The sequence below is a fragment of the Streptomyces sp. NPDC005878 genome (assembly GCF_040629815.1).
GTDB lineage: Bacteria > Actinomycetota > Actinomycetes > Streptomycetales > Streptomycetaceae > Streptomyces.
The window spans coordinates 1-57141 of record NZ_JBEXWK010000042.1 but is presented as its reverse complement, the minus strand read 5'-3'; the positions used below and the strand labels follow the sequence as shown (position 1 = coordinate 57141).

Genomic DNA, 57141 nt, shown 5'->3' with positions numbered 1-57141 from the left:
GGGCCGTCGCCGTCACGCTCGACGCGCTGGCGGAGGTCTGGGCCTGGACGGACCGGGACGTCCTCGTCCACGCGCTGCCGCTCTTCCACGTCCACGGTCTGATCCTCGGCGTCCTCGGCCCGCTGCGGCGCGGCGGCTCGGTGCGCCACCTGGGCAGGTTCTCGGTGGAGGGCGTGGCCCGCGAGCTGTCGGCGGGGGCGACGATGCTGTTCGGGGTGCCGACGATGTACCACCGGATCGCCGAATCCCTCGACACGGACCGGGAGTTGGCGAAGGCGCTGGCCGGGGCGCGGCTGCTGGTGTCGGGGTCGGCGGCGCTGCCCGTCCACGACCACCGCCGGATCGAGGCGGCGACCGGCCGCACGGTGATCGAGCGGTACGGGATGACCGAGACGCTGATGAACACGAGCGTACGGGTGGACGGCGAGCCCCGGCCGGGAACGGTCGGCGTGCCGCTGCCGGGCGTGGAGCTGCGCCTCGCGGAGGAGTCGGACGGCATCGGCGAGATCCAGGTGCGCGGCCCGCACCTGTTCATCGGTTATCTCAACCGGCCGGACGCCACCGCGGCCGCCTTCACCGAGGACGGCTGGTTCCGTACCGGCGACATGGCGAGCCTGGACGCGGACGGTTACGTACGGATCGTGGGCCGCAGGGCCACCGACCTGATCAAGAGCGGCGGTTACAAGATCGGGGCGGGCGAGATCGAGAACGCGCTGCTCGACCACCCCGCGGTGCGCGAGGCCGCCGTCACCGGTGAGCCGGACGCCGATCTCGGGGAGCGGATCGTGGCGTGGGTGGTCGCCGCCGATCCCCAGGCGCCGCCCTCGGCCGAGGAGTTGGCGGCGCATGTGGCGGGCCAGCTCTCCCCGCACAAACGGCCGCGTACGGTCCGCTTCCTTCAGGCGCTGCCGCGCAACGACATGGGCAAGATCATGAAGCGGGAGCTGGGGAATGGCTGAGCGGCTGACCGCGCGGGCGGCGATCGCGGCGGCCACGTCCGCCTTCACCGAACTGTTCCCCCCGGAGGGCGAGGCCGGCCCGGCGGAGGGCCCGCTCGGCTGGGAGGGGTACGCGGCGTCGAGGGCGCGGGCCGCGGAGCGCACCGGCGAGCAGGAGTCGGTGGTGTACGGCCTGGCGGAGGCGGAAGGCCGGCCGTGCGTCCTGCTGGCCTTCGAGTTCGGCTTCCTCGGCGGGTCGTTGGGGCAGCGTACGGGCGACTGCCTGGAGGCGGCGTACCGGGAAGCTCGGGAGCGGCGGCTGCCGCTGGTGTCGCTGATCGCGACCGGCGGCAGCCGGATGCAGGAGGGCATGGTCGCGCTCACCCAGCTCCAGCGGGTGGCCCGCCAGTCCGCGCTGCTGCGCGCGGCCGGGCTGCCGCAGATCGCGGTCCTGCGCGACCCGACGACCGGCGGCGGCTGGGCCACGCTGGGCGCGGGCGCGGACGTGGTCCTGGCGCTGCCGGGCGCGCAGGTGGGCTTCGCGGGCTCCCGGGTCCGCCCCGCCGACGCGGACCCGGCGGCATACGCGGCCGAGGGGCAGCTCGCGGCCGGGGCGGTGGACGCGGTGGTGCCGGTGGCGGAGCTGCGCGGGGTGCTGGGGAGGTGGCTGGGGCTGCTCTCCGGCGGGGTTCCGGGCGGCCCGGTGGCCCCGGCCGACGTGCCCTCGGCGCTGGGCGGGGCGGGGCTGCCGGGGACGGGCTGGGAGGCGGTCGAGCAGGCGCGGGCCGCGTCCCGCCCCCGGGCGGCCGCCTACCTCGACGCCTACTTCACCCACCGCCTGCCGATCAGCGGGGACCGCTGCGGGGGTGTGGACGCGGGGATGCTGTGCGGGTTCGGGTCGCGGGACGGCCGTACGGTGGCGTACGCGGCCCAGACCGGCACCGCGACCCGCCCCGCGGGCTACCGCACCGCCGCCCGCCTCCTCCACCTGGCCGACCGCCTCGGCGTGCCCGTCCTGACCCTGGTCGACACCCCGGGCGCGGCGAACGACGCGGCGGCGGAACGGGCCGGGCAGGGGGCGGCCGTCGCGGAGTGCTTCGGGGCGGTGGCGGGGGTGGGGGTGCCGGTGACGACGCTGGTGATCGGCGAGGGTGGCTCGGGCGGCGCCCTGGCCCTCGCGTCCCCCGGCCGCACCTGGCTGACCCCGTCGAGCTACTTCTCGGTGATCGCGCCGGAGTTGGCGGCGGCGATTCTGAAGCGGGGGGAGGGCGAAGTCCGGGGGACGGCGGACCAGCTGGGCCTCCGCCCCCAGGACCTGGTACGCCTGGGCCTGGCCCGAGGCGTGATCTCCCCCATCCCGCCCGTTCCCTGAACCCTCCGGGGACTGGGAGCGCCTGGTTCGTCTGCGGACCGTGCTGGCCTGCTCGCGCAGTTCCCCGCGCCCCCACAAGGCCCGGCCGTCGCCTGCGGACCGGCGGGCGGTCGCTCGCGCAGTTCCCCGCGCCCCCACAAGGCCCGGCCGTCATCTGCGGACCGGCGGGTGGCCGCTCGCGCAGTTCCCCGCGCCCCCACAAGGCCCGGCCGTCATCTGCGGACCGGCGGGTGGCCGCTCACGCAGTTCCCCGCGCCCCTTCAGGGGCCTGCCGCAGCCGGAGGACAAGGCTCAGCCCCAGGCTTTTAGGGGCGCGGGGAACTGCGCGACCAGCCCACCCCCGGCCCGCAGACAAACCCCGACCCAAACGGGGCCAGCCCACCCCCGGCCCGCAGACAAACCCCGACCCAAACGGGGCCGGCCCACCACCGGCCCGCAGGTGAGCGGAAACAGCCCGGCGGGGTGCGGGGGCCGCAGGCCCCGGAACGGGGGGGTGCGGGGGCCGCAGGCCCCGGGACGGGGGGGCGGGGGCGTAGCCCCCGGGCACCCCTACGCCTCCGGGTCCCGCGCGTCGTACCGCGCGAACCCCCTCCGCACCACCCCCAACACCCCCACCGCCACCACACACGCCACCCCGCCCCCCACCACCGCGACCCCCGGCGACGCCAGGTCCGCCGTCGTTCCCGCGAGGAAGTCGCCGAGCCGGGGCCCGCCCGCCACCACCACGATGAACACCCCCTGCAACCGTCCCCGCATCTCATCCGGAGCCGCGACCTGGAGCATCGTGTTGCGGAACACCATGGACACCGTGTCCGCGCACCCCGCGACCGCGAGGAAGACCAGGCCCAGCCACAGCTGGCGGGTGAGGCCGAACACCGCGATCGCCGCGCCCCACGCGCCGACCGCCAGCAGGATCGCCAGCCCGTGCCGGTGGACGCGCCCGAGCCACCCCGAGAACACGCCGCCGAGCAGCGCCCCGAGCGCGGGCGCGGCGACCAGAAGGCCGGTGGTGCGGGCGTCACCGCCGTACCAGAGCACCGCGACGGCCGGGAACAGCGCGCGTGGATGCGCGAGGATCATGGCGCAGAAGTCGGTGAAGAACGTCATCCGAAGATTGGGGCGGGTCGCGAGGAAGCGGAAGCCGTCCAGGACGGAGGCCCGCTTCGCGGCCGTACGGTCCCGGTCGGGCAGCATCGACGGCAGCCGCCACATCGCGTACAGCGAGGCGGCGAAGGTGACCGCGTCGATCGTGTACGCCGACTGGTAGCCGGCGAACCCGACGAGCAGACCGCCCAGCATCGGCCCGAGCAGCATCCCGGACGTGAGGGTGATCGAGCCCAGCGCGTTCGCCGCGGCCAGCTGCTCCGGCGGCAGCAGCCGCGGGATCATCGAGGAGCGGGCGGGCGCGTTGAGGGCGGCGCAGACGGACTGGAGCGCGACGATCCCGTACAGGAACCAGACGTGCGCGAAACCGGCGAAGGCGGCACCCGCGAGCCCCGCCGACAGCACCGCGGACCCGGTCGCACTGGCCAGTCCCAGCTTGCGCCGGTCGACGGTGTCGGCGATGGCCCCGCCGTACAGCCCGAACACCATCAGCGGCACCAGCGAGAACAGCCCGACGAGCCCGACGCTGAAGCTGGACCCGGTGATGTCGTACACCTGGAGGGAGATCGCCAGGCTGGTCATCCCCTGGCCGACCCAGGAGATCGTGTTGCCGAACCAGAGCCGCCGGTAGTGCGCCGAGCTGCGCAGCGGCGTGAGGTCGGCGAGTATCCGGCTGCGGCTCCTGGGCGGGGCTTCGGTGTCGGCGGTCACGCGCGATGCTAACCGGCGGGCCCTGGGCCGGCGGGTGACGGGGGGACGTCCACGCGGACGCCCGGCCCCGTCACGGCCGTCGGTCAGATCCGCTCGGCGTGCACGTACGACATCGGGTAGACGATGCGGCCCTTCTCGTCCACGTCGAAGGCGTCCGGGTCGAACGGCAGGGTGCCGCCCGTCTCCTGGCGCTGCTTCTCGAAGTACTCACGGGTGTGGTTGGTGGTGCACAGGCTGTCCTCGATGGCGAGGATCCGCCACTGGCCGTCGAGGTTGGTACGGAAGTTGTCCTTGCTCACCCGCAGCTGCTGGGGCGGCAGGCCGACCAGCTCGGACTCGGCGAAGGCGAACAGGTGCAGCTTGGCGCCGGGCACGGTCACCCGGTGCAGGGCCGCCGCGTACGCGCGGCGCTGCTCGTCGCTGAGCACGTGGTAGAGCCCGTAGTCCAGGACGGTCTCGAAGCCGCCCTCGATCCCCTCGAACTTCGTGGCGTCCGACACCGCGAAGGTCATGTCCAGACCGCGCTCCCGGGCGCGCTCCTGGGCCTGGCCGATGGCGGACGGCGAGAAGTCCAGGCCGGTGACGTCGTGGCCGCGGCTCTTGAGGTGCAGCGAGTTCTGCCCGGTGCCGCACCCGGCGTCCAGCACCTTGCCGTGGAACGCGCCGGACGCCTCCAGGGCCACGACGACGGGCTGCGGCTCGGGGATGTTCCAGGGCGCGAAGTCGAACTTCATCCCCAGCCCCTCCGTCCGCACCTTCCCCGCGTACAGCGGATCGAAGTTGGCGCTGCCCGCCGTGTAGACCTGCTCCGTGCTCACGTGGTGCCTCCCGTTTACGGTCCGCCGAAATCAAGCGATGCGGTCAATCTCCCGGACCCAATCCTCCGGGGACAAGCCCGGGTGGCTGATCAGACGTGCAATATCGGGAACTCCGCGGTTGAACAGGGCTTGACAGGAGAGAGAATTACGGACCGGGGAGGGAAGGGAACGGAATACGGCCGCCCCGCGCCACCGGACCCCCCGCGCCACCGGACGGCCTCGCGCCACGGGACCACCCCGCCGGACGGCCCCGCCCGGGACCCCAGCCCCGGCCCCCCGCCCCGGGACCCCGGTCCGGGGCCCCGGTCCAGCCCGACGCCCTCACCACTCGTGTTGACGCCCGCCCCCGGACACGGAACGTACAGCCCCCACCCGCCCGGACCCGCTCACGCGAAAAAGCCCCGACCACAAAATGGTCGGGGCTCTCTCCCACAGGCGCACCACGCCGCGCCGCAGAGGCGCACTGCGTCGCCCGCGCAGGTTGAAACGTTTCTGCGGAGGGAACGCAGAGTGGGGCGGGTGGGACTCGAACCCACGGCCGACGGATTATGAGTCCGCTGCTCTAACCGGCTGAGCTACCGCCCCTAACGGCGCGTCGCGCACATTTGTGCGCGCCGTCTGCCGCAGCATAGCCGCTCATACGATCTCCTGCCTCGGATGGTCGGCAACGCACGCCCATGAGGACCCCGTCATGCCCGGCGCGGTTCCCCGGGGCATGAAAAAGGACCCTCGAGGGGCCCTTTTCACTGCTCTCCCGACTGGACTCGAACCAGTAACCTGCCGGTTAACAGCCGGCTGCTCTGCCAATTGAGCTACAGGAGACCGAGCTCCCCCGACTGGACTCGAACCAGTAACCTGCCGGTTAACAGCCGGCTGCTCTGCCAATTGAGCTACAGGGGAATGTCTCGTTGCATCGAACGTACCTACCCCGGGTGTCCCCGGGCGGCGTGCGCTCGCTGCGACACATACATTAGCGCAAGCAGGGGGGTGCTCCGCCAATCGGTTCCGCCCCGGGTGATCTCGGGGCTTCGCGGGTAGGCGCAGCACACGACGTCACAGTGACGTCGCCAGACGCCACAGAAGGGTGACCGCCATGCGCTACCGGCTCACGTTCGCCGTCGGACTCGTCGTCGGGTACGTGCTCGGAACCCGGGCCGGACGCGAGCGCTACGAACAGTTGAAGAAGTCCGCCCGCCAGGTCGCCCAGAACCCGGCGGTGCGCAACACCGCGGAGTCGGCCGCGCAGAACGGCCGGGCGTACGCGGGCAAGGCCATCCACGCGGTGACCGAGAAGGTGTCCGACAAGGTCGGGGACAAGGCGCCGAAGTCGATCGCCGACCGGGTGCGCTCGCTGCGCGGACGCGGCCAGGGCGGCGAGGACGACTGGGGCACCAGCAACACCTGACACCGGCGCCCCGCGGGAGCCGGAGGCCACGCGGGGGCCCGGTGGGCCCCCGCGTGATGCAGAATCGTGCGCATGGGGATAGTCGCCGGGCTGGACAGCTCTTCCGCCTTCACACGCATCGTCGTCTGCGACACCGACACCGGTGCCGTCCTGCGGCAGGGGTACGCCCCGCATCCCGTCGATCCCAAGGCCACCGAGGTCGATCCGCAGGCCTGGCTGCTCTCGCTCGGCGAGGCCGCGGCGGGCGGGCTGCTCGAAGGGGTGCAGGCCATCGGGGTCGCCGCCCAGCAGCACGCGCTGATCGCGCTGGACGCCCAGGGCTCCCTCGTACGGGCCGCGCTGACCGGCAACGACAAGCGCGCCCAGGTGGCCGCCGCCGACCTGACCGACGCGCTCGGCGGGCGCGAGGCGTGGGCCAAGGCCGTCGGCAGCGTGCCGCAGGCCGGCCAGGCGGTGGCCAAGCTGCGCTGGCTGGCCCGCAGCGAGCCGGAGGCCGCCCAGCGCACCGCGGCGATCGTCCAGGCACACGACTGGCTGGTGTGGCAGCTGCTGGGCCGCCCGGCCCGCCGTACCACCGACCGCGGGGCCGCCTCCGGCACCGGCTTCTGGTCGGCCGCGACCGGCTTCTACCGCCCCGACCTCGTCGAGCTCGCGCTCGGCCACCACGTGGCGCTGCCCGAGGTGCTCGGCCCCTCCGACGCGGCCGGCACCACCCCCGAGGGACTGCTGATCTCGGCCGGGACCGGCGAGACGATGGCCGCGGCCTTCGGCCTGGGGGTCGGGCCCGGCGACGCGGTCGTCTCGCTCGGGGCCTCGGGTTCGGTCATGGCCGTGCACCACGAGGCGCTGGCCGACCCGGCCGGGATGATTACGTCGTTCGCCGACGCCACCGGCCGCCATCTGCCCGTCGTGCATACGAGCAACGCGGTACGGGCGCTGCGCGGTACGGCGGAGATGCTCGCCGTCGAGAGCCTGGAGGAGCTCTCCGCGCTGGCGCTGAAGTCGACCCCGGGCGCCAGCGGGCTCGTCCTGCTGCCGTATCTGGAGGGCGAGCGCACCCCCCGGCTGCCGCACGCGGCCGGGACGCTCTCGGGGCTGCGGCGCGAGTCGATGAAGCCCGAGCACCTGGCGCGGGCCGCCTTCGAGGGCATGCTCTGCTCGCTCGCGGACGCCCTCGACGTACTGCGCTCGCGCGGGGTCGAGGTGCGCCGGGTCTTCCTGCTCGGCGCCGCGGCCGAGCTGCCGGCCGTGCAGGCGGCGGCGCCGGCGATCCTGGGCACCCAGGTGGTCGTGCCGCAGCCCGCCGAGTACGCGGCGCTCGGCGCGGCCCGGCAGGCGGCCTGGGCGCTCGGCGTCTCGCAGGGCTCCCTCGCGGCGCACACCCCGCCGGCCTGGCAGGGCGCGGCCGCGCAGGTCTTCGAGCCGGGCGAGGAGCTGGCCGTGGGGCAGGCGGTGCGCCAGCAGTACATCGCGACGCGGGACGAGATCCACCCGGGCGCGTTCGACACCGGGGCGTGAGCGGGCGCCCCGATCACCAGGGCACGGAACAAGCCGTACGGGGGATTTTCCGGCGTGTCGTCTTGACTGCGTCGGAGGTCCGTCCTTGACTCATCCTTTTGACTCGCCCTTGGCTTAATCGCTTGAGGTTCCAGGGGTGGAGTGTCGCAAGATGGGGGTCGAACCCCCTCGATCTTGCCGACCCGGAGAGCCTTCACGTGCTCATACGACTCCTGCGGACCCATCTGGTTCCGTACAAGAAACCGATCGCGCTCCTGGTGCTGCTCCAGCTGCTCCAGACCTGCGCGACCCTCTATCTGCCGACCCTGAACGCCGACATCATCGACAACGGTGTCGTCCACGGGGACACCGGCTACATCCTGGAGTTCGGCGGCATCATGATCGCCGTCAGCCTCGTCCAGGTGGTCTGCAATGTCGGCGCCGTCTACTTCGGCGCCCGCACCGCCGCCGCCCTGGGCCGGGACGTGCGGGCGGCCGTCTTCGCGCGGGTGCAGTCGTTCTCCGCGCGCGAGGTCGGCCACTTCGGGGCGCCGTCCCTGATCACCCGGACCACCAACGACGTGCAGCAGGTCCAGATGCTGACGCTGATGTCGTTCACGCTGATGGTGTCGGCGCCGATCATGTGCGTGGGCGGCATCGTCATGGCGCTCGGCCAGGACGTGCCGCTGTCGGCGGTGCTGCTCGCCGTGGTGCCGGTGCTGGGCATCTGCGTCTCGCTGATCGTAAGGAAGATGCGGCCGCTGTTCCGCACCATGCAGACCCGTCTGGACACGGTGAACCGTGTGCTGCGCGAGCAGATCACCGGCAACCGCGTGATCCGGGCGTTCGTGAAGGACGACTACGAGAAGGGCCGCTTCAAGGGCGCCAACACCGAGCTGACCGACGTCTCGCTCGGCACCGGCCGGCTGATGGCGCTGATGTTCCCCACCGTGATGACGGTGGTGAACGTCTCCTCGGTGGCCGTGGTGTGGTTCGGCGCCCACCGGATCGACGACGGCTCCCTCCAGATCGGCCAGCTGACCGCGTTCCTCACGTATCTGATGCAGATCGTGATGGCCGTGATGATGGCCACCTTCATGTTCATGATGGTGCCGCGCGCCGAGGTCTGCGCCGAGCGCATCGAGGAGGTCCTCGGCACCGACAGCAGCGTGGTGCCGCCGAAGGCCCCCGTGCGCGAGCTGCGCCGCAGCGGCCATCTGGAGGTCCGCGGCGCCGACTTCACGTACCCCGGCGCCGAGGAGTCCGTCCTGAAGGGTGTGGACCTGGTGGCCCGCCCCGGCGAGACCACCGCGGTCATCGGGTCGACCGGCAGCGGCAAGTCCACGCTGCTCGGGCTCGTACCGAGGCTGTTCGACGTGACGGGCGGCTCGGTCCTGGTGGACGGCGAGGACGTGCGCGGGATCGATCCCGTCCTGCTCGCCAAGACGGTGTCGATGGTGCCGCAGAAGCCGTACCTCTTCTCCGGGACGGTGGCGACCAATCTGCGGTACGGCAATCCCGACGCCACCGACGAGGAGCTCTGGCACGCCCTGGAGGTCGCCCAGGCGAAGGAGTTCGTCGGCAGGCTGGAGGGCGGGCTCAACGCGCCGATCGCGCAGGGCGGCACCAATGTCTCCGGCGGCCAGCGCCAGCGGCTCGCCATCGCGCGGACCCTGGTGCAGCGCCCGGAGATCTACCTCTTCGACGACTCGTTCTCGGCGCTCGACTACGCCACCGACGCGGCCCTGCGGGCGGCGCTGCTGCGCGAGACGCGCGAGGCGACCGTCGTCATCGTGGCCCAGCGGGTCTCCACGATCCGCGACGCCGACCGGATCGTCGTCCTGGACGAGGGCCGGGTCGTCGGCACCGGCCGCCACCACGAGCTGATGGCCGAGAACGAGACGTACCGGGAGATCGTGCTCTCCCAGCTGACGGAGGCCGAGGCGGCATGAGCGGAAACATGGCCCGGATGATGGGCCAGGGCGACGGCAAACGCTCGATGGACTTCAAGGGTTCCTCGAAGCGGCTGCTCAGGCAGCTCGCGCCGGAGAAGGGCACGCTCTGGGTGATGCTCGTGGCCGCGGTGCTCAGCGTGGCGCTCTCGGTGGTCGGGCCCAAGATCCTCGGCAAGGCGACCGACCTGGTCTTCGCGGGCGTCGTCGGCCGGCAGATGCCGGACGGGACGACCAAGGAGCAGGCGCTTCAGCGGCTGCGCGACAAGGGCGACGGCTCGCTCGCCGACATGCTCTCCGGGGTCCACTTCACCCCCGGCCACGGCATCGACTTCGGCGAGGTCGGCCGGGTGCTGCTGGTGGCGCTCGCGGTGTACGTGGGCGCGGGACTGCTGATGCTGGTGGCGACCCGGCTCTCCAACCGGGCGATCAACCGTACGGTGTTCCGGATCCGCGAGCAGGTGCAGGCGAAGCTGTCGAGGCTGCCGCTGTCGTACTTCGACCGCGCCAAGCGGGGCGAGGTGCTCAGCCGGGCGACCAACGACATCGACAACATCTCGCAGACGATGCAGCAGACGATGGGGCAGCTCATCAACTCGCTGCTGACCATCGTCGGCGTGCTGGCGATGATGTTCTGGATCTCGCCGCTGCTGGCCCTGGTGGCGCTGGCGACCGTACCGCTGTCGGTGTTCGTCGCGACGAGGATCGGCAAGCGGTCGCAGCCGCAGTTCGTGCAGCAGTGGAAGACCACGGGCCGGCTCAACGCGCACGTGGAGGAGATGTACACCGGGCACACCCTGGTGAAGGTCTTCGGGCGTCAGGAGGAGTCGGCGCGGCAGTTCGACGAGCAGAACGACGCGCTGTACGAGGCCGGGTTCCGGGCGCAGTTCAACAGCGGGGTGATGCAGCCGCTGATGATGTTCATCTCGAACCTGAACTACGTGCTGGTCGCGGTGGTCGGCGGACTGCGGGTCGCCTCGGGCGCGCTGTCGATCGGCGATGTGCAGGCCTTCATCCAGTACTCGCGGCAGTTCTCCATGCCGCTCACCCAGGTCGCCTCGATGGCGAACCTGGTGCAGTCGGGCGTCGCCTCCGCCGAGCGGATCTTCGAGCTGCTGGACGCGGACGAGCAGGAGCCGGACGCGGAGTCGGCCGAGCGGCCGGTGGAGCGGCGCGGCGCGGTGACCCTGGAGAAGGTGGCGTTCCGGTACGACCCGGAGAAGCCGCTGATCGAGGACCTGTCGCTGAAGGTCGAGCCCGGGCAGACGGTCGCGATCGTCGGCCCGACGGGCGCGGGCAAGACGACGCTGGTCAACCTGCTGATGCGGTTCTACGAGGTGACGGACGGGCGGATCACCCTGGACGGGGTGGACGCGGCCCGGATGTCGCGCCGGGAGCTGCGCTCGGGCATCGGGATGGTGCTCCAGGACACCTGGCTGTTCGGCGGCACCATCGCGGACAACATCGCGTACGGCGCGGACCGGCCGGTGACCCGCGAGGAGATCGAGGAGGCGGCCCGGGCGGCGCACGCGGACCGGTTCGTCCGGACGCTGCCGGACGGGTACGACACGGTGATCGACGACGAGGGCACGGGGGTGAGCGCGGGCGAGAAGCAGCTGATCACCATCGCGCGGGCGTTCCTGTCCGACCCGGTGATCCTGGTCCTCGACGAGGCGACGAGTTCGGTGGACACCCGCACCGAGGTACTGATCCAGAAGGCGATGGCGCGGCTGGCCCACGGGCGGACGTCGTTCGTGATCGCCCACCGGCTCTCCACGATCCGGGACGCCGACGTCATCCTGGTCATGGAGAACGGCGCCCTCGTGGAGCAGGGCACGCACGACGAACTGCTGGCCGCCGAGGGCGCGTACGCACGGCTGTACGCGGCGCAGTTCGCGCAGGCGGTGGCGGAGGTCGACTAGGCCGTTCCGGCGCCGGGCGGTCCCGGCGCCGGGGCTCAGTCCAGGTAGCCCCGCAGCTGGTCGGCGAAGGCGTGGTCGCGGAGTTTGTTCAGCGTCTTGGACTCGATCTGGCGGATGCGTTCGCGGGTGACGCCGAAGATGCGGCCGATCTCCTCCAGCGTGCGCGGGCGCCCGTCGGCGAGCCCGTAGCGCAGCTGGACCACCTTGCGTTCGCGCTCGCCCAGCGTGGACAGCACGGCCTCCAGGTGCTCGCGCAGCAGCAGGAAGGCCGCCGACTCCACGGGGGACGCCGCGTCGCCGTCCTCGATCAGGTCGCCGAGCGCCACGTCGTCCTCCTCGCCCACGGGCGCGTGCAGCGAGACCGGCTCCTGGGCGAGCCGGAGCACCTCGCTCACGCGCTCGGGCGGCAGGTCGAGGTGGGCGGCGACCTCCTCGGGCGTCGGCTCGTAGCCGCGCTCCTGGAGCATCCGGCGCTGCACCCGCACCACGCGGTTGATCAGCTCGACCACATGGACGGGGACGCGGATGGTGCGGGCCTGGTCGGCCAGCGCGCGGGACATGGCCTGACGGATCCACCACGTCGCGTACGTGGAGAACTTGTAGCCGCGCGCGTAGTCGAACTTCTCGACCGCGCGGATCAGCCCGAGGTTGCCCTCCTGCACCAGGTCGAGCATGGTGAGCCCGCGCCCCACATAGCGCTTGGCGACGGAGACGACCAGACGCAGGTTCGCCTCGATCAGCCGGCGTTTGGCCATCCGGCCCATGACGACCAACCTGTCGAGGTCCACGGCGAGTTGGGAGTCGGGGTCCGGGGTGCCGGCGAGCTTCTCCTCGGCGAACAGACCCGCTTCCACCCGGCGCGCCAGCTCCACCTCCTCCGCGGCGGTGAGCAGCGGGATGCGCCCGATCTCGCGCAGGTACTGGCGGAACAGGTCGGAGGAGGGACCGCCGGTGTCGGCGCGCCCCGGCACCCGCTCGGGCGGCTCGGGCACCTCCACCACGTCGTCGACGAGTTCGACGGGGGGCGTTTCGGTCTCGGGGTGGAGCACGGCCCGGGTCTGCGGGGGCACGGTGGCCACGACGTCGTTGTCGGTCAGGGTCTGGGTCTGCACGGGGGCGACCTCCAGGGTGATCGCTGCCGGATCGGGGGCGTGCGGCAGCGGGACGGGGGCGGCCGGGCCGCTGTCCGTCCCGTACACGATGAGCGGATCCGCGGGGGTGTGGTACCCACCTTCGGTGGGCCGGCCGCGCTCCGAGGACTCAGGCACCGCACCCCAGTGTGGGGTAAGACACATCTCCGCCACGAGGGGCGTGCGGTGACTTTTTGAAGCCGGTCCGTGACCGGGCGGTTACCGCGGTGACAGCGGGAAGCGGCTCGCGCCGCGCTGCCACGGGACCGGGTACCCCGCGGCGGCGGGGTCAGTCCGGGCGGGCGCGCCCCAGGGGCCGCGCCCGGCGCTCAGAGGGCTTCCGCGCCCCGGTTGCGCAGCGCCTGGCCGTACTGCTGGAGGACCCACAACTCGTTCTGTACGGCGGCCAGTCGCTCGGGGTCGCCGTTCTGCCCGAGGCGGGCCAGGGTGCCCTGGATGTCGAGGAGGCGGCGGTCGACGGCGCGGCGGCGGACGGCGACGAGCTGCTCGCCCGCGTACGCCTCGTCGACCACGCGGGCGTGGACCGCCTCCACGGCGAGCTCGGTGACCAGGGCGCGCACGGTGTCGTTGGGCGCCGACTCCATGACGGCCTGGAGGTAGTCGGAGGGGGCGTCCGTGGCGCCGCCGGCCTCCATGATGCACTGGCGCACCGCCGCGTACGGCGGGGCCGTGAACTCGTCCACCCCGTACGCGTCGAAGGCCGGGGAGACCAGGTGCGGGTGCTGGAGGGCGAGCTTGAGGAGCTCGCGCTCGGTGCGGTGGGCGGGGCTGCGCAGGTTCAGGGCGGGCCCGGAGGCGGCGGCCGGGGCCCGCACCTCCCCGTACGGGCGGCCGCGGTCCGGGGCCGGGCCCTTGCCGCCGCGGTCGCGGGCCCAACGGGCCAGCTGGGCCACGCGCTTGACGACGAACTGGGTGTCCAGGATGCCGAGGATGCCGGCCAGCTGGACGGCCACCTCGTGCTGGGAGGCGACGTTCTTGATGCGGGCGACGATCGGGGCGGCCTCGTCGAGGGCGGCGGCGCGGCCCGCCGGGGTCTCCAGGTCGTAGCGCTGGACGATCTGGCGGATGGCGAACTCGAAGAGCGGGGTGCGGGGCTGGACCAGGTCCGCGACCGCCTCGTTGCCCTTGGCCAGGCGCAGTTCGCAGGGGTCCATGCCGTCGGGGGCGATGGCGATGTAGGTCTCGGCGGCGAACTTCTGGTCGTCCTCGAAGGCGCGCAGGGCGGCCTTCTGGCCCGCCGCGTCACCGTCGAAGGTGAAGATCACGCGCGCGCTGCCGTTGTCCATCAGGAGGCGGCGCAGGATCTTGATGTGGTCGCCGCCGAAGGCCGTGCCGCAGGTGGCGATGGCGGTGGTGACGCCGGCGAGGTGACAGGCCATCACATCGGTGTAGCCCTCGACGACCACGGCGCGGCTGGACTTGGCGATGTCCTTCTTGGCCAGGTCGATCCCGTACAGGACCTGCGACTTCTTGTAGATCGCGGTCTCGGGGGTGTTGAGGTACTTGGGGCCGTTGTCGTCGTCGCGGAGCTTGCGGGCGCCGAAGCCGACGACTTCGCCGGAGACGTCGCGGATCGGCCACATCAACCGGCCGCGGAAGCGGTCGATGGGGCCGCGGCGGCCCTCCTGGGAGAGCCCGGAGAGGGTCAGCTCCTTGTCGCTGAAGCCCTGGCCGCGCAGGAAGCGGGTGAGGTGGTCCCAGCCGGCCGGGCTGTAGCCGACGCCGAAGTGCGCGGCGGCGGCCTGGTCGAAGCCGCGCTCGGCGAGGAACTTGCGGCCGATCTCGGCCTCGGGGCTGGTGCCGAGCTGCTCGATGTAGAACTGTGCGGCGACGCGGTGGGCCTCGACCAGGCGGATGCGCTCGCCGCGCTGGTGGGAGGGGTTGTAGCCGCCCTCCTCGTACCGCAGGGTGATGCCGGCGGTGGCGGCCAGGCGCTCGACGGCCTCGGAGAACGACAGGTGGTCGATCTTCCGGACGAAGGCGATCGTGTCGCCGCCTTCCTGGCAGCCGAAGCAGTGGAAGAGGCCCTTGCTGGGGCTGACCTGGAAGGACGGGGACTTCTCGTCGTGGAAGGGGCACAGGCCCTTGAGGTTGCCGCCGCCCGCGTTGCGCAGCTGGAGGTACTCGGACACGACGGCGTCGATCGGGACCGCGTCCCGGACCGCCTTCACGTCGTCATCGTTGATCCTGCCCGCCACGCGGCAAGTCTACGGTGCGGGGAGGACAGTGCCGGCGGTCGCCGGGGCGGGGGGCCCGGGTGCCTGTCGGGCCCCCGGCCCCCTCGCCGCCCGGCCGGGGGTCCGGGGGTTGCCCCCGTGGGACACCGCCGGTGCGGAGAGGACAGTCCCGGGTGCCCGCCAGGCCCCCGGCCCCCTCGCCGCCCGGCCGGGGGCGGGCGGCTCGGGGTCGAATGTCAGGGCCTGGTCACGTCGCCCAGGGGGATCGACGGGTCCGCCAGGCGGTCCGGGTCGACCTGGACGCCCTTCGTTCCCGCCCTGATCAGGTCCTGGATCGCCTCTGTGACGTCCCACACGTTCACGTTCATCCCCGCCAGCACCCGGCGCTCGCGCAGCCAGAAGGCGATGAACTCGCGCTTGCCCGCGTCGCCCCTGAGCACCACCTGGTCGTAGCTGCCGGGGGGCGCCCAGCCCGAGTACTCCAGGCCCAGGTCGTACTGGTCGGAGAAGAAGTACGGCACCCGGTCGTAGGCGGTCTCCTGGCCCAGCATCGCGCGCGCCGCGGCCGGGCCGCCGTTGAGGGCGTTGGCCCAGTGCTCCACCCGCAGCCGGGTGTCCAGCAGCGGGTGGTGGGCCGCGGCCACGTCGCCCGCGGCGAAGACGTCCGGGTCGGAGGTGCGCAGCGAGGCGTCGACCGCGACCCCACCGCCGTGGGCGCGGTCGACGAGGGCGAGCCCGGCGGCCTCGGCGAGCGCGGTGCGCGGGGCCGCCCCGATCGCGGCGAGCACGTCGTGCGCCGGGTGCTCCTCGCCGTCGTCGGTGCGGGCGGCGAGGACCATGCCGTCCTGGCCGACGATCTCGGTGAGCCGCGCGCCGAAGTGGAAGCGGACGCCGTGCTCGGCGTGCAGCTCGGTGAAGATCTGGCCGAGCTCGGGCCCGATGACCTGGTGCAGCGGGGTCTGCTCGGGCTCGACGACGGTGACCTCGGCGCCGTAGCCGCGCGCGGCGGCGGCGACCTCCAGGCCGATCCAGCCCGCCCCGGCGATCACCAGGTGGCCGTTGTCGCGGCCGAGGGCCTTGAGGGTGTTGCGCAGCCGCTCGGAGTGGGCGAGGCGGCGCAGGTGGTGGACGCCGGCGAGGTCGGTGCCGGGGATCTCCAGGCGGCGCGGCTCGGAGCCGGTGGCGAGGAGCAGCTTGTCGTAGCCGATGACGGTGCCGTCGCCCAGGCGGACGGTCCTGGCCTCGCGGTCGATGGCGGTGACGGTCTGGCCGAGGTGGAGTTCGATGTCGTTCTGCGCGTACCAGCCGGGTTCGTGGACGAAGACGCCGTCGCGTTCCTCCTTGCCGGAGAGGAAGCCCTTGGACAGGGGAGGCCGTTCGTAGGGGTGCTCCCGCTCGTCGCCGATGAGGATCACCCGGCCGTTGAACCCCTCGGCGCGCAGGGTCTCGGCGGCCTTGGCCCCGGCCAGTCCTCCACCGACAATGACAAATGTCCGGTCTGCGTCGACCACTTGATGCCTCCTCGTTGCTCAACCGCCATCTGCGAGCGTCCCGCACGGAGCGTGATGGGGGAAGAGGGCTTGCTCCGTTGGGGGCGCCGAGTGGCCGGGCTTGATCGGTGCGTCATACGTACGGAAATGCGATGGGACGACGGGGATGCGGCGGCGTGCGGCGCCGGAAAGGCCGCTCCACCGCGGCTCAGCGGGGCGGCATGGCGAGTCTGGCGTGCAGGGAGAGGGCCGCCGCGTCCGTCAGGGACCCGATCTGGTCGACGATCACGCGTTGCCGGGCGCGGTCGTCACCGGCCGCGGCGAAGAGCGCGCGGAACTGCGGGTCGAGCCCGTCCGCCGGAGCGCGCGCCGTGAGCGCTTCGGCCAGTTCGGCCAGAATGACGCGCTGGTCGGCGCGGAGCCGCTCCTGCTCGTCACGCTGCATCACATAGCGGACCGCCACCGCCTTGAGCACCGCGCACTCGTTGCGCGCGGCGCGCGGCACCACCAGCTCCGCCCCGTACCTGCTCAGCCGGCCCGAGCCCCAGCGCTCGCGGGTCGCGCCCTCGGCGGCCAGGCAGAACCGGCCGATGAGCTGGCTGGTGGCGTCCTTGAGGCGGGCCTGGGCGACCGCCGAGCCGTCGTACCCGTGCGGCCACCACTCCTCGTCCATCAGCCGGTCCAGCGCGTCCGCCAGCTCCTGCGGGTCGGTGCCGGACGGCACGTACCGCCCGATCGCCACGCGCCAGATGTCCTCGCGCTCGGGCTCGGAGAAGAGCAGGTTGGGGTCGATGTGCCCGGCGTGCAGCCCGTCCTCGAAGTCGTGGACGGAGTACGCCACGTCGTCCGCCCAGTCCATGACCTGGGCCTCGAAGCAGGTGCGGCCGGGCACGGCTCCCTGGCGGACCCAGTCGAAGACCGGCAGGTCGTCCTCGTAGACCCCGAACTTCGCGGACTGCGGGTCGGTGGGGTGGCCGCCGCGCGGCCAGGGGTACTTGGTGGCCGCGTCCAGGGCGGCCCGGGTGAGGTTGAGGCCGACGCTGACCGGCTCGCCGCTCTGCTCGTCGCGCACGAAGCGCTTGGGTTCGAGGCGGGTGAGCAGGCGCAGCGACTGGGCGTTGCCCTCGAAGCCGCCGCAGTCCTTGGCGAAGTCGTTGAGCGCCTGCTCGCCGTTGTGCCCGAAGGGCGGGTGGCCCATGTCGTGCGCGAGGCAGGCCGCCTCGACGAGGTCGGGGTCGCAGCCGAGCGCGGCGCCGAGCTCACGGCCGACCTGGGCGCACTCCAGGGAGTGGGTGAGCCGGGTGCGCGGGCTGGCGTCCCAGAGGCGGCCGGTCTCGCCGGGCGTCACGACCTGCGTCTTGCCCGCGAGCCGGCGCAGGGCGCCGGAGTGCAGCACGCGCGCGCGGTCGCGCTGGAAGGCGGTGCGGCCCGGCCGTTTGTCCGGCTCGGCGGCCCACCGCTCGACGTCGGTCGACTCGTACCCGGGGTGGTGTGCTGCGATGCCTTCCATGCACCGACAGTAAACGGAACCACTGACAAGCGGGGCGGCGCGGGGGTTCAGGCCGTGGCGAGTTCGCGGGGCGCGGCGGTGAACGGGGCTCCGGCGAGCGCCTGGTCGTAGCGGTGCAGGACGAGACGGGCGACGGCCGGGTGGGCGCCGAGCGGGGCGGCGGCGACCCCGCGCGCGTGGGCGGCGCTCTGCGTGGCGAACCGGCCGGGCGCGGTGAAGTACGAGGCGATCGCGACCCGGTGACGGCCGCGCGCGGCGAGCGCCCGCAGGGCGTCGGGGACGGTGGGGGCGGCGGCCGAGGCGTAGGCGGGCATCACCGGTACGCCGAGGCGGTCGGCGAGCAGCGCGGCGGTGCGGCGGGTGTCGGCGGCCGACTCGGGGTCGCGCGATCCGGCCCCGGCGAGCACCACCGCCCGCCCGCCCCGCGCGCGCGGGTCGTCGTCCCACCCGGCCTCGACGAGCCGTTCGTACAGCGCCTCGACGAGCAGCGGGTGCGGGCCGAGCGGCCGGGCGATACGGGTGCGCAGCCGCGGGGCGCCGGCGGCGGCGGCCGGGATGTCCTGCTTGACGTGGTAGCCGCGGCTCAGCAGCAGCGGTACGAGAACGGCGTCGACGGTGGCGTTGGCGTCGACGGTGTTGGCGTCGGTGGCGGTGTCGCCGTGCCCGGCGGCGAGTGCGGCGAGGGTGTCGGGCAGCGCGGGCTCGTCGATCTCGATGTGGCCGAGCCGCACGTCGAGTCCGGGACGCAGGTCGCGGACCAGGTCGAGCAGGGCGGTGACGGTGCGCAGGGCCCTGGGGTCGCGGCTGCCGTGGGCGACGGCGACCAGGGTGGGCCGGGAGGTCGTGGGCATCGGCTTGCGGCTCCCGTTCAGTCGTACGTGGCTGAGCCGCCGCCCGGGCGGGGCGGGCGGGCGGTGCGACGGGTCCGGGTCCGGTATCCGGGGGCCGGAATCCGTATCCGTATCCGTCCGGGTATCCGTCTCGTATCCGCCCCCTTCTCCGTCGTAGACCGATCCTGCCGGGCCCACATTGCCATGGCGTTGCGTCGTGGTGACGAGTGTTTTCCGCCGCCTCACTGGGGCGGGGCGCGCGCAGGGATCTCGGCGGAAGTTCGCCGAGACCTCGGCGGGATCTCGCGCGAAGGGGCGCGGGGGCAGAACCGCGCGCCCCCTCCCCCGCGTCCGACCACCCGTAACGCCGTCGCCGGACCGTCGATCCCAGGGGGACCCCATGCGCCTGCCGCGCCTTCGCGTACGGATCGCTCTGCCGCGTACCCGCACGGGGCAGCGGCGTGCCGTGCAGGCCGTCGCGGCGCTGTGCACGCTGGCCCTGTCGCCCGCCGCGTGGATGTTCACGGCCGCCGACGGCAAGATCGGCACGGTGGCGCGGGCGCCCGCGTCCGGCGTCGCGGTGGTGTTCGGGGCCGGGCTCTGGCAGGGCGAGCCGTCGCCGTACCTGGCGCACCGCCTCGACGCGGCCGTCGAGCTGTACCGGGCCGGAAAGGTCAGGGCGGTCCTGGTGACCGGGGACAACGGGCGGCCCGAGTACGACGAGCCGGACGCCATGCGCGCCTACCTGGTGCGGCACGGCGTCCCGGACGGACGGGTGGTCAGCGACTTCGCCGGCTTCGACACCTGGGACTCGTGCGTACGCGCCAGAAAGATCTTCGGGGTGGAGCGGGCGGTGCTGGTGAGCCAGGGGTTCCACATCCGGCGGGCGGTGGCGCTGTGCGAGGCCGCCGGGGTCGACTCCTACGGGGTCGCGGTGGACGCCGTGCACGACGCCACCTGGTACTACGGCTCCACCCGGGAGGTGTTCGCGGCGGGCAAGGCCGCCCTGGACGCCGCCTTCAAACCCGGTCCGCGCTTCCTCGGGCCGAAGGAGAACGGGGTGGCGCGGGCGCTGGCCGACGGGGGCTGAGCCAGTCGCCGCCGGGCAGCGGGGTGCCGTACTCGCGCAGTTCGCGGGCGAGCGGGGCCGCTGCCAGGTACACCCAGGCGCGGGCCGCCGTGCCGTCCGGCAGCTCGACGGTCCGCTCCTCGCGGTCGTACAGGTTGCGGGGGTCGCCCGGCCCGCGATACTCCTCCAACTGGTCCAGTACGCGCAGGACTTCGGGGTACGCCTCGGGGCGCGGGGTGATCAGCGCGCCGGTGACGACGCCGTCGCCCCGTACCGCGTACGGATAGCCGGGCCCCTCGTACAGCACCGCTCCCGGCAGCCGCGCGGGCGCCTCGTGGGCGGTGCGGCCGGCCAGCAGCAGCCGGTGGTAGCGCTCGCCGGGGCGCAGGGTGCCGTAGACGAAGAACGGCAGGGCGGGGGCGGGGGCGGGGGTGGCCGGGGCGTCGGCCCTCACGCCGTCTCCGCCGCGAGCCAGGCCAGGTAGTCGGCGCTGCCGCGCACCGCGGGGGTCGCGATGATCTCCGGGGTGTCGTAGGGGTGGGCGGCGAGCAGGTGGCGCTCCAGGTCCGGGTACCGCGCGGCGGCCGTCTTGAACTGGACCCGCCACTCCTCGGCGGTCTCGACGGTGCCCTGCCAGCGGTAGACGGAGGTCATCGGGCCGGTGATCTGCGCACAGGCGGCGAGACGGGCCTCGACCGCGCCCCGGGCGAGGGTGTCCGCTGCGGCGCGGCTGTCGATCATGGTCAGGACGGTCAGGCACTCGGGGGGTGTCACGGGGGGCTCCTTCGGGGTGCGGGGGGCTTCGGCGGCCTTGCCGGTCCGCCGACGGACGGCTGCGGCTGTGCATGCGCACGGCTGTTACCAGTGTCCCGGGTGCGGGGTGCGGGGTGCCGGGTGCCGGGTGCCGGGTTGATCGTGGCTGATCGCGCAGTTCCCCGCGCCCCTAGGGGGACCACCGTCCATGCTGCGACGACCACCCCCCTGCGGACCGTGGACGGCTGAGCGCGCAGTTCCCCGCGCCCCTGGGGGGGGACCACCGTCCATGTTGCGACGACCACCCCCCTGCGGACCGTGGACGGCTGAGCGCGCAGTTCCCCGCGCCCCTACAAGCCCGTGGCCGAGCCAACCAGTCAGGATGCGCCGACCCCCCTAAGGGGCGCGGGGAACTGCGCGACCAGCCGCCCGCGGTCCGCAGCCGAACACCCCACAGCCGCCCCACCTCCCAGGGGCGCGGGGAACTGCGCGAGCAACCCACCACAACTGGCACCCAAACAAGCCCGGCCCACCCGAACCAAACACCCCCCACGCACCACACCCCCCAAGGGGCGCGGGGAACTGCGCGACCAGCCGCCCGCGGTCCGCAGCCGAACACCCCACAGGCGCCCCCACCTCCCAGGGGCGCGGGGAACTGCGCGAGCAACCCACCACCCACCCGCACCCGAACAAGCCCGCCCCACCCCGCCCCCCCCAGGGGCGCGGGGAACTGCGCGAGCGGCCATCCACCTCCCGCAGCCGAAACACCCCGGGCAACACCCCACCCCCCACTTCACCCCGCCCCGCGGAGCGCCCCGCCCCCGCGGAGCACCCCGGCCCTATGGACAGCCCTGTCATGTCCCCCTAAAACTGATGCGGCATCAGCTTTACCCGAGCCGACCGACCCCCCATGACCGAGGAGCCCGATGAGACCGACACGGAACGCATCGCGCCTCACCACCGCCGGGATAGCCGTCGCGGCCGGCGCCATGATCGCCGCCGCGCTCGCCCCCGCCTCCGCCGTGGCCGAACCCCGGCCGCACGTCCCCGTCCGGGACGCCGCGGTCCAGGCCGCGGACAGCGCGGTCACGGCCCACGCCGCCGCGCTCGCCGTGACCGCCGCCCAGGGCACGTCCGTACGGGACGTGATCACGGACGCCGACGGCAGCAGGCATGTGCGCTACGACCGTACGTACCGCCAACTGCCCGTGCTCGGCGGCGACTTCGTCGTCCACCTCGCCCCCTCCGGCGCCTACCGCGGCGCCGACCGCGCCGTGGCCAACGACCTCTCCGTCCCGACCGTGACCCCGGCGCTCTCCGCGCCCCGCGCCGCGAGCCTCGCCTCCGCCGAGGTGCGCGCGGCCCACCCGGGCATGAAGGGGCTGACCGCCAGGCCGGAGCTCGTCGTGGACGCCCTGCACGGCGCCCCGAAGCTGGCCTGGCGGACCCGGACGGCCGGCCGGGACTCCAAGGGCAACCCCGTCGCGCGCGTGGTGCTCACCGACGCCCGCACCGGCGCCGCGATCGACGCCTGGGACGCCATCGAGACCGCGACCGGCGACGGCCAGTCCCTCTACAGCGGCACCGTGGCCCTGGAGACCACGCTGTCCGGGACCACGTACCAGCTCAAGGACCCCACCCGCGGCAACACCTACACCGGTGACGCCCAGAACAAGACGGACCTGTGCTTCTTCGGCATCTGCTTCGTGCGGGCGCCCGCCGTCCTGTTCACCGACGCCGACAACCACTGGGGCAACGGCGCCAACACCGACCGCGCCACGGCCGCCGTGGACGCGCAGTACGGCACCAACACGACCTGGGACTACTACAAGAACGTCCACGGCCGCAACGGCATCGCCGGCGACGGGAAGGGCTCGTACAACCGCGTCCACTACGGCAGCAACTACAACAACGCCTTCTGGGACGACAGCTGCTTCTGCATGACGTACGGCGACGGCGACGGCACCACCTTCGGGCCGCTCGTCGCCCTCGACGTCGCGGGGCACGAGATGTCGCACGGCGTCACGTCCAAGACCGCCGCCCTCACCTACAGCGGTGAGTCCGGCGGCCTCAACGAGGCCACCAGCGACATCATGGGCACCATGGTCGAGTGGTACGCGGGCAACTCCGCCGACCAGGGCGACTACCTCATCGGCGAGAAGATCGTGAAGCCGGGCTTCGGCAAGCCGGCCCTGCGCTTCATGGACAAGCCGTCCACGGACACCAAGTCGGCGGACTGCTGGTACTCGGGCGTCGGCAACCTCGACGTCCACTACTCCTCCGGCGTCGCCAACCACTTCGCCTATCTGCTCTCCGAGGGCAGCGGCGCCAAGGTGATCAACGGCGTCTCGTACAACAGCCCCACCTGCAACGGCTCCACGGTCTCCGGCATCGGCCACGACAAGGTCGGCAAGATCTGGTACCGGGCCCTGACCGTCTACATGACGTCCTCCACCAACTACGCGGCCGCCCGCACGGCGACCCTGAACGCGGCGAAGGACCTGTACGGCAGCGGCAGCGCGGAGCAGAACGCGGTCGCCGCCGCCTGGTCGGCGGTCGCCGTCGGCTGAACCCGGCGCCCGTTCCCGTCCGTACGCCGCGCTCAGGCGGCGTACGGACGGGTCTCCTTGGCGTCCCGCAACGTCCTGCCCCACCAGGCGAGCTGGTCCAGCAGCCGCTTGACGGCGGCCTCGGGGCCGCTGGGCTCGACCAGTTCGCCGTCCGGCCCGAACAGCCCGTGGGCGTGGTGGAGGCTGACGGTGTCCCGGACCGTGACCGCGTGCATCTCGGCGAAGACCGTACGCAGGTGCTCGACCGCCCGCAGGCCCCCCGACATCCCTCCGTAGGAGACGAAGCCGACCGGCTTGGCCTGCCACTGGACGAAGTGCCAGTCGATGAGGTTCTTCACCGAGGCCGGGAAGGAGTGGTTGTACTCGGGGGTGAGGACCAGGAAGGCGTCCGCCGCGGCGAGCTTCGGCGTGACGGTGTCGAGGACCGCCCGGACCGGCGGCGCCGGTTCGTACGAGATCGAGGTCGGCAGCCGGTCCTCGGCGAGGTCGACCACCTCCACGTCGAAGTCGTCGCGCTCGTGCAGCCGGGCGAGCAGCCACCGGCCGACGACGGGGCCGAAGCGCCCCTCGCGGTCGGAGCCGAGGACGACGGTGAGGCGCAGGGAGGCGGGGCGGGGGGCGGTGGGCTCCGCGTGGGGAACGGTGGTGAGGTCCATGCGGAGGAGCCTCACACCTCGACTTAGCTTGAGGTCAAGCCCGGTTTACGGTGGGCCCATGACGAGCCCCCATGTCGAGATCAACGGCCTTCCCGCCGACGCGGAGAATCTCCGTATCCCCGCCCTGACCGGCAATTACGGGCATTTCACCGCGATGCAGGTGCGCGGCGGCCGGGTGCGCGGGCTCGCCCTGCACCTGGCGCGGCTGGACGCGGCGACCGTTGAGCTGTTCGGCCCGGGTCTCGACGGCGAGCGGGTCCGTACGCTGATCCGGCGCGCCCTGGCCGGGGCCGGCGCCGAGGACGCGGCGGTGCGCGTCTATGTGTACGGCCCGGACGAGGAACCGGCCGTGATGGTGACCGTGCGCCCGCCGATCGACCTCTCGCCGGAGCCGCAGCACCTGCTCTCCGTGCCCTACGAGCGGCCGGTCGCCCACCTCAAGCACCTCGGCGGCTTCGCCCAGCGGTACTACGGCCGGGCCGCCGTCCACCAGGGCTACACGGACGCGCTGCTGACCGGCCCCGGCGGGGAGATCGCCGAGGGGGCCGTCACCAACATCGCGTTCTGGGACGGGAACACGGTGGTGTGGCCCGACCGCCCGGCGCTGCGGGGCATCACCATGGCCCTGGTCGAGGAGCGGCTGCCCCGGTACGGCACGGCCACCGCCCGGCGCCCGGTGACCCTGGGCGGCCTCGGCGCGTACCGGGCCGCCTTCGTCACCAACTCGCAGGGCATCGCCCCGGTGGCCCGGATCGACGACACCGCCTTCGCCGTGGACACCGAGCTGATGGAGACCCTGGGGCGGCTGTACGCGGAGGTGCCGTGGGACGCGGTCTGAGAGCCCGCCTCCGGACCCCCGCCTGAGCACGGGCGCCCGCGCGAACGGGTGACGGGCCGCGCACCGCCGTCACTCGTTCGCCCCCCGCCGGGGAGCGGGCGTCCGCGCGGGCCACTTACCTCGGAGGGAGAAGCACGGCATCCCGCTCCCCGGAGGACCCATGCGTACTGCCCGCCTGCTGACCGGTTCCGCGCTCGCGGCCGCCCTGCTGGGCCTGGGCGCCGCACCCGGGTACGCCAACGACTTCGGCGGGGCGGGCGTGGAGGTGTGGCCGTCGACGGCCGCGCCGGGCACCACCGTCACCGTGAACACCACCGCGTGCGGCCACGACGGCCATGCCACGGGGGACGCGCGCGCGGTCGGCGACGGGGAGTTCCCGCTGCGCGTCTCCACCCACAAGGAGGTGCTCGCCGGGCAGTTCACCGTGCCCTCCACCGCCAAGTCCGGGACCTTCGAGATCACGGTGGCCTGCGACAGCGGCAAGTCCGCGCGGGGCGAGCTGACCATCTCGGGCGGCGGCGAGAACACCTTCCGCGACTGGGGCGAGCACCACCCCTCGGAGGAGCGCGAGCACCACCCCTCGGACGAGCGCGAGCACCACCCCTCGGACGAGCGGCAGGAGCCCCGGGGGCATGTGAGGACGGGGCTGGGCGGCAGTACGGCCACCTCCAACCGGACCGAGATCGCGGCCGGGGCGGCCGTCCTGGCCGTCGCCGCCGTCACCGGCGGGCTGCTGCTGCGCCGCCGGGCCGGCGAGCCGCGCGACCGGGGCTGACCGCTCTTGTCGGCGCGTTCGGCCCAGGCCCTGCGGGACGCCGAGGCCGCACGGCGGCGCAACGGCTGGCTGGTCTGTGTGGCCGTGTGCGTCGGGGTGTGGCTGCTGCGGCAGGGCACCGAGACGTCCGAGCCGCCGCAGCCCACGCGCGCGGAGGCGTTCGTCGGCGCGGGGACCGCCCCCGTACCGGCCGCCGGGACCGGCTCGCCCCCCGCGCGCGGGGACGGGCCCCGCACCGGCGGCGCCCTCGCCGGAGCGGCCCTGGCCCCCTCCGAGCCGGTACGCCTGCGGATCCCGGCGATCAGGGTGGACGCGCCGGTGATCCGGCTCGGCCTCGCCCGGGACGGCTCCCTGGACGTGCCGCCGGGCAGCGGCGGCTCGGCCGGGTGGTACAAGGACGGGACCGCGCCGGGCGCCGACGGTACGGCCGTGATGGCCGGGCACGTCGACGACGCCCGCGGGCCCGCCGTCTTCTACGCGCTGGGCGCGCTGAAGAAGGGCGGCCGTATCGAGGTGGCCCGCGCGGACCGGCGCACGGCCGTCTTCACCGTCGACGCGGTCGAGGTGTATCCGAACGACGCCTTCCCCGACCGGCGCGTGTACGGCCCGGCCGGGCGCCCCGAGCTGCGGGTGATCACCTGCGGCGGCGGCTTCGGCGAGAAGACGGGCTACCGGGGGAACGTGGTGGTCTTCGCCCATCTGACCGGGACGGAGTGAGCCCCGGGGCCCGTCGGGGAACCCGTCGACGAGTCCGGCCGGTGGCCCGTCGCGCGGCCTCGCCGGGTGCGGCGGCTCACGGCCGTCCCGGCCGTGGGCGCAGAACACTCACAGGCACCCCGTCGCGGGGCTGAGCGGGCCGTTGCGCCCGGGAAACCGGTCAGATCCGACCGGGAAACAGCCGTCTTGCAGGCTGCGGTCATGGGTTCGGACACCATGCCGGCCCGCCGCCGGCCAACTGGCCCCCGCCGCACCCGCTCACCCACGACGGAGGGTTCCGACATGACCACACCCGCACCCTCGGCCGCAGCCCGCACGATCGTCGTGGTCGGCCACGGCATGGTCGGCCAGCGATTCCTGGAAGCCCTCGCCGAGAAGGGGGTCACCGACCACGCCCGTGTGGTGGTCCTCGCGGAGGAGCCCCGGCCCGCCTACGACCGGGTCCACCTCACCTCGTACTTCACCGGCACCACCCCCGAGGAACTCTCCATGGTGGAGGAGGGGTTCATCGACAAGTACGGCATCGAGCTGCACCTGGACGACCCGGCGCGGAGCGTGGACCGCGCCGGGCGCACGGTCACCGCGCGCTCCGGGCGCGTCTTCGCGTACGACGTGCTGGTGCTCGCCACCGGCTCCTACCCGTTCGTGCCGCCGGTGCCCGGCAAGGACCTGACGGGCTGCTTCGTCTACCGGACCATCGAGGACCTGCTCGCCATCGAGGAGTACGCCCGCACCGCGACGACCGGCGCGGTGGTCGGCGGCGGGCTGCTCGGCCTGGAGGCGGCGGGGGCGCTCAAGGGTCTCGGACTGGCCACGCACATCGTGGAGTTCGCGCCCCGGCTGATGCCCGCGCAGGTCGACGACGGGGGCGGCGCGGCCCTGCTGCGCACCATCGAGGGGATGGGCCTGTCGGTCCACACCGGCGTCGGCACCCAGGAGATCACCGGCGAGCGGGCCGTGGACGGCATGCTCCTCTCCGACGGCTCCCGCCTCGACACCGACCTCGTCGTCTTCTCGGCCGGGGTGCGCCCCCGCGACCAGCTGGCCCGTGACTGCGGTCTGGCGGTCGGCGAGCGCGGCGGCATCGTGGTCGACGAGCGGTGCCGCACCTCCGACCCGGCCGTCTACGCGATCGGCGAGTGCGCGCTGGCCTGCGACGGCAAGGTGTACGGCCTGGTCGCGCCGGGCTACGAGATGGCGGTCGCGGTCGCCGACGCGCTGGCGCGGGGCGATCAGGAGCCGGAGAAGTCCTTCACCGGCGCCGACATGTCCACCAAGCTCAAGCTGCTCGGCGTGGACGTGGCCTCCTTCGGCGACGCGCACGGCAGTGCCGAGGGCAGCCTCGACGTCGTCTACACCGACGCCCGCTCGGGCATCTACAAGAAGCTGGTGGTCTCCCCCGACGGCACCCTGCTGGGCGGGGTCCTGGTGGGCGACGCCGAGATGTACGGCACGCTGCGCCCGCTCACCGGCCACATTCCGCCGATCCCGGCCGAGCAGCTGGTGCTCCCGGCGGGTCTGGGCGCGCCCGTGGCGCTGGGCCCGGAGGCGCTGCCGGACGACGCGGTGATCTGCTCCTGCCACAACGTCACCAAGGGCGAGGTCACCCCGCTCGCCTCGCTGCCCGAGGTCAAGAAGTGCACCAGGGCGGGCACGGGCTGCGGCAGCTGCGTCAAGACGCTGGAGAAGCTGCTCCCCAAGACCGGCGACGGCGGTCTGTGCGACTGCTTCGCGCAGACCCGCCAGGAGCTGTACGAGATCGCGCTGGCGCTGCGCGTCGGCTCCTACCGGCAGCTCCTGGACGAGCACGGACGTCCGGCCGCGCGCGGCGGCGAGGGCTGCGAGATCTGCAAGCCCGCGGTCGCCTCCATCCTGGCGAGCCTCGGCCACGGCCACATCCTCGACGGCGAGCAGGCCGCGCTCCAGGACACCAACGACCACTTCCTCGCCAACATCCAGCGCAACGGCTCGTACTCGATCGTGCCGCGCATCCCCGGCGGCGAGATCACCCCGGACAAGCTGATCGTCATCGGCGAGGTGGCCCGCGACTACGGCCTCTACACGAAGATCACCGGCGGTCAGCGCATCGACCTCTTCGGCGCCCGGGTCGACCAGCTCCCGGTGATCTGGGCGCGTCTGGTGGCCGCCGGGTTCGAGTCCGGCCACGCCTACGGCAAGTCGCTGCGGACGGTGAAGTCCTGTGTGGGGCAGACCTGGTGCCGCTACGGGGTGCAGGACTCGGTGAAGATGGCGATCGACCTGGAGCTGCGCTACCGGGGGCTGCGCTCCCCGCACAAGCTGAAGGCGGCGGTCTCGGGGTGCGCCCGCGAGTGCGCCGAGGCCCAGTCCAAGGACTTCGGGGTGATCGCCACGGCCAACGGCTGGAACCTGTACGTGGGCGGCAACGGCGGCGCGACCCCGCGCCACGCGGACCTGCTGGCGCAGGACCTGAGCGACGACGAACTCGTCCGGCTGATCGACCGGTTCCTCATGTTCTACATCCGCACCGCCGACCGCCTGGAGCGCACCTCGGTGTGGCTGGAGCGGATCGAGGGCGGCCTCAAGCACGTCAAGGAAGTGGTGGTCGACGACTCCCTCGGCATCTGCGACGAGCTGGAGGCGCTGATGGCCGCCCACGTCTCCGCCTACCGCGACGAGTGGGCCGAGACGGTCGAGGACCCCGAGCGCCTCGCCCGGTTCGTCTCCTTCGTCAACGCGCCCGGCACGCCCGACCCCACGGTCCGGTTCGTGCCCGAGCGCGGCCAGATCAAGCCCGAACTGCCCGTCCTGGCCCTGGAGGTGGCCGCACGATGAACGAGAACAGCATCCGACTGCGACTGGAAGACGGCTGGTTCGAGGTCTGCGGGCGCGAGCGGCTGATCCCCGGCCGCGGGGTCGCCGCGCTGCTGCCCGACGGGCGCCAGGCGGCGGTCTTCACCGACCGCACGGGGCGGGCGTACGCGATCGACAACCGCGACCCGTTCACCGGCGCGTACGTCATGTCGCGCGGGCTGCTCGGCTCCGCCGGCGGCCGGGTCTTCGTCGCCTCCCCGCTGCTGAAGCAGCGCTTCGACCTGGAGACGGGCCGGTGCCTGGACGACGACGAGGTCAGCATCCAGGCGTACGCGGCCGAGGCGTCCTGAACGGACCACCCAAAGGATCTTGACCGTTCGTTCCAGATAGCCGTACTGTCGTCCTCATGGCCAGAACCAAGGAATTCGATCCGGACGCCGCGCTCCAGTCGGCCCTGGAGCTGTTCTGGCAGCGCGGCTACGAGGCGACGTCGATGGCGGACCTCGTCGACCGGCTCGGCATCGGCCGGGCCAGCATCTACGCGACCTTCGGCAACAAGCACGAGCTGTATCTGAAGGCGCTCGACCGGTACGGCGAGGCGCACACCGCGATCCTGCTCCGCGAGCTGTCGGGGCCCGGCCCGGCGCTGCCCGCGGTGCGCGCGGTCGTGCACCGCTTCGCCACCGACTCCACGGCCGCGGCGACCCGCCGGGACGGCTGCTTCGTCACCAACACCGCCGCCGAGCTGGGGGCCCGCGACAGCGCCGCGGCCCGTCGGGTCGAGCAGTCCTGGGAGCGGCTGGAGACGCTGCTGCACTCCGCGCTCGTACGCGCCGCGGCCCAGGGCGAGCTGGCGCCGGGGCGCGATCCGCGCGCCCTGGCCCGGATGTTCCTGGTGCTCATGCAGGGCATGCGCGTGATGGGCAGGGCCTGCGAGGATCCGGCGCGGGTGCGGGAGGCGGCCGAGGCCGCGCTGACCCTGCTGGACTGAACGGCCTCCCAGGGGCGCCGCGTCGAGGCGGCGCCCCTTTCTCCTCTCCTCATAACAGAACGGTTGGTCAAATATGTCTGCTCGCTCAGCCGCCCGCTTCACCGGCAGGACCGTCCTCGTCACGGGCGCGGGCTCCGGGATCGGCCGCGCGGTCGCGCTCGCCTTCGCCGCCGAGGGGGCCAAGGTGGCGGTCGCCGGCCGCACCCTCGCCTCCCTGGAGGAGACCGTGGCCCTGGCCGGGGAGGCGGGCGGGACGGCCGCCGCGTTCCCCGCGGACGTCTCGCGCGCCGAGGACGTCCAGGCCCTGGTGGCGGCGGTCGTCGCCCGCTTCGGCCCGCTCGACGTCGCCGTCAACAACGCCGGGGTGCTGCGCGGGGGCGGCGCGGCCCTCGCCGACCTGGCGCCCGAGGACTGGCGGGCCATGCTCGACACCAACCTCACCGGCGTCTTCCTCGCCCTGCGGGCCGAGGTCGCCCAGATGCGCGCCCAGGAGCACGGCGGCGCGATCGTCAACATCGCCTCCAACCTCGGCGCCCACAAGCGGTTCCCGGGCGTCGCCGGCTACCTCACCACCAAGGCCGCGGTCTCCGCGCTGACCCGGGCCGCCGCCCTCGACCACATCCAGGACGGCATCCGCATCAACGCGGTCAGCCCCGGCGCCTCGGCCACCGCGATGTCGCTGCGCGCGGGCGAGAGCGAGGCGGAGCGGGCGGTGCGAATGAAGGAGCAGTCCCCGCTGGGGCGCGTCTCGACCACCGGCGAGATCGCCGCGGCGGTCCTCTATCTGGCCTCGGACGACGCCGCGTCGGCGGTGGGCACGGACCTGGTGGTCGACGGGGGCGCCGCCGCCTGAGCCCGGCGGCCCGGCGGCCCCCTGCTCTCCGGACCTACCGGACGGTACGGTACCCGCATGACTCAGGGCTGGAGCGCGAGGGACATCCCCGACCAGAGCGGCCGTACGGCGGTGGTCACGGGAGCCAACAGCGGCATAGGTCTCGTCACCGCACGCGAACTCGCCCGCAAGGGCGCACAGGTGATCCTGGCCTGCCGCAGCGAGGCCAGGGGCCGGGAAGCCGAAGCGCTGATCCACCGTCAGGTGTACGGCGCCGACGTGGAGTTCGCACCCCTGGACCTGGCGGACCTGTCATCCGTCCGCGCCTTCGCGGAAACGTACCCGCACGACCGCCTGGACCTGCTGATCAACAACGCGGGGGTGATGGCCCTGCCGTACGGCACGACGGCGGACGGCTTCGAGCGGCAGTTCGGGGTGAACCACCTGGGCCACTTCGCGCTGACGGGCCTGCTCCTGTCCCGGCTGCGGGCGGCTCCGGCGGCGCGGGTGGTCTCGGTCTCCAGCGGGCTGCACGCCCTGTCCGCCCTCGACCTCACCGACCTCAACAGCGAGCGCCGCTACCGCCGCTGGATCGCCTACGCCCGCTCCAAGACGGCGAACCTGCTCTTCATCCACGAGCTGGCCCGCCAACTGCGCACCGCGGGCTCGACGGTGGTCGCCGCGGCCGCCCACCCCGGCTACGCCTCCACCAACCTCCAGACGGCGGGCGTCCGCATGGAGGGCCGCCGGGCGGCGGAACGCGTGGTCCGGCTCGGCAACCGCCTGCTGGCCCAGCCCGCCGAGGCGGGCGCCCTGCCGACCCTGTACGCGGCCACGGCCCCCGGCGTCCGCCCCGACTCCTACACCGGCCCCCGCCTCCAGGGCTGGCGCGGCGCCCCCGCGCGGTCGTCCCGGGCGAAGTGGACCCTGGACGACACCGTGGGGGAACGGCTGTGGGTGGCCTCCGAGCAACTGACCGGGGTGCGGTACGGGTTGTAGGACGGCCCTCCCGGGAGCGGCTGTTTCCGGCCACCCCCGGGAGAACCCCCCGTACCGACGCGCCCCGACGCGCCCTACAGCGAAACCGGGGCGGAACGTTCCGCCACCGCCGGCTGGCCGCCCCGCAGCAGCGCCGACCCCAGCGGGGTCAGCGTGTGCAGCACCGCGCTGCCGTGCCGCAGGGTCACCAGCAGACCGGCCTCCCGCAGGACGCCGGCGTGCTGGCTGGCCGAGGCGAGCGACACCCCCGCGCGGCGGGCGAGTTCGCTCGTCGTACAGCCGTGGCCGATCGACTGGAGCACCGCCGAGCGGGTGTGCCCGACGAGCCGGCCGAGCGAGGGACCGGGCGCGGTGCCCGCGCCCTGCCGCTCGTACGGCGTGTGGGTGTGCGTCACCGGATAGACCAGCACCGGCGGCAGCAGCGGGTCCTGGAGCGACACCGGGGTGCGCCGGCAGAAGAACGACGGCTGGAGCAGCAGCCCGCGGCCCTCCAGGTACACGTCCCGGTCCACCGGGTAGTCCGCCTCCAGGACGGGGGCCCGCCAGCGCATCATCGGCGGGAGCGAGGCGAGGAGTTCGTCCGCCCCGCCGTCCAGGAGCGCGCGTCCGCGGGCCGCCCGGTCGGCGTCCACGCGGGCCTGGATGTGCGTCCAGTACGGCGCTATGGCGGCCCGGTGGTAGCCGCGCAGGACGCCCATGAGACGATCCAGCGGCTCGGCGCTCCCGTCGGCGAGCGCCCGCAGCCACCGGGGCAGCCCCCGGGGCCCCGCGACCCGGGACAGCTCGTCGTGCAGCCGGTCCTGTCCCGTCTCGCGGACGGCTTCGAGCCCGGAGTCGATGGTGTGCGGCCCTTCGGCGGGCGTGAGAAAGTCGGGAAAATAGCCGCGGCCCGGCACCACTGCGGAGAGCAGACGTGTTTCACCGTTCAACCGGGTACGCGTTTCCGTTCGCCATTCACCGAAGACTAGGGCGCCCCGACGGTCTCTTAATCGATGAAAGCTGAGAATCGTTTCCCACAGCGCGTCCGGACCAGGCGCCATGCGCACCCGGGCCAGGTCCACGCCAGTGAAATGAATACGCAGCACCGAATCTCCACCTGTCTCGAATGTTGCAACGTGTCGCATCATGTTGCACCCGCAATCGTCCCGCCCCTGAGTATGCCTACCGTCACAGGCCGTGACCACCGGCCTTTCAGCCACAGTTGAAAGGCATCGCGAGCAGCCGGTGTGTACCGAAAAGCTGTACGACGTCGGGCACGACACCGGGCCGACCGGAAAGACGTTGTGAGGACCGTGGGGGGCTTTGCTTCGTCTGGCGGCGGTTGGCATGGTGGCGGCTCCGTGCCCGGCGGGGATGACAGAGTGCGGTTCGCGGATGGGGATCCGTGAACCGCACTCTGCATTTAGCGCCACGGGACCGTTGAATGTCCGCACTTCAACAGGAATTAAGCGGACGCACACCCAGAACACATCCGCTCCGGGCCCGGAACAACAACAAGCGGAAGCGCGCGCGGACATGCGGAAGGGGCGGCACCCCCGCACAGGGTGCCGCCCCTTCCATGTGAACCGGAACCGCCGTCGGATCGGTGGTGAGGGTCGGGGACCCGACGGCGGCTCCGGAGCCTCAGCGCGAGTCGCTGCCCTGCGACTCAGCGGCCGCGCGGCCCGCCTCCAGCCGCGCCACGGGGATGCGGAACGGGGAGCAGGAGACGTAGTCCAGGCCCACCTCGTGGAAGAAGTGCACCGACTCCGGGTCGCCGCCGTGCTCGCCGCAGACGCCCAGCTTCAGGTCGGGGCGGGTGGCCCGGCCGGCCTCGACGGCCGAGCGGACCAGCGAGCCGACGCCGTCCTTGTCGATGGTCTCGAACGGCGAGACCCCGAAGATGCCCTTCTCCAGGTACGCGGTGAAGAAGCTCGCCTCCACGTCGTCCCGCGAGAAGCCCCAGACCGTCTGGGTCAGGTCGTTGGTGCCGAAGCTGAAGAACTGCGCGGCCTCGGCGATCTGGCCCGCCGTCAGGGCGGCGCGCGGCAGCTCGATCATCGTGCCGATGGTCAGCTTGAGCTCGGTGCCGGTGGCGGCCTCGACCTCGGCGATGACCTGGTCGGCCTCCTCGCGGACGATCTCCAGCTCCTGGACCGTGCCGACCAGCGGAATCATGATCTCCGCACGCGGGTCGCCCTTGGCGGCCCGGCGCTCGGCCGCCGCCTCCGCGATCGCCCGTACCTGCATGGCGAACAGGCCGGGGATGACGAGGCCGAGGCGCACCCCGCGCAGGCCCAGCATCGGGTTCTGCTCGTGCAGCTTGTGGACGGCCTGGAGCAGGCGCAGGTCGTTCTCGTTGGCGTCCTTGCGGGACTCGGCGAGCGCGACGCGCACCGACAGCTCGGTGATGTCGGGGAGGAACTCGTGCAGCGGCGGGTCGAGCAGGCGCACGGTGACCGGCAGGCCGTCCATCGCCTCGAAGAGCTCGACGAAGTCCTTCTTCTGGAGCGGCAGCAAGGCACTGAGTGCCTTCTCGCGCTCGTCGTCGGTGTCGGCGAGGATCAGCCGCTCGACCATCTCACGGCGCTCACCGAGGAACATGTGCTCGGTGCGGCACAGGCCGATGCCCTGGGCGCCGAAGCGGCGCGCCCGCAGGGCGTCCTCGGCGTTGTCCGCGTTGGCCCGCACCCGCAGCCGGCGTACCCGGTCCGCGTACGCCATGATCCGGTGCACGGCCGCGACCAGCTCGTCGGCGTCGTCGGCGCCCGCGTGCATCCGGCCCTCGAAGTACTCCACGACCGGCGACGGCACGACCGGGACCTCACCGAGGTACACCTTGCCGGTGGAGCCGTCGATGGAGACGACGTCGCCCTCCTCGACGACCACGCCGCCGGGAGCGGTCATCCGGCGCCGCTTGGTGTCGACCTCCAGCTCCTCGGCGCCGCAGACACAGGTCTTGCCCATGCCGCGCGCCACGACCGCCGCGTGCGAGGTCTTGCCGCCGCGCGAGGTCAGGATGCCCTCGGCGGCGATCATGCCGTCCAGGTCGTCGGGGTTGGTCTCGCGGCGGATGAGGATGACCTTCTCGCCCGAGCGCGACCACTTGATGGCGGTGTACGAGTCGAAGACCGCCTTGCCGACCGCCGCGCCCGGCGAGGCGGCGATGCCGCGTCCGAGCTGCTCGCTCCTGGCGGACTCGTCGAAGCGCGGGAACATCAGCTGGGCGAGCTGGGCGCCGTTGACCCGCTGGAGCGCCTCGGCCTCGTCGATCAGGCCCTGGTCCACCAGCTGGGTCGCGATGCGGAAGGCGGCACCGGCGGTGCGCTTGCCGACGCGGGTCTGGAGCATCCAGAGCTGGCCGCGCTCGATGGTGAACTCGATGTCGCAGAGGTCCTTGTAGTGGGTCTCAAGGGTCTCCATGATCTGCATGAGCTGGTCGTACGACTTCTTGTCGATGCTCTCCAGCTCGGCCAGCGGCACGGTGTTGCGGATGCCCGCCACCACGTCCTCGCCCTGGGCGTTCTGGAGGTAGTCGCCGTAGACGCCCTGGTGGCCGGAGGCCGGGTCGCGGGTGAAGGCGACGCCGGTGCCCGAGTCGGGGCCGAGGTTGCCGAAGACCATGGAGCAGACGTTGACGGCCGTGCCCAGGTCGCCCGGGATGCGCTCCTGGCGGCGGTAGAGCTTGGCGCGGTCGGTGTTCCACGAGTCGAAGACCGCCTTGACGGCGAGGTCCATCTGCTCGCGCGGGTCCTGCGGGAAGTCGCGGCCGGCCTCGGCCTTGACGACCTTCTTGAAGTGCTTGACCAGCTTCTTCAGGTCGGCGGCGTCGAGGTCGGTGTCGACGGTGACCTTCTTGGCGGCCTTGGCGTCCTCCAGGGCCTCCTCGAACAGCTCGCCGTCCACGCCGAGGACGGTCTTGCCGAACATCTGGATGAGGCGGCGGTAGGAGTCCCAGGCGAAGCGCTCGTCGCCGGACTGCTTGGCCAGGCCCGTCACCGAGGCGTCGGAGAGGCCGATGTTGAGGACGGTGTCCATCATGCCGGGCATGGAGAACTTGGCGCCCGAGCGTACGGAGACGAGCAGCGGGTCGTCGGCCTGGCCGAGCTTCTTGCCCATCTTCTGCTCAAGGGCGTCGAGGTGCGCGCTGACCTCGTCGCGCAGCGCGGCCGGCTCCTCGCCGCTGTCGAGGTAGACCTTGCACGCCTCGGTGGTGATGGTGAAGCCGGGCGGGACCGGCAGACCGAGGTTGGTCATCTCGGCGAGGTTCGCGCCTTTTCCACCGAGCAGGTCCTTGAGGTCCCTGTTCCCTTCGGTGAAGTCGTAGACGAACTTCTGGCTGTGCTGGAGGTCTTTGTCTTCCGACACGGGTCTCGACTCCTCGGCGCGAAAAAGCGTGGCGGCTGCCCTGACGGCCAGGAACATACCCAGATCGAAGGTGTCTGGGTACGTCCGCTTGCGCGTCATGGGGGCTTAACCACTCGTCCGCCAGCAGATCGAAAGTAACCGGGAAGTAACCGGAGCGATCATGATGTGTTCACTCCCTGAAGGCAGCTTTGCCGAAAACCAACGGTAGGCGCTCGTCTGAGCGACTCGCACGACAGGTGAGTTCACTTTTTGAAGACAGAAGGGGTGGCACTCAGTGCCACCCCTTCTAGAGATGCAACCGCCCTCAAAGTGCTCATCTGAGCGCAACCCCTATCAGGGGTGGCGAGAATCACGCCGTGCGGAGGGCGGGAATTCCACGATCCGGACCCCGGTCCGGACCCGATCCGGGACCGATCCGGGCCGTCCTGACCCCGGCCGGGCCTCTCAGCCGCCCGAGGTGTCCAGCTCGGCGTCCGCGCTGATACCCGAGCAGTCGTACGGGTCCTTCAGCCAGCCGTCCGGCAGCACCACGCGGTTGTTGCCCGAGGTGCGCCCGCGCGGGCCGTCCGCGCCGTCCGGCCACGGCTGGTCCAGGTCGAGCTCGCTCAGCTGAGCGCTCAGTTCGTCCAGGGACGAGGTGACGGCCAGCCGCTTGCGCATCTCCGAGCCGACCGAGAACCCCTTGAGGTACCAGGCCACGTGCTTGCGGAAGTCGATCACGCCGCGCGTCTCGTCGCCGATCCACTCGCCGAGCAGCGTCGCGTGCCGCACCATCACCTCGGAGACGGTGCGCAGGGTGGGGCGCGCGTACGAGTCCGTCCCCTCGAAGGCGCCCACCAGGTCGCCGAAGAGCCAGGGGCGGCCCAGGCAGCCGCGGCCCACGACCACGCCGTCGCAGCCGGTCTCCTTCATCATCCGCAGCGCGTCCTCGGCCGACCAGATGTCGCCGTTGCCGAGCACCGGGATCTCCGGGACGTGCTCCTTCAGCCGCGCGATGGCGTCCCAGTCGGCGGTGCCGCCGTAGTGCTGGGCGGCGGTGCGGCCGTGCAGCGCTATCGCGGTGACGCCCTCCTCGACCGCGATGCGCCCGGCGTCCAGGAAGGTGATGTGGTCGTCGTCGATGCCCTTGCGCATCTTCATGGTGACCGGCAGGTCCCCGGCGTTGGAGACCGCCTCGTTCAGGATCGCGCGCAGCAGCGGCCGCTTGTAGGGCAGGGCCGAGCCGCCGCCCTTGCGGGTCACCTTGGGCACCGGGCAGCCGAAGTTCAGGTCGATGTGGTCGGCCAGGTCCTCGTCGACGATCATCCGGACCGCTTTGCCGACGGTGACCGGGTCCACCCCGTACAGCTGGATCGAGCGGGGCGTCTCCGTCTCGTCGAAGTGGATCAGCTGCATGGTCTTCTCGTTGCGCTCGACCAGCGCCCGCGTCGTGATCATCTCGCTCACGAACAGCCCCTTGCCGCCGCTGAACTCGCGGCACAGGGTACGGAACGGGGCATTGGTGATGCCGGCCATGGGTGCCAGCACCACGGGAGGCTGCACGGCATGCGGGCCGATGTTGAGCGTGGTCATTACGCCATTGTCGCGCATCCCCGCGGTCATTAGTTAGCCGTACTACATGGACCGGGTCGTTAGTTAGCCGTACTATCGACGCATGCCCGATCTCAGCCCCCGCCGCCGCATACTCGTGCTGGCGATCTGCTGCATGAGCCTGCTGATCGTCGGCCTGGACAACACGATCCTGAACGTGGCGCTGCCCACCATGCAGCGCGAACTGCACACCACGGTCTCCGGGATGCAGTGGACGATCGACGCCTACACCCTCGTCCTCGCCTCCCTGCTGATGCTCTCCGGCTCCACCGCCGACCGGATCGGCCGGCGCCGGGTCTTCATGGCGGGCCTGACCCTCTTCACCCTCGGCTCGCTGCTCTGCTCGCTCGCCCCGGACCTGTCCTCGCTGGTCGCCTTCCGCGCCCTCCAGGCCGTCGGCGGCTCGATGCTCAACCCGGTGGCGATGTCGATCATCACCAACACCTTCACCGACCCGCGCGAACGCGCCCGCGCCACCGGTGTGTGGAGCGGCGTCGTCGGCCTCTCCATGGCGGCCGGACCGATCATCGGCGGTCTGCTGGTCGACTCGGTCGGCTGGCGCTCGATCTTCTGGATCAACCTGCCGGTGGGCCTCGCCGCGCTCCTGCTGACCTGGCGGTACATACCGGAGTCCCGCGCGCCCCGGCCCCGCCGCCCCGACCCCGTGGGCCAGCTCCTGGTCGTGGCGCTGCTCGGCTCACTCACGTACGCGATCATCGAGGCGCCCAGCGCCGGCTGGACCTCCCCGCGCATCGTCCTCTTCTGCGCCCTCGCCCTCGCGGCCCTGGCCGGCCTGCTGCTCTACGAGCCGAGGCGCCGCGAACCCCTCATCGACCTGCGCTTCTTCCGCAGCACGCCGTTCAGCGGGGCCACCGTCATCGCGGTCGCGGCGTTCGCGGCGCTGGGCGGCTTCCTCTTCGTCAACACGCTCTACCTCCAGAACGTCCGCGGCTACGACGCCCTGCACGCCGGGCTCGCCATGGTGCCGATGGCGGCCGTCACCCTCGTGGTGGCACCGCTGTCGGGACGGCTGGTCGCGAGCCGCGGACCCCGGCCGTCGCTGCTGGTCGCGGGCGTCACCATGGCCGCGAGCGGGCTGCTGTTCGCCGCGTTCGACGCCGAGTCCTCGACGGGCCTGCTCTTCACCGGGTACGTCCTGTTCGGCCTCGGCTTCGGCATGGTCAACTCCCCCATCACCAACACGGCCGTCTCCGGGATGCCCCGCGCCCAGGCGGGCGTCGCGGCGGCGGTGGCATCCACCAGCCGCCAGACCGGCCAGACCCTGGGCGTCGCGGTCATCGGCGCGGTCCTCGCGGGCGGCCTGGCGGGCACGGCGGGCGGCGCCTACGCCGACGCGTTCCCGGACGCTGCCCGCCCGGCCTGGTGGATCATCACCGGCTGCGGTCTCGCGGTCCTGCTCGTCGGCGCGGCCACCAGCGGCCGCCGGGCCAGGGAGTCGGCCCGGCGCACGGCGGAACGGCTGGAGACGGAGAAGGTGGGGGCGGGGCTCCCGTAACCCCGGAGCCCCCCGGGCCGCCTTCACGCGCGCGTGGGTCCGCTCTCGACGGCCACTCGGCGCGCCTGTTCCCGCGCAGCGCCCCGCACCACGTACGCCACGTCCTCCAGGCGGCGCGTGAAGGTCCCGTGCCCCGTCTCGGCGGTATGCGACATGATCGCGACGCTTCCCGCCTCAAGGTCGTCCGTCGCGGCCAGCGTCCAGGCGCATCCGCTGCCGTGGAGGCACTGGGCCGTCATGGTCACTTCGCTGGACGGGTGCCGCAGCAGCCTGTGGACGACGCCGCACGGCGTGCCCGCGGTACCCAGGGGAACAGGTGCCGTGTCGCCCTCCGGCCCGGTCGGCAGTCCCACCGGGAACGCCCACATCAGCGCCACCCGCCCACGGGGGCCCCGTTCTCGACGGACACGACCGCTCCTCTCCGTAGTGCTATTACTACCGGGCGGGTTCAGCGTGGCTCACACCTGGGAACCGTTCAACCTGCTGAAAGCGAACGGAAGGTTGGTGAACATCCCTTGAACCGCAAGGAGTTGAGGCCGGACGCCTCGCCGCAGGCGGCTTACGGAGCGCGTCTGCGCAATCTGCGGGAGGCGCGAGGCTGGACGCAAGATGATCTCGCCGTCCCGATGGAATATTCCAGCGTGCATATTTCGGCGGTGGAAACCGGCCGGAAGCCTCCGACTCTCCGGTTCTCGCGCAGTGCGGACCGGGCGTTGGGCCTTCAGGGCACCGCGGACACGTTCGAGCGCGAGTACCGGCAGATGCGGCAAGGCAGCCTGCTGGAGGGGTTCCCGGAGTACGTCAAGTACGAAGGGAGGGCGGTGGAGTTACGGCTGTACGAGATCGGCATCATCCCCGGCCTGTTGCAGACACCGGAGTACGCGCGCGTACTGGCCGACAGCGCCGTACGACGGGGCGCCATCACGCCTGAACAGGCCGACGATCGCGTCGCGTTCCTGGCGGAGCGCCAAGCAGCTCTGCTGCGTCCCCGTCCACCCATGGTGTTCGTGGCCATGGACGAGAGCTGCATCCGGCGCACCGTCGGTGGAACAGCCGTGATGGACGCCCAGCTCGCCCGCCTGGTCGAGTTCGCCGAGTTGCCGAACACGCTGCTCCAGGTGGTGCCGTACGACATCGGCGAGCGCCGCACGTTTGACCTGCCCGTTAACCTCCTGACCCTGCCGGATCGTTCGGTGATCTGCTACGCAGAGTCCCAGGCGCAGGGCAACTTGGACCGGGAGAGCACGTCCGTAGAGCCCATGTTGACGGCCTACCATCAATTGCAGGCCGAATCCCTGTCGCAGGCGGCATCTGTGGCCATGATCGAGCAGGTACGAAAGGGCAAATCGTGACGACCGAATCCCCCAAGTGGTTCAAGTCTTCCTACAGCAACAACGGTGGCAACTGCGTGGAGATCGCTGCCAACCTTGTCGTCACGAGCGGTATCGTCCCCGTCCGTGACTCCAAGAACCCAGGCGGCCCGGCCCTGAACCTTCCCGCGGGCGCCTTCTCTTCCTTCGTGGCAGGTCTCAAGTCCGGCGCGTTCGGCTCCATCTGAACGTGCGCCGGTCGGGATCACCCCGCGGCCCCGACCGGCTCCGCTTCCCGGACCGAGATCTCCAGCAGCCGCTCAAGTCCCGCGCGCGATGCGGCGTCCAGCGGGACGTACGCCACCAGGCGCGGGCCCGAGGACGGGCCCAGCCACAAGTTGGTGTGCTCCAGGTGCAGCAGGCCCACCTGGGCGTTGCGGATGTACTTCTCCCGGCCGCTCTGGTCGACCACCTCGTGCCGCGCCCAGATCTCGCGGAACTCGGGCGAGCCGTTCTCCAGCCGGTTCAGGAGCGTCTTCCAGGCGGGCTCGGCCAGGTGCTCGGCCATCGCGGCGCGGAACTTGGCCGCCATGATCCGGTTGACGTCCGGCAGGTCGGCGACGGCCGCACGCCAGTCGTCGTTGGTGAAGGCCAGCCACATGCAGTTGCGGTCCTCGGGAGCCAGCGCGTCGAGGTCGCACAGCAGCCTCGCGTACGTGCGGTTGTAGGCGAGGATGTCGTACCGGCTGTTCTGGATGCAGGCGGGCACCGGCTCCAGCTGGTCCAGCATCGCCCGCAGGGACGGAGTGACCGTCGGGCAGGGCGCGTTGGGGTTGGGGTCGGTGGCGCCCGCGAGGGCGAACAGGTGGGTGCGCTCGCTGGCGTCCATCAGCAGGGCGCGCGCCAGGGCGTCCAGGACCTGCGCGGAGACCTGGATCTCCCGGGCCTGCTCCAGCCAGGTGTACCAGGTGACGCCGACGGCGGAGAGGTGGGCGACCTCCTCGCGGCGCAGCCCAGGGGTGCGCCGGCGGCGGCCGTGCGGCAGGCCGACCTGCTCGGGCGTGATGCGTTCGCGGCGGCTGCGCAGGAACTCCGCCAGCTCGTGCCGGCGGACGTCGGACTGGGGGGCCACAGTGGTCATGGCACCAGGGTGCCGGACCGCTCACCCCATTGCCAGGTAGTGCGTGTACCAGGATAAAGAGACTCTGGTACCAGGCTGGGCGAGGCACCATCGTCTTCTGCGTGAGCAATGACGTGACTACTCCCGCATCCACCGCCACGGCCGAGGCCCCGGCCGTCCCGGTGATCCGCCACGGCGGCGCGGTGATCGGCCCGCTCGGGCTGTTCACCGTCCTGCTCGGCGCGGCCCTTCCCCTGATCGACTTCTTCATCGTCAACGTCGCCCTGCCCGCCATGGAGAAGGACCTGGCGGCGGGCGCGGCCACGCTGGAACTGGTGGTCGCGGGGTACGGCGTCGCGTACGCCGTGCTGCTCGTCCTCGGCGGCCGGCTCGGCGACATGGCCGGGCGGCGCCGGCTCTTCCTCATCGGCATGGCGGCCTTCGGGGTGACCTCGCTCGCCTGCGGCCTGGCGCCGACCGCCTGGACCCTGGTGGCGGCCCGGGTCGCCCAGGGCGCGGCCTCCGCGCTGATGCTGCCGCAGGTGCTCGCCACCATCCAGGCCACCACGGCAGGACCGCGCCGGGCGCGCGCGATGAGCCTGTACGGCGCGACCGCCGGGCTCTCCATGGTCGCCGGGCAGATCCTCGGCGGCGTGCTGGTGGCCGCCGACATCGCGGGCAGCGGCTGGCGCGCGGTCTTCCTGGTGAACGTCCCCGTGGTGGTCGTCGGTCTGGTGCTCGCGGCGCGCAGTGTGCCGGAGACCCGCTCGGACCGGCCCGCCTCGGTGGACGTGCCCGGCACGCTGCTCCTCGCGCTCTCGCTGATCAGCCTGCTGCTGCCGCTGACCGAGGGGCGCGCGGCGGGGTGGCCGCTGTGGACCTGGGTCTCGCTCGCCGTCTTCCCCTTCGCCGCCCTGGCGTTCTACCGCACCGAGCGGCGCGCCGACCGCCTCGGCGGTACGCCGCTGGTCCCGCCGAGCCTGCTGCGGCTGCCCTCGCTCCGGCGGGGCCTGGTGATGATCGTGCCGTTCTCGGTCGGCTTCAGCGGCTTCATGTTCGTGATCGCGGTCGTCCTCCAGCAGGGCCTGCGGATGGGGCCGGTGTCGGCCGGGCTCGCGCTGGTGCCGATGGCGGTGGCGTTCTTCGCCGCCTCGCTGGCCGGGCCGCGACTGATCGGCCGCTACGGGAGCCGCGTCGTCACCACCGGCGGCCTCCTCCAGGGACTGGGCATCACGGTCCTGGTGCTCACCGTGTGGCGGGGCTGGTCCGGGCTCGGCATCGCGGAGCTGGCGCCGGGGGTCGCGCTCGCCGGGCTCGGCCAGGGCCTCCAGCTGCCGGTGCTGTTCCGGATCGTGCTCTCGGACGTGCCGACCGACCGCGCGGGCGTGGGCAGCGGCGTCCTGGTCACCACCCAGCAGTCCGCCCTCGCCCTCGGCGTCGCCACCCTCGGCAGCCTCTTCCTCTCGCTGCTGCCGTCGATGGGGACCCGGGACGCGCTGGCGGTGACCCTGCTGGTGCAGCTCGCCGCGGTGGTCCTGACCACGCTGCTCAGCCTGCGGCTGCCGAAGACCGTGGGGTGAGGGCGGGCTCCGCAGGGGGAACGACGGGTATCAGATGTCAGGTGTCAGATGACAGATATTGAAATCTGTCATCTGACATGCGACAGTGGAGGGGCATCCCCTCCCGTCCCCCTCAAGGAGCAACCACCATGCGCACCCGCACCCTCGGCACCACCGGCCCCCAGGTCTCCGCTCTCGGCCTCGGCTGCATGGGCATGTCCGCGCTGTACGGCGACGCCGACCGGACCGAGTCGATCGCCACCATCCACGCCGCCCTGGACGCGGGCGTGACCCTGCTCGACACCGGCGACTTCTACGGCATGGGCCACAACGAACTGCTCATCGGCGAGGCGCTGCGCAGCGCGGCCGCCGCCGCCCGCGAACGGGCCCTCACCAGCGTCAAGTTCGGCGCCCTGCGCGACCCCGACGGCGGCTGGGCCGGATACGACGGCCGCCCGGCGGCGGTGAAGAACTTCGTCGCGTACTCCCTCCAGCGCCTCGGCGTCGACCACATCGACGTCTACCGCATCGCCCGGCTCGACCCCGACGTCCCGGTCGAGGAGACCGTCGGCGCCATCGCCGAGCTGGTCGAGGCCGGTCACGTACGGCACATCGGGATGTCCGAGGTCGGCGCGGACACGCTGCGCCGGGCCGCGGCCGTCGCCCCGATCAGCGACCTCCAGATCGAGTACTCGCTCATCTCCCGCGGCATCGAGGACGAGATCCTGCCGACCGCCAAGGAGCTGGGCATCGGGATCACCGCGTACGGCGTGCTCTCGCGCGGGCTGATCAGCGGCCACTTCACCCGCGACCGAAAGCTGGCGGCCCATGACTTCCGCGGCATGAGCCCCCGCTTCCAGGGCGAGAACCTCGACCGCAACCTCGACCTCGTCGAAGCGCTGCGGAAGGTCGCCGAGCACCAGGGCGTCTCGGTCGCGCAGATCGCCATCGCCTGGGTGATGGCGCAGGGCGAGCGGTTCGGCGCGGACGTGGTGCCGCTGGTCGGTGCCCGCCGCCGGGACCGCCTGGCCGAGGCGCTGGGCGCCCTTGACGTCACCTTCGACGCCCGTGACCTGGCCGCCATCGAGGCTGCCGTCCCGGCGGGCGCGGCCGCGGGCGAGCGCTACCCGGCCGCGCAGATGGCGCATCTGGACAGCGAGCACTGAGTTGTCCACAGGGCCGGACCCGGTGGCGGACCCGACGGGTAACGTCAAGGTCATGAGTACGGAACCCCTGACCGCCGAGCGCATCCTCGAAGCGACCGAGGAGGTGCTGCGCCGGCACGGCCCGGCGAAGGCCACCGTCGTCGACGTCGCCCGCCAGCTCGGCGTCAGCCACGGCAGCGTCTACCGCCACTTCCGTACGAAGTCGGCGCTGCGGGAGGCCGTCACCAAGCGCTGGCTGGACCGCACGACGCGCGAGCTCGCCTCGATCGCGGACGACGAGCCCCGGGAGGCGGAGGCGACGCTGCGCGCCTGGCTGGCGAAGCTCTTCGAGGCCAAGCGGCGCAAGGCGGGCGACGACCCCGAGCTCTTCGCGACGTACGAGGTGCTGCTCGCGGAGAACAGCACGGTGGTCGAGGAGCACATCACCGACCTGGTCGGCCAGCTCGCGCAGATCGTCCACCGGGGCGTCGAGCGCGGCCGGTTCGCGGCGCTGGGGCCGGACGCGCGGATGGCGCGGGCGGTCTTCGACGCCACCAACCGCTTCCACGACCCGGCGTACGCGTCGCAGTGGCTGCGGCCGGAGATCGAGGGCGACTTCACGGCCGTGGTGGACCTGGTGGTGCACGGCCTGCGGGCGCCCCGGGCGTGACGGCGGGGGGCGGCCGGTGTCACCAGCGGGTGGGGGCCACGGTCGCCGTGCCCGAGGCGACCGAGAGGTCGACGAGGCGGTCGGAGGCGGGGTCGCGCAGCGCGTCGTCGATGTCGCGGGTGCCCGAGCCCTTGCCGCCCGTGAACCGGTAGCGCGAGCCGGTGGGCAGGAACAGCTCGATGGTGCCCGAGTCCGTGGAGGCGGTGACCTTCCGGGGCGGGGCGGCGAACTCCAGCTCGGCGCGGCCGGACCCGGAGCGCACCTCGGCCTCGGCGGAGCCGATCGCGGTGCCGCTGACCGAGCCGGAGCCCACGGCGGCCTTCAGCGGGCCGCGCACCCCGTAGAGCTTGACGCTGCCGGAGCCGCCGTGCACCGCGACGGGGCCGGTCAGGCCGCTGACCCGGACCGCGCCGGAGCCGCTGCGCACGGAGAGGCGGATCCCGGCCGGGACGGTCAGGTCCAGTTGGACCGAGCAGCCCAGGCTGGTGACGGCGAACCGGCCGTCACACTCGGGCCGCAGCCGGAGGGTGTCGCCGTCCCACTCCTTGCGGACCTTCGGCTTCCGCAGCGACCAGGAGAGCCGCTCCTGGACACGGACCTCGCCGTCGGCGCCGGGGACCACGGTCAGCTCGGCGCTGCCCGCCTCGACCTCGACGGCCCCGACCGGGTGGCGGTCGCTGGTCTCGACGCTGGTGTGGCTGGTGGTCTGGCGGGCGAGCTGCGCGTACACCTCGACGCCGAGCGGCGCCACCACGAACAGGGCGCTGAGCACGGCGACCAGGATCCACCGGCCCCGGTGCCGGGGGCGCTCGGCGTCCGGGGCGGGGCGGTGGTCCGGGCCGGGCCGGGCGGCGGTGCTCACGCGCCGACGTCCGGTGAGCCGCCGTCCTGCGAGCCGCCGTCCAGGAAGCGCAGGACGGCGAGGACGCGGCGGTGGTCGCCGTCGGCGACCGGCAGGTCGAGCTTGGCGAAGATGCTGTTGATGTGCTTGGCGACGGCGCTCTCGCCGACGACCAGCTGCTCGGCGATCCCCGCGTTGGAGCGCCCCTCGGCCATCAGGGCGAGGACCTCGCGCTCGCGCGGGGTGAGGCGGTCCAGCGGGTCGGTGCCGCCGCCGCGGCGCAGCAGCAGTTGGGCGACGACCTGCGGGTCCAGCGCGGTCCCGCCGCCGGCCACCCGCCGCAGGGCGTCGACGAACTCCTCGACGTCGGCGACGCGTTGCTTGAGCAGATAGCCGATGCCGCCGGACCGGGCGCTGAGCAGATCGGCCGCGTACCGCTCCTCTACGTACTGGGACAGCAGCAGGACGGCGGTGTCGGGCCACTGCCGGCGGATCATCAGGGCGGCCCGTACGCCCTCGTCGGTGAAGCCGGGCGGCATCCGGACGTCGACGAGGGCCAGCGTCGGCCGGTGTTCCTCGACGGCGGCGAGCAGCCCGTCGGCGTCCTCCGTCTCGGCGGCGACCTCGAACCCCGCCATCTCCAGGACCTTGACGAGGCCTATGCGCAGCAGTACCGAATCCTCGGCGATCACAGCCCGCACGGCAGCTCCACGGTGATGACGGTCGGTCCCCCGAGGGGGCTGGTGAGGTGGATGGTCCCGTCCACGGAGCCCACGCGCTTGGCGAGGCCGCGCAGCCCGGTGCCGGCGGCGGCGTCCGCGCCCCCGGCACCGTTGTCGCTGACGGTCAGGCACAGCAGGTCGCCGCGGCGGCGCACACGGACGGAACAGCGCGTCGCGCGGGCGTGCTTGGCGACGTTCGCCAGCGCCTCGGAGACGACGAAGTAGGCGACGGCCTCGACGGTGGGCGCGGGGCGCCGGTCCAGCTCGACGGTGAGCGCGACCGGCAGCGGGGCGCGGGCGGCGATGCCGGAGAGCGCGGCGTCCAGGCCCCGGTCGTCGAGGACGGCCGGATGCAGCCCGCGCACCAGGCTGTTGAGCTCCTCGATGGCCTCCTTGGCCTCGCGGTGCGCCTCGTCGATGACGGCCCGGGCCTCGGGCGGCAGGTCGGTGAGGGTGGCGCGGGCCAGGCCCAGGTTCATGGCGAGGGAGACCAGGCGCTGCTGGGCGCCGTCGTGCAGATCGCGTTCGATGCGGCGGCGTTCGGCGTCGGCGGCGTCCAGGACCCCGGCGCGGCTCTCGGCCAGGGTCTCCACGCGCCGCTCCAGCTCCTTGGCCCGGCTGGGGCCGAGCAGGGCGGCGGCCGCGTGGCCGTCGAGCCGGACGGCGGCCGCGGTGAACCAGGGGGTGGCGAGCAGCAGGAGCACCCCGGCGGCGGTGAACAGCGCGTACGCGTCGGTCCAGTCGGGCAGCCCGGCGTTGAGCGGCACCGCCCACAGCCAGGACAGCACGAAGGCGCAGAAGAGGCCTCCGGCCCAGCCGCCGACCACCAGCACGCCGGCCGCCGCGGCGAGCGGGGCGACGAGGAGGTGGTAGCCGTAACTCCGCCAGGTCGCCTCCGACCGCAGCCGTTCGACGAGCCCGCGCCAGGTGAACGCGCGGCTGTCCCAGGCGATGCCGGGCACGTCGAGGCCGAGCAGCGACCAGAAGCGGCTGCGCTGGAGCGTGGTGAGGAGGGGGCTGAGGAGGAGCATGAAGAGCAGGGCACTCGGGGTGTGTCCGGGCGCCAGGACCATGTACGTGATCGAACCCGCGGCGGGCAGCGCGAGCGGTATGCCCGCCACCGCGAAGGCGGTGTTGCGCCAGGCCCACGCCGACCAGGGAGCGTGCGCGGCGGCCCAGTCGGTCGCGCGCCGCAGCGGGCCGGGAGTTGCCATGTGCATACCGTAAACGCCCAGCTCGGAGCGGTGCCATCACGCTACTGCCCGCCCGGGGGTGAAGCTGGCACCACCCCCGGTTCGGGCCGTCGCGTTACTGATCTCAACGGCCGGGCAGGCGAGGCTTGTTGCCGTGTCCGGCGGACTGGCCGCCGGGCCGGAAGGAGACCGCCGCCATGACGCTCGTCGCCCCGCAGACCCGCATCCGCCGGCCGCGCCTGGCGACGCTGCTGACCGGCGCGGGGGTCGTCCTGGTGCCGTGGATGGTGGTCCTGGCCAGGACGCTGCCGCCGACGGTGGAGGTGTCCAACTGGCCGCTGGCCTGGATCGGTCTGGACGCCGGGCTCGCCGTGGGGCTCGCGGGGACCGGGGTGCTGCTGCGGCGCGGGGACCCGAGGGCGCAGGCCGCGGCGGCCGCGACGGGGGCGCTGCTGGTGATGGACGCGTGGTTCGACGTCACGACGTCGGCGCCGGGTCCGCAGCTCGCGACGGCGGTCGCGCTGGCGGCGTGCGTGGAGCTGCCGCTGGCGGCGGCGTGCGCCGTGGTGGCGATACGGCAGCCCTCCCGATAGCGGGGTTGCCCGCGCCCCCGATAGGGCGCCTGCCGTCCGCGCGGCCCGTGGGGGTTGTCCGTCGTCCGCGCCTCCGGTGGGGGCCGGTCGCGCAGTTCCCCGCGCCCCTTGAGGGGGGCGCCGCGGCCGGAGAGCTCGGCTCGGGCACGGACGCCGCCCCGACCACCGACGAGCCCCGTACCGCCGAATCGGCGGTACGGGGCTCGTCGTGATTCTCCGGCGCCCTCGGGGAGCGTCTAGCAGCCCAGCAGCCGCGCGCCCAGGTACGACTGGATCTGGTCCAGGGACACCCGCTCCTGGGACATCGTGTCGCGCTCGCGGACGGTCACCGCGTTGTCGTCGAGGGTGTCGAAGTCGACGGTGACGCAGAACGGCGTGCCGATCTCGTCCTGGCGACGGTAGCGGCGCCCGATCGCGCCCGCGTCGTCGAACTCGATGTTCCAGTTCTGCCGCAGGTCCGCCGCGAGGCCCTTCGCCTTCGGCGAGAGCTGCGGGTTGCGCGAGAGCGGCAGCACCGCGACCTTGACCGGCGCCAGACGCGGGTCGAGGCGCATCACGGCGCGCTTCTCCATGACGCCCTTGGCGTTGGGCGCCTCGTCCTCGCTGTAGGCGTCGAGGAGGAAGGCGAGCATGGAGCGGCCGACACCGGCGGCGGGCTCGATGACGTACGGGGTCCAGCGCTCACCGGCCTCCTGGTCGAAGTACGACAGGTCGCTGCCGGACGCCTTGGCGTGCGCCGAGAGGTCGTAGTCGGTGCGGTTGGCGACACCCTCCAGCTCGCCCCACTCGCTGCCGCCGAACTGGAAGCGGTACTCGATGTCGGCGGTGCGCTTGGAGTAGTGGGAGAGCTTCTCCTTCGGGTGCTCGTACCAGCGCATGTTCTCCTCGCGCAGGCCCAGGCCGGTGTACCAGTTCCAGCGCTCCTGCATCCAGTACTCCTGCCACTGCTCGTCCTCGCCCGGCTTGACGAAGAACTCCATCTCCATCTGCTCGAACTCGCGGGTGCGGAAGATGAAGTTGCCGGGCGTGATCTCGTTGCGGAAGGACTTGCCCATCTGCGCGATGCCGAAGGGCGGCTTCTTGCGCGAGGTCTGCTGGACCTGGCCGAAGTTGGTGAAGATGCCCTGCGCGGTCTCGGGACGCAGGTAGGCGACGGAGCCGCTGTCCTGGGTCGGGCCGAGGTGGGTGGAGAGCAGGCCCGAGAAGTTCTTGGGCTCGGTGAAGGTGCCCTTGTTGCCGCAGTTGGGGCAGTTGAGCTCGGCGAGGCCGTTCGCGGGCTCCTTGCCGTGCTTCTCCTCGTACGCCTCGATGAGGTGGTCCGCGCGGAACCGCTTGTGGCAGGAGGTGCACTCGGTGAGCGGGTCGGTGAAGGTGGCGACGTGGCCGGAGGCCTCCCAGACCTCGGTGGCCAGGATCACCGACGAGTCGATGCCGACGACGTCCTCGCGCGCGGTGACCATGTAACGCCACCACTGGCGCTTGAGGTTCTCCTTCAGCTCGACACCCAGCGGCCCGTAGTCCCAGGCGGCGCGCTGACCACCGTAGATCTCGCTGCACGGGTAGACGAAGCCACGGCGCTTGCTCAGGTTGACGATGGTGTCGATCTTGTCGGCGGCCACGTTGCTCTCTTCATTACGACGACGAATTGGACAGGTGCGGCGCGAAGCGCCTCGTTGAGGGGCGGCGGTCGGGTGACGGGCGGGCGAATGCTTCAGATTAGCGGCGGCCTCCACCCCTGGATCAAATCGGTATCCCGTCAGGCATCCCGCCAGCACCCGGAGAGGGTCGCCTCCGACCCCTTGTTGACAATCGTTTCCACTTTTGTTGAAAATGACTGTCATGAACGTACGACGCCTCATACCGGCCGCCGCCCTCTCCACCACCGTGGTGCTGGGCCTCGGCGCCCTGACCGCCTGCTCGGACGCCGACGCGGGCTCGGGCCGCAAGGACGGCAAGCTGGACGTGGTGGCGTCGTTCTATCCCATGCAGTACCTGGCCGAGCGCATAGGCGCCGGCCACGTCTCCGTACGCAGCCTGACCAAGCCGGGCGTCGAGCCGCACGACCTGGAGCTCAGCCCCCGGCAGACCGCCTCCCTCGGCCGGGCCGGGCTGGTCGTCTACCTCAAGGGCGTGCAGCCCGCCGTGGACAAGGCCATCGCCCAGTCCGGTGCCGAGCACACCGTCGACGCCGCCACGCTGACCAAGCTGGAGGACCACGGCACCGAGGTCGGCCACGGCCACGAGGGCGAGGAGCACCACGGCGAGAGCGAGGCGGGCGCCGACCCCCACGTCTGGCTGGACCCGGTCAAGTACGCCGAGGTCGCCCGGGGCGTCGGCAAGGCCCTGGAGAAGGCCGACCCCGACAACGCGGCGGACTACGAGAAGAACACCGCCGCCCTGGTCAAGGACCTCGGGGCGCTCAACGAGAAGTTCGCGGCGGGTCTGAGGACCACCGCCACCAAGACCTTCATCACCACCCACTCCGCCTTCGGCTACCTCGCCGAGCGGTACGGGCTGACCCAGGAGGGCATCGCGGGCATCGACCCCGAGGCCGAGCCGAGCCCCGCCCGGGTCAAGGAGCTCCAGTCCATCGCGAGGAAGGACCACGTCGACACGGTCTTCTTCGAGACGCTGGCCAGCGACAAGACGGCCAGGACCCTCGCCGGGGACACCGGTCTGAAGACCGACGTCCTGGACCCGCTGGAGGGCATCACCGACAAGTCCAGGGGCGAGGACTACCTCCAGGTCATGGAGTCCAACCTGGCCGCGCTCCGCAAGGCGCTCGGCGCGAAGTGAGCACCCCACCGTCCGCATCCGGCACATCGGAGGCACCCGTGATGGACCCCACGACGGAACCCGTCATATCCCTGCGCGCGGCCACCGCGACCCTCGGCTCGCGCCCCGTGCTGCGCGGCATCGACCTCACCGTCGAGCGCGGCGAGGTCGTCGCCCTGCTCGGCGCCAACGGCTCCGGCAAGTCCACCGCCGTGCGCTCGGTCATCGGCCAGGTGCCGCTCACCGGGGGCCGCGTCGAGCTGTTCGGTACGGAGCTGAGGCGCTTCCGGGACTGGGCGCGCGTCGGATACGTACCCCAGCGCACCACCGCCGCCAGCGGGGTGCCCGCGACCGTGCGCGAGGTCGTCGCCTCGGGGCGGCTGTCCCGTACGAAGCTGGGGCTGCTCTCCCGGGCGGACCGGGCGGCGGTGGGCCGGGCCATCGAGCTGGTGGGCCTCGCCGACCGCGCCAAGGACTCGGTGAACGCCCTCTCCGGCGGCCAGCACCAGCGCGTCCTGATCGCCCGCGCGCTCGCCTCCGAGCCCGAACTGCTGATCATGGACGAGCCGATGGCGGGCGTCGACCTGGCCAGCCAGGAGATCCTCGCCTCGACCCTGCGCGAGCAGGTCGCGGGCGGCGCGACCGTCCTGCTGGTCCTCCACGAACTCGGCCCGCTGGAGCCGCTGATCGACCGCGCGGTGGTGCTGCGCGACGGCTGCGTCACCCACGACGGCCCCCCGCCCGAGGCCACCGGCCAGCACGCCCTGCCGGGCCACGACCACGTCCACCCCCACTCGGCCGTCGAGCCGATCCGCACAGGACTGCTGAGCTGACCATGGAAATCCTCCAGACCGCCTTCATGCAGCGGGCGCTCATCGCGGCCGTCCTGGTCGGCATCACCGCGCCCGCCGTCGGCATCTACCTCGTCCAGCGCCGCCAGGCCCTGATGGGCGACGGAATCGGCCATGTCGCCATGACCGGCGTCGGCCTCGGCTTCCTGCTCAACACCAGCCCGGTGTGGATGGCGACGCTCGTCTCCGTCCTCGGCGCGGTGACGATGGAGCTGATCCGCGCGTACGGCAAGACGCGCGGCGACATCGCGCTCGCCATGCTCTTCTACGGCGGTATGGCGGGCGGTGTGCTGCTGGTCAACCTCTCGGACACCGGCTCCAACGCCAACCTCTCCTCGTACCTCTTCGGCTCGCTCTCGACCGTCTCCGACTCGGACGTCACCTCGATCTGCGTCCTGGCCGCGTTCGTGGTGCTCGTCACTGTCGGACTGCGGCGGCAGCTGTTCGCGGTGAGCCAGGACGAGGAGTTCGCGCGGGTCACCGGGCTGCCGGTGCGGGCCCTGAACCTGCTGGTCGCGGTCACCGCCGCGATCACGGTGACGGTGGCGATGCGGGCCGTGGGGCTGCTCCTGGTCAGCGCCCTGATGGTGGTGCCGGTCGCGGCGGCCCAGCAGGTCTCGCGCTCCTTCGCGGTGACGTTCGTCCTCGCGGTGGTCATCGGCACCACGGTCACCCTGGCCGGAACCGTCACCTCGTACTACCAGGACGTGCCGCCCGGGGCGACGATCGTGCTGCTCGCGATCGGCGCGTTCATCGCCCTGACCGCGCTCGCCGCGCCCCTGGCGCGCAGGCGCGCACGGGTGGCCGAAACCGCCGCGCAGCGGTGCACCCTGGAGGTGCCGGGCTCGCGTGCCGCGCCCGACGAGGCCACGGTCTGACCCCGACCTGGCAGAATGGCCCGACGACGTGAGCGGGCGACGGTTAGAGGGAGGCACCTGTGGCGACGGCTGGACCACCCGTACGCGGCCGGTCGACCAAGCAGCGGGCCGCCGTGGCGGCGGCCCTCGACCAGGTGGACGAGTTCCGCAGCGCGCAGGAGCTGCACGACATGCTCCGGCACCGGGGCGACTCGGTGGGGCTGACCACGGTCTACCGCACCCTTCAGTCGCTCGCCGACGCGGGCGAGGTCGACGTGCTGCGCACCAGCGACGGCGAGGCCGTCTACCGGCGCTGCTCCTCGGGTGACCACCACCACCATCTGGTCTGCCGGATGTGCGGCAAGGCCGTGGAGGTCGAGGGGCCGGCCGTGGAGAAGTGGGCGGACGCGATCGCGGAGCAGCACGGCTTCGTGAACGTGGCGCACACCGTGGAGATCTTCGGCACCTGCGCGGAGTGCGCGGCGGCCGGGGAGAAGCAGACGCGGTGACGTGGTGGCGAGTTGATGTGGTGCCGTAGTGATGTAGTGCCGTAGGCAGTACGGGCGCGGGGACGCGGTCCGTACGAAACGGACATACGCGTCCGAAGGGCCCGGCGGGTCGGTGGAATCCACTGACCCGCCGGGCCCTTTCGCGTACCCCTGAAGCGGAGGCTTGCAGACCGGTTGTCCCGTTCGTCAGGCCCCGAAGGGACATTCCGGGCGGGGCCCGGACGGGAGAACCCGTCCGCTTCCGGCCGGAGATCGCCGCCCGGCGGATCCCCAACTCACCTTTACCGGCAGGCCAGATGGGTAGGACGCACAGAGCGCCGGAACCGCCCTGCGAACGCTTTGGGCCAGACTCCATCCGCACTAAAGAAACCGTCGAGTTGGTTTCTATACACTCTTCTCCTCGGCTCCTGTCCCCCAGAAGCCCCCCTCCTTCCTGCGCGACAACGGAGTGACGCCATGAGCAAGCAGCAACGGGCTGAGCGGACACGTCAGACGCTGATCCTGGCCGCGGCCGAGGTGTTCGACAGGGACGGTTTCGCCCCATCCTCACTGACCGCGATCAGCACCCGGGCAGGCGTCAGCAACGGGGCGCTGCACTTCCACTTCGTCAGCAAGAACGCCCTGGCCGAGGCGGTGGGCGAGCACGCCATGACGTCCCTGCGGCAGATCGCGCCCCCGCGCGAGGCCGGGCACGGCCGGGCGCTCCAGGTCCTCGTGGACACCACGCACGCGCTGGCGTTCCGGCTCGGTGACGACGTGGTCCTGCGGGCCGGGTTCGGGCTCAGCTCGGACGCGACCTGGAAGGGGCCGACGGACCTGCGCCAGTACTGGGTCGACTGGGTCGGCGAGGTGCTGGCCGGGGCGGCGGCCGAGGGCGCGCTCGCCGAGGGGGTCGCGGTGGAGGACGCCAAGGCGGTGATCGCGGCGACCACGGTCGGCTTCGAGGCGATGGGGCGCAGTCAGCCGCGCTGGTCCTCACGGCAGATGTTCGGCAAGTTCTGGCGGCTGCTGCTGCCCCGCCTCGCCCGGGCCGACGCGCTGGGTTCGCTCAAGCCCGACGGCAGCCCCGGCCTGGCCGCGGCGCTGCCCCTCTAACCGCCCGGAGACAGGGACCCGGGCACAGGCGCCCGGACATCGATGCGGGGCCCGTCCAGCCGGACGGGCCCCGCTCTCGTCACGTACCGCCGGGGTGCGGGCGCCGGGGTGGGTCCGTGTCCCGCCCCCCGACGGGGCACGGACCCGCCTCGGCGCCCGCACGCGTCCATGGCCGGGCGGTCAGGCCCCGATCCGCCGGGGCGGGCGCGCGAACGGCGCGGAGTACGCGGCCGCCGGCACCCGGGGCGCCTGCCCGTCGAGCTGCCCGCCGACGGCTTGGGGACGCGTACGGGACGTGCCCGGCCGCGCGTAGGCCTCGCGCACCCGCCAGTGGCCCGGGAAGCCCTCGGCGGGGCCGTAGGAGACCTCGGGCCCAGCGGCCAGGCGGGAGGCGTCGCAGACGAGGATCTCGCCGGGCGCGGCCCGGGTGAGCAGCCGCTGGCAGAGGTCCAGCAGGACCCCGTTGACGGCGAGCGGGGTGGCGGGGTCGCCCGGGGCGAAGCGGACCAGGGCCCGGCCGGTCGCCACGGCCGCGTGCAGGCTCACGCCCCGGTCGGGGGCGACCGCGTCCCGTACGGCGGCGGCGGCCCGCAGCGCGCGCAGGGCGGCGCCGTCGCCGCGCGCGTCCTGGAACAGGCCGAGGGAGACCGGGCCGACGGAGCCGACGACCAGACCGTCGAAATGCTCGACCCGGGCGCGGGTGACCGCGCCGGCCCGCTCCAGTGCCTCGTCCAGACCGGCCGCCTCGTCGAATCCCGCACCGAAGCCGCCGCCGTGCCCGGGGGTGAGCCGGGCCTGGACGAGGAGGACGCTCACCACCTCACGACGCGTCACATCCGCCCGTACGGGCCCTCGTTGGGGCACATCGGTCGGCCGCACCGACGACCCCGTACGCTCCGGGACCTTGCCGTGCCTGCGGTGGCCGGAGACGGCGGTCAGCGTGCGGCGCCGCTCGCCGCGCTCGCACGGCTGCTCGGCGGCGACGGGTGCGAGGGCCGTCGGCCGCGCGGGGGCGGGGGCCGGACGCGCCGGGGCGAGGTCCAGGGACGGGTCGTGGGCGAGGATGGCCCGCTGGAGGCCGCGCAGCTCGTGGCCGGGCTCCAGACCCAGGTCCTCCACCAGGGTGGCGCGCAGGCGGTTGTAGACGGCCAGCGCGTGGGCCTGCCGCCCGCAGCGGTACAGGGCGAGCATCAGCTGACCCGAACTGCGCTCGCGCAGCGGCTCGGCCTCGACGGCGGACTCCAGCTCACCGAGGACGGCGTAGTGCTGTCCACATGCCAGCCGCGCCTCGAAGTAGTCCTCCAGGACGTCGCGGCGGGTGTTCTGCACGGCCCTGAGCTCGGGCCAGACGACGCCCGTCTCGGCCAGGTCCGCGAGCGCCGGGCCGCGCCACAGGCCGAGCGCGGCACCGAGGGAGGCGACGGCCGCCTCGGGGCGCCCGCCCGCGAGTTCGGCCCGGCCCTCTCCGACCTTGCGCCGGAAGACGTGCAGGTCGATCTGGTCGGGGTCGGTTCGGATCAGATACCCGGGCGCGCGGGTGATCAGCTCGGCGCCGCCCGCCCCCTCGGGGTCGCCCTCGCCGAGGATTCCGCGCAGCCCCCACACCGCGTTCTGAAGGATCTTGCGGGCCGTCGCGGGAGTGCTGTCCGCGCGCCAGAGCGCGGACAGCAGGCGGCTCGTCGGGACGACCTGGTTCGCCTGGAGCAGCAGACAGCCCAGCGTCGCCCGCTGCTTCACTCCCCCCAGAGCTACCCGCCGACCACCGGACATCACCTCCAGTGGGCCCAACATCCGAAAGCGCATAACTCCCCCCAGTCCTGTGTGCACCAGCGTGCCGCATTGACTTGTTGAGGAGATTACAAACCGGCATCCCGGTTTGTCAAAGGTAGGAAACGCGAACGAATCACCCAAAACCATAAGTGGATTACGAAGTTCCCGCGCCCACTCCACCAAAGGAACGGTACGACAGGTCGGTTTTGGCGCGCCTTACCGGGAGGCGGCACTGGGGAGGCGGCACCCGGCCCCGCGAACTGCGGCCGTGGGGCGGCGAACTGCGGCCATGGAGCGGCGATCTGTGACGTACGCGACAGCCGGCCGGGGTGATCCGCAGGGAAGTCCACGGTGAAGTGCGGGAATTCGAGGATTCCGGTCTCCCGCGACCGGGAATGCACGAGCGGGTCCTATCGGCCGGTCACCGAACGGTACCGAAGTCACCCTCTCGGCCATTTCCCGCAATTCCCCGCCCGAGGCCGCCCCCGGGCCCAGAAGTCACCGGCCGCGCGTCCCCGACTCCCGTTCCCACCAAGGGGCTTGGGCCCTATCCGGTACCCGGCGCTCTCCGTTGGGTTACCGGACGGTGGACAACTGCGGAGTAACGCCGGATACGGTCTCTCCAGGATGCTTCGAGGGTGGAGCTGTACAAACCACAGGGCGTTTCGCTCTCGATCTTTCCGCTTCAGCACCCGCAAGTTGAGGAGCAGTCGTCGTGCGCAAGGTGCTCATCGCCAACCGTGGCGAAATCGCTGTCCGCGTTGCCCGGGCGTGTCGGGACGCCGGGATCGCCAGCGTAGCCGTCTAC

At 72.6% G+C, this 57141-nt stretch carries 49 protein-coding genes and 3 tRNA genes (1 of these 52 only partly in view); 29 read left to right on the top strand and 23 right to left on the bottom strand.

Annotated features, from left to right (window positions below):
* Together ABZ404_RS36725 and ABZ404_RS36720 are read left to right on the top strand one after the other, a co-directional pair.
* Positions 1 to 959, top strand: the 3' portion of a protein-coding gene (locus ABZ404_RS36725) for an acyl-CoA synthetase (RefSeq protein WP_358837586.1). 478 nt of this gene lie to the left of the window's left edge; 959 of the gene's 1437 nt are visible here — the last part of the coding sequence; its start codon lies off the left edge, out of view; the stop codon is at positions 957 to 959.
* Entirely contained in the window at positions 952 to 2310 is a 1359-nt protein-coding gene (locus tag ABZ404_RS36720; protein ID WP_358837587.1) for a carboxyl transferase domain-containing protein, read from the top strand. The genes ABZ404_RS36725 and ABZ404_RS36720 overlap by 8 nt, the downstream gene beginning before the upstream one ends.
* Before the next feature lie 549 nt (positions 2311 to 2859).
* Here ABZ404_RS36720 and ABZ404_RS36715 read toward each other — a convergent pair.
* The 5 genes from ABZ404_RS36715 to ABZ404_RS36695 all read right to left on the bottom strand — a co-directional run bounded on the left by ABZ404_RS36715 (position 2860) and on the right by ABZ404_RS36695 (position 5843).
* Positions 2860 to 4125 carry an MFS transporter gene (locus tag ABZ404_RS36715; RefSeq protein WP_358991358.1) on the bottom strand — a complete coding sequence of 422 codons (1266 nt, stop codon included), beginning with the start codon at positions 4123 to 4125 and terminating at the stop codon, positions 2860 to 2862.
* A gap of 83 nt (positions 4126 to 4208) precedes the next feature.
* Positions 4209 to 4943 (bottom strand): class I SAM-dependent methyltransferase, encoded by a 735-nt coding sequence (locus ABZ404_RS36710; RefSeq protein WP_358837387.1) that lies wholly within the window; start codon positions 4941 to 4943, stop codon positions 4209 to 4211.
* Between the two features lie 511 nt (positions 4944 to 5454).
* Positions 5455 to 5528 (bottom strand) — tRNA-Ile (locus ABZ404_RS36705).
* 164 nt (positions 5529 to 5692) lie between these two features.
* Positions 5693 to 5765, bottom strand: a tRNA-Asn gene (locus ABZ404_RS36700).
* Positions 5766 to 5770: 5 nt separating this feature from the next.
* Positions 5771 to 5843, bottom strand: a tRNA-Asn gene (locus ABZ404_RS36695).
* A gap of 193 nt (positions 5844 to 6036) precedes the next feature.
* On the opposite strand from ABZ404_RS36695, the gene ABZ404_RS36690 reads away from it, so the two are divergent.
* The 4 genes from ABZ404_RS36690 to ABZ404_RS36675 all read left to right on the top strand — a co-directional run bounded on the left by ABZ404_RS36690 (position 6037) and on the right by ABZ404_RS36675 (position 11719).
* On the top strand, positions 6037 to 6348 hold the full coding sequence (locus tag ABZ404_RS36690; protein ID WP_358837388.1) for a YtxH domain-containing protein: 312 nt from the start codon (positions 6037 to 6039) through the stop codon (positions 6346 to 6348).
* Between the two features lie 72 nt (positions 6349 to 6420).
* Positions 6421 to 7866, top strand: coding sequence for an FGGY family carbohydrate kinase (locus ABZ404_RS36685; protein ID WP_358991355.1), 1446 nt, complete (start codon positions 6421 to 6423; stop codon positions 7864 to 7866).
* A 197-nt stretch (positions 7867 to 8063) separates the two neighbouring features.
* Entirely contained in the window at positions 8064 to 9797 is a 1734-nt protein-coding gene (locus ABZ404_RS36680; protein ID WP_358836816.1) for an ABC transporter ATP-binding protein, read from the top strand.
* Positions 9794 to 11719, top strand: coding sequence for an ABC transporter ATP-binding protein (locus ABZ404_RS36675; protein WP_358836817.1), 1926 nt, complete (start codon positions 9794 to 9796; stop codon positions 11717 to 11719). Before ABZ404_RS36680 ends, ABZ404_RS36675 begins: the two co-directional genes overlap by 4 nt.
* Positions 11720 to 11754: 35 nt before the next feature.
* On the opposite strand, the gene ABZ404_RS36670 is transcribed toward ABZ404_RS36675, so the two are convergent.
* From ABZ404_RS36670 to ABZ404_RS36650, 5 genes are all read right to left on the bottom strand, one after another.
* Positions 11755 to 12987, bottom strand: coding sequence for an RNA polymerase sigma factor (locus tag ABZ404_RS36670; protein WP_358836818.1), 1233 nt, complete (start codon positions 12985 to 12987; stop codon positions 11755 to 11757).
* 191 nt (positions 12988 to 13178) lie between these two features.
* Positions 13179 to 15068, bottom strand: coding sequence for a DNA primase (gene dnaG, locus ABZ404_RS36665; protein WP_358836819.1), 1890 nt, complete (start codon positions 15066 to 15068; stop codon positions 13179 to 13181).
* Positions 15069 to 15283: 215 nt separating this feature from the next.
* Complete coding sequence (locus ABZ404_RS36660) at positions 15284 to 16558, bottom strand: FAD/NAD(P)-binding oxidoreductase (RefSeq protein WP_358991352.1); 1275 nt, start codon at positions 16556 to 16558, stop codon at positions 15284 to 15286.
* Between the two features lie 187 nt (positions 16559 to 16745).
* Positions 16746 to 18047 (bottom strand): deoxyguanosinetriphosphate triphosphohydrolase, encoded by a 1302-nt coding sequence (locus ABZ404_RS36655; protein WP_358837785.1) that lies wholly within the window; start codon positions 18045 to 18047, stop codon positions 16746 to 16748.
* A gap of 47 nt (positions 18048 to 18094) precedes the next feature.
* Positions 18095 to 18985 (bottom strand): sirohydrochlorin chelatase, encoded by an 891-nt coding sequence (locus tag ABZ404_RS36650; protein WP_358991370.1) that lies wholly within the window; start codon positions 18983 to 18985, stop codon positions 18095 to 18097.
* Between the two features lie 292 nt (positions 18986 to 19277).
* On the opposite strand from ABZ404_RS36650, the gene ABZ404_RS36645 reads away from it, so the two are divergent.
* The gene (locus ABZ404_RS36645) at positions 19278 to 19967 is read left to right on the top strand and encodes an ElyC/SanA/YdcF family protein (RefSeq protein ID WP_358833444.1); all 690 of its coding nucleotides are present in this window, start codon (positions 19278 to 19280) and stop codon (positions 19965 to 19967) included.
* Here ABZ404_RS36645 and ABZ404_RS36640 read toward each other — a convergent pair.
* Positions 19897 to 20400, bottom strand: coding sequence for a gamma-glutamylcyclotransferase family protein (locus ABZ404_RS36640; RefSeq protein WP_358833443.1), 504 nt, complete (start codon positions 20398 to 20400; stop codon positions 19897 to 19899). The two genes, ABZ404_RS36645 and ABZ404_RS36640, sit on opposite strands and share 71 nt — an antisense overlap.
* Positions 20397 to 20720 carry a divalent-cation tolerance protein CutA gene (cutA, locus tag ABZ404_RS36635; protein ID WP_358833442.1) on the bottom strand — a complete coding sequence of 108 codons (324 nt, stop codon included), beginning with the start codon at positions 20718 to 20720 and terminating at the stop codon, positions 20397 to 20399. Before cutA ends, ABZ404_RS36640 begins: the two co-directional genes overlap by 4 nt.
* A 905-nt stretch (positions 20721 to 21625) precedes the next feature.
* On the opposite strand from cutA, the gene ABZ404_RS36630 reads away from it, so the two are divergent.
* Positions 21626 to 23269, top strand: a complete 1644-nt coding sequence (locus ABZ404_RS36630) for a M4 family metallopeptidase (RefSeq protein WP_358833441.1) — start codon at positions 21626 to 21628, stop codon at positions 23267 to 23269.
* A gap of 32 nt (positions 23270 to 23301) precedes the next feature.
* Here ABZ404_RS36630 and ABZ404_RS36625 read toward each other — a convergent pair whose 3' ends face one another.
* Entirely contained in the window at positions 23302 to 23925 is a 624-nt protein-coding gene (locus ABZ404_RS36625) for an NAD(P)H-dependent oxidoreductase (protein WP_358833440.1), read from the bottom strand.
* Positions 23926 to 23983: 58 nt separating this feature from the next.
* Here ABZ404_RS36625 and ABZ404_RS36620 point away from each other — a divergent pair, with 58 nt between their 5' ends.
* The 8 genes from ABZ404_RS36620 (at position 23984) to ABZ404_RS36585 (ending at position 31870) form a co-directional block, all read left to right on the top strand.
* Entirely contained in the window at positions 23984 to 24763 is a 780-nt protein-coding gene (locus ABZ404_RS36620) for an aminotransferase class IV family protein (protein WP_358833439.1), read from the top strand.
* A 160-nt stretch (positions 24764 to 24923) separates the two neighbouring features.
* Positions 24924 to 25538 (top strand): hypothetical protein, encoded by a 615-nt coding sequence (locus ABZ404_RS36615; RefSeq protein WP_358833438.1) that lies wholly within the window; start codon positions 24924 to 24926, stop codon positions 25536 to 25538.
* A 6-nt stretch (positions 25539 to 25544) separates the two neighbouring features.
* Entirely contained in the window at positions 25545 to 26255 is a 711-nt protein-coding gene (locus ABZ404_RS36610; RefSeq protein WP_358833437.1) for a class F sortase, read from the top strand.
* Positions 26256 to 26537: 282 nt separating this feature from the next.
* Positions 26538 to 29069 (top strand): nitrite reductase large subunit NirB, encoded by a 2532-nt coding sequence (nirB, locus tag ABZ404_RS36605; protein ID WP_358833436.1) that lies wholly within the window; start codon positions 26538 to 26540, stop codon positions 29067 to 29069.
* The gene (nirD, locus tag ABZ404_RS36600) at positions 29066 to 29398 is read left to right on the top strand and encodes a nitrite reductase small subunit NirD (RefSeq protein WP_358833435.1); all 333 of its coding nucleotides are present in this window, start codon (positions 29066 to 29068) and stop codon (positions 29396 to 29398) included. The genes nirB and nirD overlap by 4 nt, the downstream gene beginning before the upstream one ends.
* A 56-nt stretch (positions 29399 to 29454) precedes the next feature.
* On the top strand, positions 29455 to 30039 hold the full coding sequence (locus ABZ404_RS36595) for a TetR family transcriptional regulator (RefSeq protein ID WP_358833434.1): 585 nt from the start codon (positions 29455 to 29457) through the stop codon (positions 30037 to 30039).
* 73 nt (positions 30040 to 30112) lie between these two features.
* Positions 30113 to 30892 carry an SDR family oxidoreductase gene (locus ABZ404_RS36590; RefSeq protein ID WP_358833433.1) on the top strand — a complete coding sequence of 260 codons (780 nt, stop codon included), beginning with the start codon at positions 30113 to 30115 and terminating at the stop codon, positions 30890 to 30892.
* 57 nt (positions 30893 to 30949) lie between these two features.
* Positions 30950 to 31870, top strand: coding sequence for an oxidoreductase (locus ABZ404_RS36585; protein ID WP_358833432.1), 921 nt, complete (start codon positions 30950 to 30952; stop codon positions 31868 to 31870).
* A 74-nt stretch (positions 31871 to 31944) separates the two neighbouring features.
* Here ABZ404_RS36585 and ABZ404_RS36580 read toward each other — a convergent pair whose 3' ends face one another.
* The 3 genes from ABZ404_RS36580 to dusB all read right to left on the bottom strand — a co-directional run bounded on the left by ABZ404_RS36580 (position 31945) and on the right by dusB (position 37789).
* Positions 31945 to 32955, bottom strand: coding sequence for a winged helix-turn-helix domain-containing protein (locus ABZ404_RS36580; RefSeq protein ID WP_358833431.1), 1011 nt, complete (start codon positions 32953 to 32955; stop codon positions 31945 to 31947).
* A gap of 538 nt (positions 32956 to 33493) precedes the next feature.
* Positions 33494 to 36217 (bottom strand): pyruvate, phosphate dikinase, encoded by a 2724-nt coding sequence (ppdK, locus tag ABZ404_RS36575; protein WP_358833430.1) that lies wholly within the window; start codon positions 36215 to 36217, stop codon positions 33494 to 33496.
* A 444-nt stretch (positions 36218 to 36661) separates the two neighbouring features.
* Entirely contained in the window at positions 36662 to 37789 is a 1128-nt protein-coding gene (gene dusB, locus ABZ404_RS36570; protein ID WP_358833429.1) for a tRNA dihydrouridine synthase DusB, read from the bottom strand.
* Between the two features lie 82 nt (positions 37790 to 37871).
* Here dusB and ABZ404_RS36565 point away from each other — a divergent pair, with 82 nt between their 5' ends.
* Complete coding sequence (locus ABZ404_RS36565) at positions 37872 to 39323, top strand: MFS transporter (protein ID WP_358833428.1); 1452 nt, start codon at positions 37872 to 37874, stop codon at positions 39321 to 39323.
* A 23-nt stretch (positions 39324 to 39346) separates the two neighbouring features.
* Here ABZ404_RS36565 and ABZ404_RS36560 read toward each other — a convergent pair whose 3' ends face one another.
* Positions 39347 to 39691 (bottom strand): hypothetical protein, encoded by a 345-nt coding sequence (locus tag ABZ404_RS36560; RefSeq protein ID WP_358833427.1) that lies wholly within the window; start codon positions 39689 to 39691, stop codon positions 39347 to 39349.
* Between the two features lie 147 nt (positions 39692 to 39838).
* Here ABZ404_RS36560 and ABZ404_RS36555 point away from each other — a divergent pair, with 147 nt between their 5' ends.
* Positions 39839 to 40675, top strand: a complete 837-nt coding sequence (locus ABZ404_RS36555) for a helix-turn-helix transcriptional regulator (RefSeq protein ID WP_358833426.1) — start codon at positions 39839 to 39841, stop codon at positions 40673 to 40675.
* A complete protein-coding gene (locus ABZ404_RS36550) occupies positions 40672 to 40881 on the top strand; it encodes a DUF397 domain-containing protein (protein WP_358833425.1) in 210 nt (69 codons plus the stop codon). Before ABZ404_RS36555 ends, ABZ404_RS36550 begins: the two co-directional genes overlap by 4 nt.
* A 17-nt stretch (positions 40882 to 40898) precedes the next feature.
* Here ABZ404_RS36550 and ABZ404_RS36545 read toward each other — a convergent pair whose 3' ends face one another.
* Entirely contained in the window at positions 40899 to 41774 is an 876-nt protein-coding gene (locus ABZ404_RS36545; RefSeq protein ID WP_358833424.1) for a helix-turn-helix transcriptional regulator, read from the bottom strand.
* A gap of 164 nt (positions 41775 to 41938) precedes the next feature.
* Between ABZ404_RS36545 and ABZ404_RS36540 the strand changes: the two genes are divergently transcribed.
* The 3 genes from ABZ404_RS36540 (at position 41939) to ABZ404_RS36530 (ending at position 45127) form a co-directional block, all read left to right on the top strand.
* On the top strand, positions 41939 to 43333 hold the full coding sequence (locus ABZ404_RS36540) for an MFS transporter (RefSeq protein WP_358833445.1): 1395 nt from the start codon (positions 41939 to 41941) through the stop codon (positions 43331 to 43333).
* Between the two features lie 128 nt (positions 43334 to 43461).
* On the top strand, positions 43462 to 44478 hold the full coding sequence (locus ABZ404_RS36535; protein ID WP_358833423.1) for an aldo/keto reductase: 1017 nt from the start codon (positions 43462 to 43464) through the stop codon (positions 44476 to 44478).
* Between the two features lie 52 nt (positions 44479 to 44530).
* Positions 44531 to 45127: a TetR family transcriptional regulator gene (locus ABZ404_RS36530; protein ID WP_358833422.1), complete on the top strand. Its 597-nt coding sequence runs from the start codon at positions 44531 to 44533 to the stop codon at positions 45125 to 45127.
* A 19-nt stretch (positions 45128 to 45146) separates the two neighbouring features.
* Here ABZ404_RS36530 and ABZ404_RS36525 read toward each other — a convergent pair whose 3' ends face one another.
* From ABZ404_RS36525 to ABZ404_RS36515, 3 genes are read right to left on the bottom strand one after another with little or no spacing between them, the layout of a single operon-like run.
* The gene (locus tag ABZ404_RS36525; protein WP_358833421.1) at positions 45147 to 45989 is read right to left on the bottom strand and encodes a hypothetical protein; all 843 of its coding nucleotides are present in this window, start codon (positions 45987 to 45989) and stop codon (positions 45147 to 45149) included.
* Positions 45986 to 46669: a response regulator transcription factor gene (locus tag ABZ404_RS36520; protein ID WP_358833420.1), complete on the bottom strand. Its 684-nt coding sequence runs from the start codon at positions 46667 to 46669 to the stop codon at positions 45986 to 45988. Before ABZ404_RS36520 ends, ABZ404_RS36525 begins: the two co-directional genes overlap by 4 nt.
* Positions 46657 to 47904, bottom strand: a complete 1248-nt coding sequence (locus ABZ404_RS36515; RefSeq protein ID WP_358833419.1) for a histidine kinase — start codon at positions 47902 to 47904, stop codon at positions 46657 to 46659. The genes ABZ404_RS36520 and ABZ404_RS36515 overlap by 13 nt, the downstream gene beginning before the upstream one ends.
* Positions 47905 to 48080: 176 nt before the next feature.
* On the opposite strand from ABZ404_RS36515, the gene ABZ404_RS36510 reads away from it, so the two are divergent.
* Positions 48081 to 48476, top strand: a complete 396-nt coding sequence (locus tag ABZ404_RS36510; protein ID WP_358833418.1) for a hypothetical protein — start codon at positions 48081 to 48083, stop codon at positions 48474 to 48476.
* A gap of 236 nt (positions 48477 to 48712) precedes the next feature.
* Here ABZ404_RS36510 and ABZ404_RS36505 read toward each other — a convergent pair whose 3' ends face one another.
* Positions 48713 to 50095 carry a glycine--tRNA ligase gene (locus ABZ404_RS36505; protein ID WP_358837184.1) on the bottom strand — a complete coding sequence of 461 codons (1383 nt, stop codon included), beginning with the start codon at positions 50093 to 50095 and terminating at the stop codon, positions 48713 to 48715.
* A 220-nt stretch (positions 50096 to 50315) separates the two neighbouring features.
* Here ABZ404_RS36505 and ABZ404_RS36500 point away from each other — a divergent pair, with 220 nt between their 5' ends.
* From ABZ404_RS36500 to ABZ404_RS36480, 5 genes are all read left to right on the top strand, one after another.
* A complete protein-coding gene (locus ABZ404_RS36500; protein WP_358837183.1) occupies positions 50316 to 51272 on the top strand; it encodes a metal ABC transporter substrate-binding protein in 957 nt (318 codons plus the stop codon).
* Between the two features lie 41 nt (positions 51273 to 51313).
* Entirely contained in the window at positions 51314 to 52084 is a 771-nt protein-coding gene (locus ABZ404_RS36495; protein WP_358837182.1) for a metal ABC transporter ATP-binding protein, read from the top strand.
* Between the two features lie 2 nt (positions 52085 to 52086).
* Positions 52087 to 52980, top strand: a complete 894-nt coding sequence (locus ABZ404_RS36490) for a metal ABC transporter permease (protein WP_358837181.1) — start codon at positions 52087 to 52089, stop codon at positions 52978 to 52980.
* Between the two features lie 59 nt (positions 52981 to 53039).
* Positions 53040 to 53468, top strand: coding sequence for a transcriptional repressor (locus tag ABZ404_RS36485; protein WP_358837180.1), 429 nt, complete (start codon positions 53040 to 53042; stop codon positions 53466 to 53468).
* A 456-nt stretch (positions 53469 to 53924) separates the two neighbouring features.
* Positions 53925 to 54563 carry a ScbR family autoregulator-binding transcription factor gene (locus ABZ404_RS36480; protein ID WP_358837179.1) on the top strand — a complete coding sequence of 213 codons (639 nt, stop codon included), beginning with the start codon at positions 53925 to 53927 and terminating at the stop codon, positions 54561 to 54563.
* A gap of 180 nt (positions 54564 to 54743) precedes the next feature.
* On the opposite strand, the gene ABZ404_RS36475 is transcribed toward ABZ404_RS36480, so the two are convergent.
* Positions 54744 to 56354 carry an AfsR/SARP family transcriptional regulator gene (locus ABZ404_RS36475; protein ID WP_358991347.1) on the bottom strand — a complete coding sequence of 537 codons (1611 nt, stop codon included), beginning with the start codon at positions 56352 to 56354 and terminating at the stop codon, positions 54744 to 54746.
* 694 nt (positions 56355 to 57048) lie between these two features.
* Here ABZ404_RS36475 and ABZ404_RS36470 point away from each other — a divergent pair.
* The coding region (locus ABZ404_RS36470) for a biotin carboxylase N-terminal domain-containing protein (protein WP_280842533.1) at positions 57049 to 57141 on the top strand (93 nt) is incomplete at its 3' end.

Coding starts and splice junctions, on each gene's coding strand:
- ABZ404_RS36720 (WP_358837587.1), top strand. CDS start 952: ATGGCTGAGCGGCTGACCGCGCGGGCGGCGATCGCGGCGGCCACGTCC.
- ABZ404_RS36690 (WP_358837388.1), top strand. CDS start 6,037: ATGCGCTACCGGCTCACGTTCGCCGTCGGACTCGTCGTCGGGTACGTG.
- ABZ404_RS36685 (WP_358991355.1), top strand. CDS start 6,421: ATGGGGATAGTCGCCGGGCTGGACAGCTCTTCCGCCTTCACACGCATC.
- ABZ404_RS36675 (WP_358836817.1), top strand. CDS start 9,794: ATGAGCGGAAACATGGCCCGGATGATGGGCCAGGGCGACGGCAAACGC.
- ABZ404_RS36655 (WP_358837785.1), bottom strand. CDS start 18,047: ATGGAAGGCATCGCAGCACACCACCCCGGGTACGAGTCGACCGACGTC.
- ABZ404_RS36645 (WP_358833444.1), top strand. CDS start 19,278: ATGCGCCTGCCGCGCCTTCGCGTACGGATCGCTCTGCCGCGTACCCGC.
- ABZ404_RS36630 (WP_358833441.1), top strand. CDS start 21,626: ATGAGACCGACACGGAACGCATCGCGCCTCACCACCGCCGGGATAGCC.
- ABZ404_RS36625 (WP_358833440.1), bottom strand. CDS start 23,925: ATGGACCTCACCACCGTTCCCCACGCGGAGCCCACCGCCCCCCGCCCC.
- ABZ404_RS36620 (WP_358833439.1), top strand. CDS start 23,984: ATGACGAGCCCCCATGTCGAGATCAACGGCCTTCCCGCCGACGCGGAG.
- ABZ404_RS36615 (WP_358833438.1), top strand. CDS start 24,924: ATGCGTACTGCCCGCCTGCTGACCGGTTCCGCGCTCGCGGCCGCCCTG.
- nirB (WP_358833436.1), top strand. CDS start 26,538: ATGACCACACCCGCACCCTCGGCCGCAGCCCGCACGATCGTCGTGGTC.
- nirD (WP_358833435.1), top strand. CDS start 29,066: ATGAACGAGAACAGCATCCGACTGCGACTGGAAGACGGCTGGTTCGAG.
- ABZ404_RS36595 (WP_358833434.1), top strand. CDS start 29,455: ATGGCCAGAACCAAGGAATTCGATCCGGACGCCGCGCTCCAGTCGGCC.
- ABZ404_RS36590 (WP_358833433.1), top strand. CDS start 30,113: ATGTCTGCTCGCTCAGCCGCCCGCTTCACCGGCAGGACCGTCCTCGTC.
- ABZ404_RS36585 (WP_358833432.1), top strand. CDS start 30,950: ATGACTCAGGGCTGGAGCGCGAGGGACATCCCCGACCAGAGCGGCCGT.
- dusB (WP_358833429.1), bottom strand. CDS start 37,789: ATGACCACGCTCAACATCGGCCCGCATGCCGTGCAGCCTCCCGTGGTG.
- ABZ404_RS36565 (WP_358833428.1), top strand. CDS start 37,872: ATGCCCGATCTCAGCCCCCGCCGCCGCATACTCGTGCTGGCGATCTGC.
- ABZ404_RS36560 (WP_358833427.1), bottom strand. CDS start 39,691: ATGTGGGCGTTCCCGGTGGGACTGCCGACCGGGCCGGAGGGCGACACG.
- ABZ404_RS36545 (WP_358833424.1), bottom strand. CDS start 41,774: ATGACCACTGTGGCCCCCCAGTCCGACGTCCGCCGGCACGAGCTGGCG.
- ABZ404_RS36535 (WP_358833423.1), top strand. CDS start 43,462: ATGCGCACCCGCACCCTCGGCACCACCGGCCCCCAGGTCTCCGCTCTC.
- ABZ404_RS36530 (WP_358833422.1), top strand. CDS start 44,531: ATGAGTACGGAACCCCTGACCGCCGAGCGCATCCTCGAAGCGACCGAG.
- ABZ404_RS36515 (WP_358833419.1), bottom strand. CDS start 47,904: ATGGCAACTCCCGGCCCGCTGCGGCGCGCGACCGACTGGGCCGCCGCG.
- ABZ404_RS36510 (WP_358833418.1), top strand. CDS start 48,081: ATGACGCTCGTCGCCCCGCAGACCCGCATCCGCCGGCCGCGCCTGGCG.
- ABZ404_RS36500 (WP_358837183.1), top strand. CDS start 50,316: ATGAACGTACGACGCCTCATACCGGCCGCCGCCCTCTCCACCACCGTG.
- ABZ404_RS36495 (WP_358837182.1), top strand. CDS start 51,314: ATGGACCCCACGACGGAACCCGTCATATCCCTGCGCGCGGCCACCGCG.
- ABZ404_RS36490 (WP_358837181.1), top strand. CDS start 52,087: ATGGAAATCCTCCAGACCGCCTTCATGCAGCGGGCGCTCATCGCGGCC.
- ABZ404_RS36480 (WP_358837179.1), top strand. CDS start 53,925: ATGAGCAAGCAGCAACGGGCTGAGCGGACACGTCAGACGCTGATCCTG.
- ABZ404_RS36475 (WP_358991347.1), bottom strand. CDS start 56,354: ATGTTGGGCCCACTGGAGGTGATGTCCGGTGGTCGGCGGGTAGCTCTG.